This window comes from Deinococcus radiotolerans, assembly GCF_014647435.1.
Taxonomy (GTDB): domain Bacteria; phylum Deinococcota; class Deinococci; order Deinococcales; family Deinococcaceae; genus Deinococcus; species Deinococcus radiotolerans.
In genome coordinates, this window is record NZ_BMPE01000006.1 from 111,958 (window position 1) to 167,686 (window position 55,729).

At 69.5% G+C, this 55,729-nt stretch carries 53 protein-coding genes and 2 tRNA genes (1 of these 55 cut by a window edge); 31 read left to right on the forward strand and 24 right to left on the reverse strand.

What is annotated here, in order from left to right:
- Positions 1-108: 108 nt before the first annotated feature.
- Positions 109-1,005, reverse strand: a complete 897-nt coding sequence (ribF, locus tag IEY63_RS12180; RefSeq protein ID WP_189069282.1) for a riboflavin biosynthesis protein RibF — start codon at positions 1,003-1,005, stop codon at positions 109-111.
- Complete coding sequence (locus IEY63_RS12185) at positions 1,002-1,520, reverse strand: NUDIX domain-containing protein (protein WP_189069283.1); 519 nt, start codon at positions 1,518-1,520, stop codon at positions 1,002-1,004. The genes ribF and IEY63_RS12185 overlap by 4 nt, the downstream gene beginning before the upstream one ends.
- 57 nt (positions 1,521-1,577) lie before the next feature.
- Here IEY63_RS12185 and dgt point away from each other — a divergent pair, with 57 nt between their 5' ends.
- Positions 1,578-2,708, forward strand: coding sequence for a dGTP triphosphohydrolase (gene dgt, locus IEY63_RS12190; RefSeq protein ID WP_189069284.1), 1,131 nt, complete (start codon positions 1,578-1,580; stop codon positions 2,706-2,708).
- A gap of 94 nt (positions 2,709-2,802) precedes the next feature.
- Positions 2,803-2,879, forward strand: a tRNA-Ile gene (locus tag IEY63_RS12195).
- Between the two features lie 52 nt (positions 2,880-2,931).
- On the opposite strand, the gene IEY63_RS12200 is transcribed toward IEY63_RS12195, so the two are convergent.
- The gene (locus IEY63_RS12200) at positions 2,932-3,798 is read right to left on the reverse strand and encodes a CBS domain-containing protein (protein ID WP_189069285.1); all 867 of its coding nucleotides are present in this window, start codon (positions 3,796-3,798) and stop codon (positions 2,932-2,934) included.
- A gap of 70 nt (positions 3,799-3,868) precedes the next feature.
- On the opposite strand from IEY63_RS12200, the gene IEY63_RS12205 reads away from it, so the two are divergent.
- Complete coding sequence (locus IEY63_RS12205) at positions 3,869-4,420, forward strand: chloramphenicol phosphotransferase CPT family protein (RefSeq protein ID WP_189069286.1); 552 nt, start codon at positions 3,869-3,871, stop codon at positions 4,418-4,420.
- Between the two features lie 3 nt (positions 4,421-4,423).
- Here the strand turns inward: IEY63_RS12205 and lipA are convergent, their stop codons facing one another.
- Together lipA and lipB are read right to left on the reverse strand one after the other, a co-directional pair.
- On the reverse strand, positions 4,424-5,413 hold the full coding sequence (gene lipA, locus IEY63_RS12210; protein ID WP_189069287.1) for a lipoyl synthase: 990 nt from the start codon (positions 5,411-5,413) through the stop codon (positions 4,424-4,426).
- A gap of 4 nt (positions 5,414-5,417) precedes the next feature.
- Complete coding sequence (gene lipB, locus IEY63_RS12215) at positions 5,418-6,137, reverse strand: lipoyl(octanoyl) transferase LipB (protein ID WP_189069288.1); 720 nt, start codon at positions 6,135-6,137, stop codon at positions 5,418-5,420.
- Positions 6,138-6,328: 191 nt separating this feature from the next.
- On the opposite strand from lipB, the gene IEY63_RS12220 reads away from it, so the two are divergent.
- Positions 6,329-6,856 carry a GNAT family N-acetyltransferase gene (locus tag IEY63_RS12220; protein WP_189069289.1) on the forward strand — a complete coding sequence of 176 codons (528 nt, stop codon included), beginning with the start codon at positions 6,329-6,331 and terminating at the stop codon, positions 6,854-6,856.
- A 64-nt stretch (positions 6,857-6,920) separates the two neighbouring features.
- On the opposite strand, the gene IEY63_RS12225 is transcribed toward IEY63_RS12220, so the two are convergent.
- Positions 6,921-7,703 (reverse strand): hypothetical protein, encoded by a 783-nt coding sequence (locus IEY63_RS12225; RefSeq protein WP_189069290.1) that lies wholly within the window; start codon positions 7,701-7,703, stop codon positions 6,921-6,923.
- Between the two features lie 189 nt (positions 7,704-7,892).
- On the opposite strand from IEY63_RS12225, the gene rplS reads away from it, so the two are divergent.
- The 3 genes from rplS to IEY63_RS12240 all read left to right on the forward strand — a co-directional run bounded on the left by rplS (position 7,893) and on the right by IEY63_RS12240 (position 9,958).
- Entirely contained in the window at positions 7,893-8,318 is a 426-nt protein-coding gene (gene rplS / locus IEY63_RS12230) for a 50S ribosomal protein L19 (protein ID WP_189069291.1), read from the forward strand.
- 84 nt (positions 8,319-8,402) lie between these two features.
- Positions 8,403-9,155: an HAD family hydrolase gene (locus IEY63_RS12235; RefSeq protein WP_189069292.1), complete on the forward strand. Its 753-nt coding sequence runs from the start codon at positions 8,403-8,405 to the stop codon at positions 9,153-9,155.
- Entirely contained in the window at positions 9,152-9,958 is an 807-nt protein-coding gene (locus IEY63_RS12240) for an HAD hydrolase family protein (RefSeq protein ID WP_308425228.1), read from the forward strand. The genes IEY63_RS12235 and IEY63_RS12240 overlap by 4 nt, the downstream gene beginning before the upstream one ends.
- A gap of 7 nt (positions 9,959-9,965) precedes the next feature.
- Here IEY63_RS12240 and IEY63_RS12245 read toward each other — a convergent pair whose 3' ends face one another.
- On the reverse strand, positions 9,966-10,979 hold the full coding sequence (locus IEY63_RS12245) for a LacI family DNA-binding transcriptional regulator (protein ID WP_189069293.1): 1,014 nt from the start codon (positions 10,977-10,979) through the stop codon (positions 9,966-9,968).
- A 247-nt stretch (positions 10,980-11,226) separates the two neighbouring features.
- On the opposite strand from IEY63_RS12245, the gene IEY63_RS12250 reads away from it, so the two are divergent.
- From IEY63_RS12250 to IEY63_RS12280, 7 genes are all read left to right on the forward strand, one after another.
- Positions 11,227-12,552 (forward strand): ABC transporter substrate-binding protein, encoded by a 1,326-nt coding sequence (locus IEY63_RS12250; protein WP_229784681.1) that lies wholly within the window; start codon positions 11,227-11,229, stop codon positions 12,550-12,552.
- A gap of 137 nt (positions 12,553-12,689) precedes the next feature.
- Positions 12,690-13,604 carry a carbohydrate ABC transporter permease gene (locus IEY63_RS12255; RefSeq protein ID WP_189069294.1) on the forward strand — a complete coding sequence of 305 codons (915 nt, stop codon included), beginning with the start codon at positions 12,690-12,692 and terminating at the stop codon, positions 13,602-13,604.
- A gap of 1 nt (position 13,605) precedes the next feature.
- Positions 13,606-14,424, forward strand: coding sequence for a carbohydrate ABC transporter permease (locus IEY63_RS12260; protein WP_189069295.1), 819 nt, complete (start codon positions 13,606-13,608; stop codon positions 14,422-14,424).
- Positions 14,421-15,923: a mannitol dehydrogenase family protein gene (locus IEY63_RS12265; RefSeq protein WP_189069296.1), complete on the forward strand. Its 1,503-nt coding sequence runs from the start codon at positions 14,421-14,423 to the stop codon at positions 15,921-15,923. Before IEY63_RS12260 ends, IEY63_RS12265 begins: the two co-directional genes overlap by 4 nt.
- Positions 15,924-16,056: 133 nt before the next feature.
- Positions 16,057-16,803, forward strand: a complete 747-nt coding sequence (locus tag IEY63_RS12270) for an SDR family NAD(P)-dependent oxidoreductase (RefSeq protein WP_189069297.1) — start codon at positions 16,057-16,059, stop codon at positions 16,801-16,803.
- A 74-nt stretch (positions 16,804-16,877) separates the two neighbouring features.
- Entirely contained in the window at positions 16,878-17,948 is a 1,071-nt protein-coding gene (locus IEY63_RS12275; RefSeq protein WP_189069298.1) for an NAD(P)-dependent alcohol dehydrogenase, read from the forward strand.
- On the forward strand, positions 17,938-19,452 hold the full coding sequence (locus IEY63_RS12280; RefSeq protein ID WP_189069299.1) for an FGGY-family carbohydrate kinase: 1,515 nt from the start codon (positions 17,938-17,940) through the stop codon (positions 19,450-19,452). Before IEY63_RS12275 ends, IEY63_RS12280 begins: the two co-directional genes overlap by 11 nt.
- Positions 19,453-19,657: 205 nt before the next feature.
- On the opposite strand, the gene IEY63_RS12285 is transcribed toward IEY63_RS12280, so the two are convergent.
- Positions 19,658-20,224 carry a DcrB/PsbP domain-containing protein gene (locus IEY63_RS12285; protein ID WP_189069300.1) on the reverse strand — a complete coding sequence of 189 codons (567 nt, stop codon included), beginning with the start codon at positions 20,222-20,224 and terminating at the stop codon, positions 19,658-19,660.
- A gap of 5 nt (positions 20,225-20,229) precedes the next feature.
- The gene (locus IEY63_RS12290) at positions 20,230-21,678 is read right to left on the reverse strand and encodes an ATP-binding cassette domain-containing protein (RefSeq protein ID WP_189069301.1); all 1,449 of its coding nucleotides are present in this window, start codon (positions 21,676-21,678) and stop codon (positions 20,230-20,232) included.
- A gap of 97 nt (positions 21,679-21,775) precedes the next feature.
- Here IEY63_RS12290 and IEY63_RS12295 point away from each other — a divergent pair, with 97 nt between their 5' ends.
- From IEY63_RS12295 to IEY63_RS12305, 3 genes are read left to right on the forward strand one after another with little or no spacing between them, the layout of a single operon-like run.
- Positions 21,776-22,339 (forward strand): histidine phosphatase family protein, encoded by a 564-nt coding sequence (locus IEY63_RS12295; RefSeq protein ID WP_189069302.1) that lies wholly within the window; start codon positions 21,776-21,778, stop codon positions 22,337-22,339.
- A gap of 14 nt (positions 22,340-22,353) precedes the next feature.
- Complete coding sequence (locus tag IEY63_RS12300; protein ID WP_046843079.1) at positions 22,354-23,271, forward strand: SPFH domain-containing protein; 918 nt, start codon at positions 22,354-22,356, stop codon at positions 23,269-23,271.
- A 4-nt stretch (positions 23,272-23,275) separates the two neighbouring features.
- Positions 23,276-23,746 (forward strand): NfeD family protein, encoded by a 471-nt coding sequence (locus IEY63_RS12305; protein WP_189069303.1) that lies wholly within the window; start codon positions 23,276-23,278, stop codon positions 23,744-23,746.
- 57 nt (positions 23,747-23,803) lie between these two features.
- Here IEY63_RS12305 and IEY63_RS12310 read toward each other — a convergent pair whose 3' ends face one another.
- The gene (locus IEY63_RS12310; RefSeq protein WP_189069304.1) at positions 23,804-24,388 is read right to left on the reverse strand and encodes an antibiotic biosynthesis monooxygenase; all 585 of its coding nucleotides are present in this window, start codon (positions 24,386-24,388) and stop codon (positions 23,804-23,806) included.
- 104 nt (positions 24,389-24,492) lie between these two features.
- Here IEY63_RS12310 and IEY63_RS12315 point away from each other — a divergent pair, with 104 nt between their 5' ends.
- On the forward strand, positions 24,493-25,875 hold the full coding sequence (locus IEY63_RS12315; protein ID WP_189069305.1) for a hypothetical protein: 1,383 nt from the start codon (positions 24,493-24,495) through the stop codon (positions 25,873-25,875).
- A gap of 4 nt (positions 25,876-25,879) precedes the next feature.
- On the opposite strand, the gene IEY63_RS12320 is transcribed toward IEY63_RS12315, so the two are convergent.
- From IEY63_RS12320 to IEY63_RS12330, 3 genes are read right to left on the reverse strand one after another with little or no spacing between them, the layout of a single operon-like run.
- Positions 25,880-26,314: a DinB family protein gene (locus tag IEY63_RS12320; protein ID WP_189069306.1), complete on the reverse strand. Its 435-nt coding sequence runs from the start codon at positions 26,312-26,314 to the stop codon at positions 25,880-25,882.
- A 17-nt stretch (positions 26,315-26,331) separates the two neighbouring features.
- Complete coding sequence (locus tag IEY63_RS12325; protein ID WP_189069307.1) at positions 26,332-26,790, reverse strand: iron chaperone; 459 nt, start codon at positions 26,788-26,790, stop codon at positions 26,332-26,334.
- 36 nt (positions 26,791-26,826) lie between these two features.
- Positions 26,827-27,288: an Lrp/AsnC family transcriptional regulator gene (locus IEY63_RS12330; RefSeq protein ID WP_058975685.1), complete on the reverse strand. Its 462-nt coding sequence runs from the start codon at positions 27,286-27,288 to the stop codon at positions 26,827-26,829.
- A gap of 175 nt (positions 27,289-27,463) precedes the next feature.
- On the opposite strand from IEY63_RS12330, the gene kamA reads away from it, so the two are divergent.
- Both kamA and IEY63_RS12340 read left to right on the forward strand, forming a co-directional pair.
- Complete coding sequence (gene kamA / locus IEY63_RS12335) at positions 27,464-28,897, forward strand: lysine 2,3-aminomutase (protein WP_189069308.1); 1,434 nt, start codon at positions 27,464-27,466, stop codon at positions 28,895-28,897.
- Positions 28,898-29,031: 134 nt separating this feature from the next.
- Positions 29,032-30,393, forward strand: a complete 1,362-nt coding sequence (locus IEY63_RS12340; protein WP_189069309.1) for an acetyl ornithine aminotransferase family protein — start codon at positions 29,032-29,034, stop codon at positions 30,391-30,393.
- Positions 30,394-30,539: 146 nt separating this feature from the next.
- On the opposite strand, the gene IEY63_RS12345 is transcribed toward IEY63_RS12340, so the two are convergent.
- On the reverse strand, positions 30,540-31,061 hold the full coding sequence (locus IEY63_RS12345; RefSeq protein WP_229784682.1) for a hypothetical protein: 522 nt from the start codon (positions 31,059-31,061) through the stop codon (positions 30,540-30,542).
- A gap of 122 nt (positions 31,062-31,183) precedes the next feature.
- On the opposite strand from IEY63_RS12345, the gene IEY63_RS12350 reads away from it, so the two are divergent.
- Positions 31,184-32,893: an outer membrane protein assembly factor BamB family protein gene (locus tag IEY63_RS12350; RefSeq protein WP_189069311.1), complete on the forward strand. Its 1,710-nt coding sequence runs from the start codon at positions 31,184-31,186 to the stop codon at positions 32,891-32,893.
- Positions 32,894-33,070: 177 nt separating this feature from the next.
- On the opposite strand, the gene IEY63_RS12355 is transcribed toward IEY63_RS12350, so the two are convergent.
- Positions 33,071-33,146: transfer RNA gene (locus tag IEY63_RS12355), tRNA-Ala, on the reverse strand.
- 125 nt (positions 33,147-33,271) lie between these two features.
- Here IEY63_RS12355 and guaB point away from each other — a divergent pair.
- From guaB to trhA, 3 genes are read left to right on the forward strand one after another with little or no spacing between them, the layout of a single operon-like run.
- Complete coding sequence (guaB, locus tag IEY63_RS12360; RefSeq protein ID WP_189069312.1) at positions 33,272-34,771, forward strand: IMP dehydrogenase; 1,500 nt, start codon at positions 33,272-33,274, stop codon at positions 34,769-34,771.
- Positions 34,772-34,787: 16 nt separating this feature from the next.
- On the forward strand, positions 34,788-35,363 hold the full coding sequence (locus IEY63_RS12365; protein WP_189069313.1) for an SUKH-4 family immunity protein: 576 nt from the start codon (positions 34,788-34,790) through the stop codon (positions 35,361-35,363).
- A 53-nt stretch (positions 35,364-35,416) separates the two neighbouring features.
- Positions 35,417-36,061 carry a PAQR family membrane homeostasis protein TrhA gene (gene trhA, locus IEY63_RS12370; protein ID WP_189069314.1) on the forward strand — a complete coding sequence of 215 codons (645 nt, stop codon included), beginning with the start codon at positions 35,417-35,419 and terminating at the stop codon, positions 36,059-36,061.
- Between the two features lie 65 nt (positions 36,062-36,126).
- On the opposite strand, the gene IEY63_RS12375 is transcribed toward trhA, so the two are convergent.
- The 3 genes from IEY63_RS12375 to IEY63_RS12385 form a co-directional block, all read right to left on the reverse strand.
- Positions 36,127-36,732 carry a site-2 protease family protein gene (locus tag IEY63_RS12375; RefSeq protein WP_189069315.1) on the reverse strand — a complete coding sequence of 202 codons (606 nt, stop codon included), beginning with the start codon at positions 36,730-36,732 and terminating at the stop codon, positions 36,127-36,129.
- Positions 36,733-36,744: 12 nt separating this feature from the next.
- The gene (locus IEY63_RS12380; protein ID WP_189069316.1) at positions 36,745-37,869 is read right to left on the reverse strand and encodes a tRNA nucleotidyltransferase/poly(A) polymerase family protein; all 1,125 of its coding nucleotides are present in this window, start codon (positions 37,867-37,869) and stop codon (positions 36,745-36,747) included.
- A 142-nt stretch (positions 37,870-38,011) separates the two neighbouring features.
- Complete coding sequence (locus IEY63_RS12385) at positions 38,012-39,292, reverse strand: S1C family serine protease (protein WP_189069317.1); 1,281 nt, start codon at positions 39,290-39,292, stop codon at positions 38,012-38,014.
- A 62-nt stretch (positions 39,293-39,354) separates the two neighbouring features.
- Here IEY63_RS12385 and IEY63_RS12390 point away from each other — a divergent pair, with 62 nt between their 5' ends.
- Positions 39,355-40,368: a hypothetical protein gene (locus IEY63_RS12390; protein WP_189069318.1), complete on the forward strand. Its 1,014-nt coding sequence runs from the start codon at positions 39,355-39,357 to the stop codon at positions 40,366-40,368.
- A 40-nt stretch (positions 40,369-40,408) separates the two neighbouring features.
- Here the strand turns inward: IEY63_RS12390 and IEY63_RS12395 are convergent, their stop codons facing one another.
- Both IEY63_RS12395 and IEY63_RS12400 read right to left on the reverse strand, forming a co-directional pair.
- Positions 40,409-43,810, reverse strand: coding sequence for an ExeM/NucH family extracellular endonuclease (locus IEY63_RS12395; protein ID WP_229784683.1), 3,402 nt, complete (start codon positions 43,808-43,810; stop codon positions 40,409-40,411).
- A gap of 204 nt (positions 43,811-44,014) precedes the next feature.
- Entirely contained in the window at positions 44,015-44,158 is a 144-nt protein-coding gene (locus tag IEY63_RS12400) for a hypothetical protein (protein ID WP_189069319.1), read from the reverse strand.
- A 166-nt stretch (positions 44,159-44,324) separates the two neighbouring features.
- Between IEY63_RS12400 and IEY63_RS12405 the strand changes: the two genes are divergently transcribed.
- Both IEY63_RS12405 and IEY63_RS12410 read left to right on the forward strand, forming a co-directional pair.
- Positions 44,325-44,579: a PqqD family protein gene (locus IEY63_RS12405; RefSeq protein WP_189069320.1), complete on the forward strand. Its 255-nt coding sequence runs from the start codon at positions 44,325-44,327 to the stop codon at positions 44,577-44,579.
- 91 nt (positions 44,580-44,670) lie between these two features.
- On the forward strand, positions 44,671-45,528 hold the full coding sequence (locus tag IEY63_RS12410; RefSeq protein ID WP_189069321.1) for a hypothetical protein: 858 nt from the start codon (positions 44,671-44,673) through the stop codon (positions 45,526-45,528).
- Between the two features lie 60 nt (positions 45,529-45,588).
- Here IEY63_RS12410 and IEY63_RS12415 read toward each other — a convergent pair whose 3' ends face one another.
- Positions 45,589-46,920, reverse strand: a complete 1,332-nt coding sequence (locus tag IEY63_RS12415; RefSeq protein WP_189069322.1) for a lasso peptide biosynthesis B2 protein — start codon at positions 46,918-46,920, stop codon at positions 45,589-45,591.
- Positions 46,921-46,967: 47 nt separating this feature from the next.
- The gene (hslO, locus tag IEY63_RS12420; protein WP_189069323.1) at positions 46,968-47,882 is read right to left on the reverse strand and encodes an Hsp33 family molecular chaperone HslO; all 915 of its coding nucleotides are present in this window, start codon (positions 47,880-47,882) and stop codon (positions 46,968-46,970) included.
- A gap of 355 nt (positions 47,883-48,237) precedes the next feature.
- Here hslO and IEY63_RS12425 point away from each other — a divergent pair, with 355 nt between their 5' ends.
- The 3 genes from IEY63_RS12425 (at position 48,238) to IEY63_RS12435 (ending at position 53,642) form a co-directional block, all read left to right on the forward strand.
- On the forward strand, positions 48,238-49,974 hold the full coding sequence (locus tag IEY63_RS12425) for an ABC transporter substrate-binding protein (RefSeq protein WP_189069324.1): 1,737 nt from the start codon (positions 48,238-48,240) through the stop codon (positions 49,972-49,974).
- Between the two features lie 74 nt (positions 49,975-50,048).
- Positions 50,049-50,735 (forward strand): response regulator, encoded by a 687-nt coding sequence (locus IEY63_RS12430; RefSeq protein ID WP_189069325.1) that lies wholly within the window; start codon positions 50,049-50,051, stop codon positions 50,733-50,735.
- A gap of 9 nt (positions 50,736-50,744) precedes the next feature.
- Positions 50,745-53,642: a GAF domain-containing sensor histidine kinase gene (locus IEY63_RS12435; RefSeq protein WP_189069326.1), complete on the forward strand. Its 2,898-nt coding sequence runs from the start codon at positions 50,745-50,747 to the stop codon at positions 53,640-53,642.
- Positions 53,643-53,655: 13 nt separating this feature from the next.
- Here the strand turns inward: IEY63_RS12435 and IEY63_RS12440 are convergent, their stop codons facing one another.
- Both IEY63_RS12440 and IEY63_RS12445 read right to left on the reverse strand, forming a co-directional pair.
- Positions 53,656-54,204, reverse strand: a complete 549-nt coding sequence (locus IEY63_RS12440) for a VOC family protein (RefSeq protein ID WP_189069327.1) — start codon at positions 54,202-54,204, stop codon at positions 53,656-53,658.
- Between the two features lie 17 nt (positions 54,205-54,221).
- Positions 54,222-55,229 (reverse strand): YkoP family protein, encoded by a 1,008-nt coding sequence (locus IEY63_RS12445; RefSeq protein WP_189069328.1) that lies wholly within the window; start codon positions 55,227-55,229, stop codon positions 54,222-54,224.
- Between the two features lie 191 nt (positions 55,230-55,420).
- On the opposite strand from IEY63_RS12445, the gene IEY63_RS12450 reads away from it, so the two are divergent.
- Positions 55,421-55,729 carry the 5' portion of a glycosyltransferase gene (locus IEY63_RS12450; protein WP_189069329.1) on the forward strand. It continues 873 nt past the right edge of the window, so 309 of the gene's 1,182 nt are visible here — the first part of the coding sequence; it begins with the start codon at positions 55,421-55,423; the stop codon falls past the right edge of the window.

A 55,729-nucleotide genomic window follows, 5' to 3' on the forward strand; every position in this document is an offset into this window, starting at 1 on the left:
TCTGCCTCGTCCTGGCGCAGAGGTCTGGGGCGACCCTGTGTCCGCCACTGGCCCCCTCGGCGGCGCGGCCCTCACGAAACGCCGCTGGGCAGGAGGGCCATGTTCAGTTCACCGCACGTCCTTTAGGGCGTCCCGGGCGGCCTGCGCGTCACGGGCAATCTGGGCCTTGAGTTCGTCCAGGCCGCTGAATTTCTGCTCGCCGCGCAGGTGCGTGAAGAACTTGACCTGCAACTCCTGTCCGTACAGGTCGCCCTCGAAGTCAAACAGGTGCACCTCGAAGCGGCGGTCCTGGCCATTGACGGTCGGGCGGAAGCCGACGTTCGCCATGCCGTGCCAGCGCCCATGATCCCCCACCGCCACGACCGCGAACACGCCTAGCGGCAGGGCCTTGCCGTCCGGCACGCGGATGTTCGCGGTGGGCCAGCCGATCGTGCGGCCTAAGCGGTCGCCCTGCACGACCACGCCCTGCGCGTCGTAGTGGCGGCCCAGCAGGCGCCGCGCGCCGTCCACATCGCCGCTCTTGAGGTACTCGCGCACGCGGGTGCTCTTGATGTCCTCGCCGCTCAGGCCGTGGATGGGCACCACAACCACCTCCGGCGCGACCTCGCGCAGGTCCGCGGCACTCCCGGCGCGGCCCCGCCCAAAGTGGAAGTCCTCGCCGACGACAATTGCGCGCGGGCGCAGCAGGCGCAGGTCATCCAGAAACGCCTCCTTCGGGCGGGACGCGAACTCCGGCGTGAAGGCCGCCGCGATGGTCTCGTCCACGCCGTAGCGGGCGAGCAGGTCCAGTTTCTCCGGGAGGGTGGACAGGAACTCCACGCCTTGCGTCAGGACCCGCGTGGGCGGATCGAAGGTGTATACCACGCTGGGCACCCGGTGCTCGCGCGCCTTGGCCTTCAGCTGCGCGATGAGCGCCTGATGCCCTAGGTGCACCCCGTCGAACGACCCCACCGCGACCACCGTGGCCGTGTCGGGCCGCTGACTCGGCGAGACGTACGTCTTCACGCGCCTCCACCCTGGCGGCCCGCCAGGACGGTCACGGCGTGCAGGGCCGCCGCCACCGTGGACGCACTGCCCACCAGCGACCCGTCCCGCAACCCCGCCAGGACCTGCGCGGGCGGCAGCCACAGCACCTCGATGCCCTCCTCGTCCTCGTCGTGCGGCAGCTTGCTCTCGCGGAGGTTCGTCGCCTCGAACACGTGCAGCAGCTCGTCGCAGAAGCCCGGGCTGGAATAGAAGCGCGTGATCAGCGTCATGTCGCCGTCCAGACCCGCCTCCTCCTGCAACTCGCGCCGCGCGGCCTGCTCGGGCGTCTCGCCAGCGTCAATCAGGCCAGCCGGGGCCTCCACGGTGAACGCACCCACCGCGCGCCGCTCCTGGCGGACCAGCAGCATCTCCCCGGCGTCGTTCAGGGCCAGCACCGCCACCGCGTCCGCGTGGCGCACCACCTCCCACTTGCCGCCTAAGAGTTCCAGGCGCACGATCCGCCCGTCATACACCACCCTCGTCTCGCCGCTCATCTTCCGGCAACTGTAATGCACCCGCCCCCACACCCGGGGCGGTCATACACTGCGCGTATGTTCACCCGCCCGGACCTGGAAGCGCGCGAGGCCGCCATGCTGGCCCCCTACGCCACCCTCAGCCGCGACCACGGCGGACGCGAACACGCAGAAGACGAAAGCGAGACCCGCACTGCCTTCCAGAAGGACCGCGACCGGGTGCTGCACACCACCGCCTTCCGCCGCCTGGAAGCCAAGACGCAGGTGTTCCTCTCGGCCGCCGGGGACCACTACCGCACCCGCCTGACCCACACCCTGGAGGTTCAGCAGGTCGCGCGCAGCGTCGCCCTGAGCCTCGGCCTGAACGAGACGCTCTCCGAGACCATCGCCCTGGCCCACGACCTCGGCCACCCCCCGTTCGGGCACGCCGGGGAACGCGTCCTGAACCAGCTGCTCTCGGATGAGGGCGGCTTCAACCACAACCTCCAGGCGCGGCGCATCGTCACGCTGCTCGAACACCCCAAGAGCGAGTACCCGGGCCTGAACCTCACGCACGACACCCTGGACGGCCTGAACAAACACCACCGCGCGGGCCTGGGCCAACCCAGCCTGGAAGCGCAGCTCGTGGACGCCGCCGACGCCCTGGCGTACACCGCGCACGACCTCGACGACGGCCTGCGCAGCGGCCTGATCACCCCCGCGCAACTGAGTGAACTGCCCCTGTGGGCCGAACTCACCCGCCGCGCCGGCGTGCACGGCCACGACCTGAGCGAACAGGGCCGCCGCACCCTGCACCGCCAGCTCCTCGGGTGGCTGATCAAGGACCTCACGCACGCCAGCCACGCCAGCATCCGTCAGAGCGGCGTCACCACCCCCGCCGAGGTCCGCGCGCAGCCCACCCGACTCATCACGTACAGCTCCGACATGCACGCCCTGCTGCGCGACACCGGCACGTTCCTGCGCGAGCACCTCTACCGCCACTGGCGGGTCGAGATGCAGGTCGAACAGGCCACCCAGGTCCTCCAGAGCCTGTACCACGCCCTGATGAACCGCCCCAGCATGCTCCCGCCCACCTACCGCGCCCTGGCCGCCAGCGAAGGCCAGCCGCGCGCCACCTGCGACTACCTCAGCGGCATGACCGACCGCTACGCACTGGACACGCACGCCACCATCACCCCCGGCGGCCCCGCCACCCTCTGGCCCCGCTGAGGCACCCGGCGGCAACAGGTGTTGACAGGGTGAAGACCCCCTGATACATTTATGCCCGCCTGCCCGAGAGGACAGCGCAAACAACAACAGGTGCGCGGGTGTAGCTCAGCTGGTTAGAGCGCACGCCTGATAAGCGTGAGGTCCCCAGTTCAAGTCTGGGCATCCGCACCAAGAACAGAAACCCCGTCATTGACGGGGTTCTTTCGTTCAGCCCATCGCAGGTCTAGGTAGTCGCCCCGCCTGTGCCCACGCTCTCGCCCAGCACGGTGCGGATCACGTCGCTGATCGTCACGACGCCCAGCAGGTCCCCATCCTCCGTGATGACCGGCAGGCCGTGCACGTCCAGGTTCAGCATGCGGATCAGGGCGTCACGCATGGGGACGCTCTCGGTGACGTACCCGGTGGGGGGGCGCATCAGGTCCGCGGCGGTCAGGCCGTTCAGGAAGAACTGGTCGGCCAGGACGGTGGGTCCGTGGGTCGCCCCAGCGCGGTCCACGGCGGCCGTGAGGTCCTTCTCGTGCAGCACGCCGCGCAGCTGGGTGCCCTGCACGACGGGCAGGACGTGCAGGCGCGTGATCTTCAGCGTGGCGGCGGCCTCGCTGGCGGGCGTGCCGGGCGTGACGGTCACGACGCCCCTGGTCATGTGCTGCTCGACCGCGCCCCAGTGCAGCCGCGCGGCGCGGCCCTCGGCCCGCAGGACGTCCGTCAGGGTCAGCATGCCGCGCAGCTCGCCGTCCTCGTCCACGACGGGCAGGCCCCCCACGCGCCGGTCCAGCATCAGCCGCAGCGCCGCCGTCAGGGGCGCGTCGGGCGTGACCGTCAGCACCGGGTGACGCATGATGTCCCGCGCCCGCACGCGCCCCACGCGGTCCGTGAACGCCCACGGGGTGAGGCCCTCGCTCAGGGTGGGCAGCGTGCGGCGCACCTCGCCGTCCGTCACGATCCCGACCACGCGGCCGTCCTGCACCACCGGCAGGCGCTTGACGCGCAGTTCCTGCATGGTGACCACGGCGTCCGTCAGGGTGCTGTGGGGGAAGAGGGTGACGGCGCGGGCGTGCATGGCGTCCTTCACGAGCAGGGGGGTGGTCATGGTGAAACCTCCTGCCCACAGGGTCGGCGCTGCCTGTTACGGGGGCATTACGGCGCGCTACGGTGAGCGGATGCCCGCTCTGATTCTGGTGAACGGCGCCTCCAGCGCCGGGAAGACCACGCTGTGCCGCGCCCTGCGGGACGGACTGCCCGGTGCATTTGTGCACTTCAGCCTGGACTTCTTCCTGTTCGACACGTCCGCCCTGCCCCGCACGCCGCAGGGGCGCCTGCGCGACTGGCCGGCGCTGCGGCCGCGCGTGTTCGAAGGCTTCAACCGCTGCCTGCCCGCTCTGCTGGACGCCGGAAATGATCTGGTCGTGGATTACATCATCGAGACGCCGCAGATGTGGGGGCAACTCTCAGGCCTGCTGCGGGGGTACGACGTATTCCTGGTGGGCCTGGAGTGCCCGGTCGAGGAACTCGAGCGCCGGGAGCAGGCGCGTGGTGACCGGGGCGCGGGGGACGCGCGGCGCGACGCGCGGACGGTGCACACCTTCACGCGGTACGACCTGACCCTGACCTGCACCGCGCCGCTGGAGGACAACGTGGCGCGGGTGGCGCTGGCCTGGGCGCAACGCGAACACGCCCCCCGGGTATTCCCGGCGGGGCGCGCGGAGGTCTGAGGCTCAGATCAGGCTGAGTTCGCTGCCCTCGCCGAGGTGCGCGAGGTGCTCGGGCAGGGTGCCGGGCCGGTCCATGACGATCTGCTCGGCCTTGTAGGAGCTGCGGACCAGGGGGCCGCTGACGACTTCCAGGAAGCCGAGGCTCATGGCTTCCTCGCGGATCTCGTCGAATTCGGCGGGGGAGACGTAGCGTTCGACGGGCAGGTGGTGCATGGTGGGGCGCAGGTACTGCCCGAAGGTCAGGACGTCCACGCCGGCGGCGCGGCAGTCGCGCATGGTCTCGCGGAGTTCCTCGCGGGTTTCGCCCAGGCCGAGCATGATGCTGGTCTTGGTGATGACGTCGGGGCGGGCCTGCTTGGCGTGCGCGAGGACCTTCAGGGTCTGGTCGTAGTCGGCGCGGATGTCGCGGACGGGGTGGGTGAGGCGGCGGACCGTTTCGAGGTTCTGCGCGTAGGTGTCCACGCCGCTGTCGAGCACCAGGTCCACGCAGTGGGTGTTCCCGCCGAAGTCGGGCGTGAGGGCCTCGACGCGCGTCTCGGGGTTGAGTTTCTTGATGGCCTGGACGGTCTTGGCGAAGTGGTACGCGCCGCCGTCCGGCAGGTCGTCGCGGTCCACGCTGGTCAGCACGACGTACTTGAGGCCCATGAGCTGGACGCTCTCGGCGACGCCCCGGGGTTCGTCGAGGTCGAGTTTGCCCATGGGGTTGCCGGTGTCCACGGCGCAGAAGCGGCAGGCGCGGGTGCAGATGTGGCCCATGAGCATGAAGGTGGCGGTGCCGCGGCTCCAGCATTCGCCGATGTTGGGGCACATGGCTTCCTCGCACACGGTGTGCAGGCGGTGTTCCTTGACGATCTTGCGGACTTCCGTGAAGACCTGACCCGTCGGGATGGTGACTTTCAGCCACTCGGGTTTTTTCTCGCGGACCGGGACGCTGTCTTTGCGGTAGATGCCGTTCTTGATGAACTTGGGTTCCTTGGCGTTCTCTTGGGTCATGGGGTCAGCTCCCGGCTGCCGCGGGGGTGGGCAGCGTCCAGTCATACTGGGCGAAGGTGATGTGGAAGGCTCGCGTCAGGGCGTCTTTGGCGCCTTGCATGCTGGCCGCTCTGTTCAGGCCGCGCAGGTCGTACTCGCGCTGCACGCTGGTCATGTGCGTCTGCGTCAGGCCGCACGGGACGATCAGGTCGAAGTGCTGCAGGTTCGCGTTCACGTTCAGGGCGAGGCCGTGCAGGGCCACGTGCCGCTGCACCGCGACGCCGAACGACGCGATCTTCTGATCGTACGTCAGGCCGTTCACGTCCCGCTCGGTGACGTACACGCCGGCGTAGCCGGGGTTGGGCCGGGCGTCCTCCAGGCCCAGGTCGTGCAGGGCCGTGATGGTCGCCTGTTCGAGCAGGCGCAGGAAGTCCGCGACCCGGCGGCCGACGGGGAAGATGGCGTACGCGACGAGCTGGCCGGGGCCGTGGTACGTGACGTCCCCGCCGCGTTCGACCTCCAGCACCTCGATGCCCTGCGCCTTCAGGTAGTCGCGGGTGACGATGATGTTGGTGCCCTCCCGGGCCTTGCGGCCCAGCGTGAGGACGGGTGGGTGTTCCACGAGCAGGAGGGTGGGCGGGGCGTCCCCGGCGGCCACCTGCGCGTGCAGGGTTTTCTGGAGGTCCCAGGCGTCCCGGTACGGCGTCACGCCGAGATCCCGGACGGCGAAGGGGGAGGCGGTCATGCGGCGATTGTACGTCCGGGCGGGGCGTTTTTAACGTGCCCTGGGCGGGAGTTTGCCTGGCATTGACCACGTGGTGTGGTGAATCCTGCGCCCCGCGCTGGTCAAGCCCGTCCGTGCGGCCCGGACGCCCTTGGGGTGGGCTGCGCTATCTGGCTCAGGGCACGTGGGCCGGCAAGGCCCTACCGTGAGGTATGGAACTGGTGCCTCCCTCCGAACAGTTCAAAGCAAGTTTCCTGGACGCCGTGCGCGAGGCGCAGGCCACCGGCAGCGGCCTGGGCGACACCCTCAGCTTCGACGTGACCGACATCGAGCGGGATTTCCCGGCCTTCCTGACCCACCTGCGCCGTTTTGAACCCGGCCACACCCTCCCCGAGGGCTTCGTGCACTCCGAGTACCTGTGGTTGGTGGACGGCGACACGTACCTGGGCCGCGCCAGCATCCGCCACACCCTGAACGCCCGCCTGCGCGAATTCGGCGGTCACATCGGCTACGAGGTCCGCCCCGGTGCCCGCCGCCAGGGGCACGCCACCCGCATCCTCGCCGGATCGCTGCGCCGCGCCAGGGAACTGGGCATCGAGGCGGCCCTCGTGACCTGCGACGCGGACAACACCGGCTCGCGCCGCACCATCGAGAAGAACGGCGGCGTGCTGGAAGGTCAGTTCGTGGTCCCGGACCACCCGAAACCCATCCTGCGCTTCTGGGTGCCCACGCCCAACTGAACATCCAGCACGGCGACAGGGGAGGAGGGGCGAAGTCCCCTACCCAGGTCCGGCGGCCCGCCATTCAGCCCTTGCGGAGTTCCCCGGCCTTCTCCTCCATCAGCTGCGCCAGGTCCTCCAGCGCCTGCGCCTGCCGGGCCGCCGGGGCGCCCGTCTCCACCATCTTCTCCGCGACCGCCTCGCCGATGCGGGTCAGGGCGTCCACCTGTTGCGGGGGCGCCTCGTCCAGTTCCGCCAGCCGCCCCACCAGATGCTCGCCCGCCTCGCCCAGCACCTGCGCTTCCTGCTCGGCACTCAGGCGGCCCAGCGTGGCGACCCGGCCGTGGTACTCGGCGCTGACCCGCTCGAGCTGCGCCACCTGTTCCAGCGTGTGCACCTGCACCTGCGCGGCCTGCATCAGGGTGTCCAGCGCCTGCACCTGCTCGCGCACGCGCGCGTGGATGCCTTCCAGCCGGCGCACGTTCACCTCCCCGACCGGGGTGCGGGTCACCTCGTCCAGCGCCGTGCAGACCAGTTCATCCAGCGCGTGCGCGGCCGTAATCTGCGCCTCGCCGCTTTCTAGGATGTGGCGCAGCGCCTCCTCCTGCGCCGAGCGGGCCTCGCCGCCCGCGCCGAACGGCAGGGCGCGCAGCTGCTCGGTCGTGATCTGCACCACCTCGCGCAGCGCGTCCGTGGCGGCCAGGCCCTCGTGCCCGGCACGGATGATCGCCTCAAGCGTGCTGGTCTGCGCCCACCCGGCGGCGCCCACGTGCTCACGCGCGCGGACTTCAGCCACGCGCCGACGCTGCTTCAGGGACGCCTCGCGCACCTGCGCGACCTGCTGCGCTGCTTCTTGTACGGCCGTCATGCCGTTCAGACTGACGCGCGGCGCCCGCTGCTGAACGTGACGGGCGCTGCACTTGCCCCGGGCCAGGACGGCCCGTATACTTCTAAAGTTCGGTCGTCTGCCCAGGCGGCCAGTTCATTGAGGAGCACGAACGTCTCTGCCCGCAGACAGCGGGACGGTGGGACGGTCCGCTGCCCGAAGGAGTCAACCATGCAGCACGCAATCAAAGTGAACCGTGGCGCCATCCTGCGCGCCGTTGAGCAGCCCCACCTGAAGGCCGACCTGCCCGAGTTCCGCCCCGGCGATACCGTCCGCGTGGAAACGAAGGTCGTCGAAGGCAACCGCACCCGCAACCAGGCCTTCGAGGGCGTCGTGATCGCCATCAACGGCACCGGCAGCCGCAAGAGCTTCACCGTCCGCAAGATCAGCTTCGGTGAAGGCGTGGAGCGCGTGTTCCCCTTCAACAGCCCCCTGGTCGCCAAGATCACCGTGCTCGAGCGCGGCAAGGTCCGCCGCGCCAAGCTGTACTACCTGCGCGAACTGCGCGGCAAGGCGGCCCGCATCAAGAGCGACCGCAGCCGCGTGATGAAGGACGCCGCCGCGAAGACCGCCGCCAACGCCAAGAGCGAGGAGTAAGGTCTCCCCAGCGTGCCGCCCCCGAACCTGGGGGCGGCACGTTCTTGTGGGTCCTGTCGCGCGCCCATCCGCTAGCGTGCGGGCGTGACGCCCACCGCGCTGCTCGCCCTGGATTTCGACGGCACCCTGGTCGGCCCGCAGGGTGACGTGCCCGCCGGTCTGCTGGACGAACTGCACGCCTGGGCGCGGGGCGGCGCGCACCTGGCGCTGCTGACCGCGCGGGGCCGCGTGCCCCCCGAGGTGCGGGACTGGCCCCTGCACACCGTCAGCCGCTGCTACGGCGCGTGGGCGCAGGTGGGCGGTCAGCTCGCCTGGAGCCGTCCGCTGGCGGACGACACGGTCCGCGCGGCGCTGGAGGCGCTGACGCCCGGCGCGTGGCGTTGGGGCCGGACGCTCATGGTCACCGCTGACCCGATCGGGATCGTGCGCGGCCCCCACGCCGCGTTCGCGGCGCAGTGGCCGCAGGCGCGCGAGGTGCTGAAGCTCGTGCGGGGCGACACGCCCGCGCGGCTGGACGCCCTGAAGGGACGCTGGGCCACGCTGCCCGGCACGCACGTGATCCGCGAACGCGACACCCGGCTGGTGCTGGTCCGCCAGGGTGCCTGTAAGGGCGCGGCCCTGCGGGCCCTGGCCGGGCGGCTGGGCGTGCCCGGCGCGCAGGTCGTGGCGGCCGGGGACGGCCCGGCGGACGCGGCCATGCTGGCGCACGCTGGCACGTTCATCCGCGTGGGCGCGCACGCGGCCCTGGCTGGCGCGACCCTGCACGCCACGTGTCCAGCAGATGTGCCCGGCGTCCTCGCGCATGTGCGTGCCCGGTTGCTAGGCTGCCCGGCGTGATCCTGCCCGAGCATGCCCCCACCACGCTGCCCCTGCTGATGGCCTTCGACCTGGACGGCACCCTGATTCCCGACGCGGGCCGCGAGGTCGCGCCGGACATTGCCGCCGCCCTGGGGCGCCTGCGCGCGTACGGCGTGACGCTGGCGATCATCACGGGCCGCGACACGCCGCCCAGCGCCGTCCGGACCGCCATGCAGCCGCACGCGGTCGCCACGAACAACGGCGGGCGCGTCCTGGTCGGCGATGACCTGCACCTGGAAGCCAGTTTCACGGACGCGGACCTGGAAGCCGTACTGGCACATGAACTGCCCGGCGCGCGGGTCGTGCTGTTCACCGAGGACGCCCTGTACGTAGACCTGCCCCCCGGCGTGGAGCCGGAACCGTGGATGCGCGCGCGGTCGTTCCGGCCGTTCGCGGACGCGCCCCGCGCGGGCATCCTGAAAGCCGGGTACTACCACCCGGACGTGGCGGCCCTGGCCGGGCGGCTGCGCGAGCGGCACCCGCACCTGGTCCTGACCGGTGCGCAGGACCCGTACCCGCACTTCCTGACGGTGACGCCTGAAGGCGCGCACAAGGGCGCGGCGCTGACACTGATCGCGGACGGGCTGGGCGTCCCGCATGACCGCACGGTGGCGTTCGGGGACAGTGACAACGATCAGGCAATGCTGGAAGTCGCGGCGTTCGGCGTGCAGGTGGGGGACCTGCCGCTGCTGGCGCCGCACGCGGACGCGCGGGTGGCGCAGCAGGCGGAACTGGGCGCGTTCCTGCACGCCTGGGCCGACCGGATCGGGGCTGGGCTGTAAGTCCCACTCAGGGGCGTGCGGGTGGGGCGGTGCTGCCGCGCTCGATGAGCCGGGCGCCCAGCACCACGTGCCGCTGCCGGATCTGCCCGTGCCCGAGCTGCGCGAGCATCAGCGTGGCGGCCTGCTCGGCCATGGTTTCCACCGGCTGCTCGAGCACCGTGATGGGCGGATCGACCAGGCTGGTCCAGGGGTAGTTGTCGAAGGCGACGAGGCTGATGTCGTGCGGCAGGCGCACGCCGCGTTCACGCAGCGCGCGGTACGCCCCGGACGCCTGCGTGCCGGTCAGGGCGATCAGCGCCGTGGGCGGCTGGGGCAGGTCCAGCAGGTCGTTCGTCAGGGCGTAGGCGGTGTCCTCGTTCAGCAGCGTTACCCGCTGGTACTCGGCGGGGACGGTCAGGCCCAGCGCGTTCATGACCTCGGGGAAGGCGCGGCTGCGTTCCTCGGGGTGAATGACGGGGTGGTAGGTGCCCAGCGCGGCGATGTGGCGGTGGCCCAGCGCGTGCAGGTGCGTGACGGCCTGCCGCACGGCGCCCGGGTTGTCGAGCATGACGCTGGGTTCGTCGTGGTGGGGGGGGCGGTAGTCGTACTCGGTGATGGCCACGCCGCGTGAGCGCAGCCGCGCGAGGTACTCCTGGCTGTCCTGGCCGTAGCCGGGGCGCAGCATGACGCCGGCCACGCGCAGGCCGTACAGCCGCCTCAGTTCCTGGAGTTCGCGCTGGGCGCTGTACTCGTTCTCGCTGATGATCAGGGTGTAGCCCGCATCTGCCAGGACGTGCGAGGCGGTGCGGGCGAACTGCGCGAAGAAGGGTTCGAGGATCGAGCCGACGACCAGCCCGACGGTGGTGCTCTGGCCGCCGCGCAGGCTCCCGGCGCGCTGGTCGGGCTCGTAGTGCAGCTGCGCGATGGCCTGCTGGACACGCGCGAGCGTGTCGGGCGTGAGTTTGTCGGGTTCCTTCAGGGCGCGTTTGGCAGTGGTGGGGGAGACGCCGGCCAGCCGGGCGACGTCCTGGATGGTGGACACGGCTGCATTGTAGGTCAGGGTCGAAGCGACACTCAAGCGGTTGGGCACGAAACCATTTTCACATGCCACCTTCGGGAGTGGCACCAGTAGACAATTGAAAACGATTGTGATTCACTGATGGACACGAGACCATTCAATCTGAGATCAGGTGAGCCCGTCACCTGAAGTGGCGCCGCTGTCACCGACGCCGCTCCGCTGCTGTCCGCCCCGCCCCTGACCGGGCCCTGTCCCACCGGAGGAACCACCCGTGAACCGACTCGCCCTGCTCGCCCTGACCACCCTGCTCAGCCAGGCCAGTGCCGTGACCATCACCATCGCCACCGTGAACAACCCGGACATGGTCACCATGCAGAAACTCACCCCCGAGTTCAACAAGAAATACCCCGACATCCAGGTCAAATGGGTGACCCTCCCCGAGAACGAACTGCGCCAGAAGATCACCCTGGACGTCGCCAGCGGCGCCGGCAGCTTCGACATCGCCACCGTCGGCGCCTACGAGGTGCCCATCTGGGCCAAGAACGGCTGGCTCGAACCCCTGAACCCGCTGTTCAGCAAGAACGCCGACATCGCCAAGAGCTACAACCTCACGGACATCCTGCCCGGCGTGCGCGGTGCCCTGACCGTCGGCGGGAACCTGTACGCCGTGCCCTTCTACGCCGAAAGCAGCATGACGTACTACAACAAAGACCTCTTCAAGGCCGCCGGGCTCACTATGCCCGCCCAGCCCACCTGGAACCAGATCCAGACCTTCGCCAGCAAGATCCACAACCCCAGCAAGGGCGTGTACGGCGTGTGCCTGCGCGGCCTGCCCGGCTGGGGCGAGAACATGGCCCTGTTCAGCACCATGGTCAACACCTACGGCGGCCGCTGGTTCAACCCCAGCTGGCAGGCCCAGCTGAACACCCCCGCCTGGAAAAACGCCATGACCTTCTACGTGAACCTCGTCAAGAAATACGGCCCTCCCGGCGCGACCGGCAACGGCTTCACCGAGAACCTCACCCTGATGAGCCAGGGCAAGTGCGGCATGTGGGTCGACGCGACCGTCGCCGCCGGGTTCCTGAGCGACCCCAGCAGCTCCAAGATCACCAAGTCGGTCGGGTTCGCCAAGGCCCCGGTCGGCACCACCGCGCGCGGCAACAACTGGTACTGGAGCTGGAACCTCGCCATTCCCAAGAGCACCAAGCAGGAAGACGCCGCCTTCAAGTTCCTGACCTGGGCCACCAGCCAGGAGTACATCGCCTTGGTCGCCAGGACCAAGGGCACCTGGGCCAGCGTCCCCCCCGGCACCCGCACGAGCACCTACCAGAACGCCAACTACAAGAAGGCCGCCGGCGCCTTCAGCGGCCTGGTGCTGAGCAGCATCAACACCGCCGACGTGAACAAGGCCACCAAGGACCCCGTGCCCTACACCGGCGTGCAGTACGTCGCCATCCCCGAATTCCAGGCGCTCGGCACCCAGGTCGGGCAGTACCTCGCCGGGGCGCTCAGCGGGCAGTACACCGTCGATCAGGCGCTGAAACTCAGCCAGGACGCCGCGAACAAGACGGCCAAGGACGGCGGCTACCAGAAGTAAGCCCCCACGCGGGGCGCGGCGACCTCCAGCGCCGCGCCTCACCCCCCACCCGCAGTCCCAGCGCACCCCAGGGGAGGCCCGAGGCGACCACCTCGCCTCCCCCACACCGTTGCACCCCCACCCGCAGGAGGTGAATCATGACCGCCGCCGCCACCACGCCCGCCACCACCGCGCCCACGCCCAGACGGGGATTCCGGCTCAGCCCGGCCGCGCTGATCTGGCCCGCCATGCTGTACCTGATCCTGACCACCCAGGTGCCGTTCTTCATGACGGTGTACTACTCGTTCTTCCGCTACAACCTCGCCATTCCCGGCAGCCGCCCCTTCGTGGGGTTCGCCAACTACCGCAACCTCCTGACCGACCCGCAGAACCTCCACATCCTGTGGAACACCGTCGTGCTGGCCGGCGGCACCCTGATCCTGACCCTGATCATCGGCGCGGCCCTGGCGCTGCTGCTGAACCGCGACTTCCCGGGCCGGGCGCTGCTGCGCACCCTGCTGATCAGCTCGTTCCTGATCATGCCAGTCGTGACGGCCGTCGTCTGGAAGAACATGCTCATGAACCCCGTGTTCGGGTTCTTCTCCTGGGTCGTCACGGGCCTGGGCGGGCACCCGGTCGACTGGCTGGCGCAGTACCCGATGGCCAGCGTGATCGCCATGATCACCTGGGAATGGACACCGTTCGCCATGCTGATCCTCCTGACGGGCCTCCAGAGCCTCCCGGACGACCAGCTGGAAGCTGCCCGCCTGGACGGCGCGAGCCCCTGGCAGGAATTCCGCTACGTGGTGCTGCCCCACTGGACGCAGGCGATCCAGGTGGTCGTGCTGATGGAGACTATCGCGCTGCTGCAGGTGTACGGCGAGATCTACGGCAGCACGTCCGGCGGTCCCGGCATTGCCACCACGAACCTGCCGTACTTCATCTACCAGAAGGCCTTCGCGGAGTACAACATCGGGCTGGCCAGCGCCGCCGGGGTCCTGACCGTGATCCTCACGAACGTGCTGGCCGTGTACATGCTGCGGCTGCTGACCCGCGCGGGCAGGGGAGAGTGACATGCAGGCCCAGATCCGACTGAGAAACGCGCTGCTGACCCTGGTCACGTACCTGCTCGCCGCCGCGTTCCTGTTCCCGCTCGTGTGGATGTTCATGGCCGCCTTCAAGACCGAGGCGCAGGCCTTCGCCACCCCACCCGTGTTCGTGTTCACGCCCGTCCTGGAGAACTTCCAGCACGCGCTGGGCAGCTACTTCCCGGCGCTGCGCAACTCGCTGGTCGCCGCGGTGGGCAGCACGGTCCTGGCCTTCATCCTGGGCCTCCCGGCCGCGTTCGCGCTGGCCGTGTACCCCACCCGCCGCGCGCAGGGTGTGCTGACCTGGATGCTGTCCACGAAATTCATGCCCGCAGTCGGCGTGATCGTGCCGCTCTTCCTGATCTTCCGCAACCTGCACCTGCTGGACACGCTGCCCGGCCTGATCCTGATGTACACCACCATGAACCTCCCGCTGGTCGTGTGGATGATGCACTCCTACATGACCGAGATCCCCTACGCCATCTACGAGGCCGCCAAGGTGGACGGCGCGTCGGTCGGCCAGGAATTCTTCGGGATCGCGCTGCCGCTCAGCACGCCCGGCATGGCTGCCACCGCCCTGCTGTGCCTGATCTTCGCGTGGAACGAGGTGTTCTTCGCCCTGAACCTCACGAACAGCGACGCCGCACCCCTGAGCGTGTTCATCAGCCAGTTCAAGACCAGCGAGGGCCTGTTCTGGGCGCAGATGAGCGCCGCCGCCACCCTGACCGTCCTGCCGGTCCTGATCTTCGGCTGGATCGCGCAGCGTCAGCTGGTCCGCGGCCTGAGCTTCGGCGCGGTGAAATGACCGTGGCCACCAGCTTCCCCCTGCGCACCGCGAGCCTCCCCGCCCTAGCCGGGCGCGTGCAGGTCCCCGCCTACGACCCGCGCGGCCTGCGCACCGGCATCGTGCACTTCGGCGTGGGGGCGTTCCACCGCTCACATCAGGCCATGTACCTCGACCGGCTCCTGAACCTCGGCCAGGCGCACGACTGGGCCATCTGCGGCGTGGGCGTCCTGCCCGGCGACGCCCTCATCCGCGACGCGCTGCGCGCCCAGAACCACCTGTACACCCTGCTGACCCGCGCCCCGGACGGCCGCAGCGAGGCCCGCGTGATCGGCGCCGTGCACGACTACCTGTTCGCCCCGGACGACCCTGAGGCGGTCTGCGAGCGGCTGGCGCACCCCGCCACGCGCATCGTGTCCCTGACCGTCACCGAGGGCGGCTACAGCCTGAACAACGCCACGGGCGAGTTCGATCCCAGCGGGGACGTCCTGCACGACCTCCAGCCCGGCGCCGCGCCCCGCAGCACCCTGGGCTTCCTGACCGAGGGCCTGCGCCGCCGCCGCGAGCGCGGCCTGCGCCCCTTCACGGTCATGTCCTGCGACAACATCCAGGGCAACGGGCACGTCACCCGCCGCGTCCTGACCGCCTTCGCCCGCCGCCGGGACCCGCAACTGGCCGACTGGATCGACCACGAGGTTGCCTTCCCGAACAGCATGGTCGACCGCATCACGCCCGTCACCACGGACGCCGTACGCGCCGACCTGGACCGCGAGTACGGCGTGCAGGACGCCTGCCCGGTGGTCGCCGAGGCGTTCACGCAGTGGGTGCTCGAGGACCACTTCACCTGCGGCCGCCCCCCACTACAGGACGTGGGCGTGCAGCTCGTCCCGGACGTCGAACCGTACGAACTCATGAAACTGCGCCTCCTGAACGCCGCGCATCAGGCCATGAGCTACCCCGCGCTTCTGGACGGCCACACGTTCGTGCACGAGGTCTGCCAGCAGCCCGACTACGCGCAGTTCCTGCTCGACTACATGACCCTGGAGGCCCACCCCACCCTGCGCCCCGTGCCCGGCATCGACCTGAACGCCTACAGCCACGACCTCATCGCGCGCTTCTCGAACCCCGCCATTCAGGACACCCTGGCCCGCCTGATCGTGGACGGCAGCGAACGCATCCCCAAATTCCTGCTGCCCGTCGCCCGCGAACAGGCCGCGCGGGGCGGGGACCTGCGCCGCTGCGCCCTCGTGGTCGCCGCCTGGAGCGCGTACGTCGCGCAGGCCGCCACCCGCGGCGACCGGCTGGACGACGTCCGCGCCGCCGACCTCACGCGCGCCGCCCTGGCCGATCAGGTCACGCCCGGCGCGTTCCTGCACCAGCCCGACGTGTTCGGTGACCTGAGCGCCGCGCCCGCCTTCGTGCAGGCCTACCTGGACGCCCGCGCCGCCCTGGCCGCCCACGGCCCACTCGGCGCGCTGCGCGCCCTGCACGCTGCCCCCACCCAAGGAGAACACGCATGAACTGGACTCCGTCTGTTCCATGGACAACCCGGGACGTCACCGGGTTGCCCACTCCACGCCCGGAGTCCAGCCGACTCCTTCTCGCATCCGCTCGGATGGCCCGGTCGGTGCCGCCCGGACCATCGGAGACGCCATGACCATCCTCGACCTCTTCCGCCTGGACGGCCGCCACGCCCTGATCACCGGGGGCGCGCAGGGCATCGGCTTCGAGATCGCCCGGGGCCTCGCGCAGGCCGGGGCGCGCGTCACCATCGCTGACCTGAACCCCGATGTGGGCCAGACTGCCGCCGCGACCCTGGACGGGCAATTCGAGGTGCTGAACGTCACCGACGCCGCCGCCGTCGCCGCCCTGGCCCGGAAGCTCCCGGACGTGGACATCCTCGTGAACAACGCCGGGATCGTCCGCAACACCCCCGCCGAGGACACCCCGGACGACGACTGGCGCAGCGTGATCGACGTGAACCTGAATGGCGTGTACTGGTGCTGCCGGGAATTCGGCCGGACCATGCTCGAACGCGGCCGGGGCAGCGTCGTGTCCACCGCCAGCATGAGCGGCCTGATCAGCAACCACCCGCAGCCGCAGGCGGCGTACAACGCCAGCAAGGCCGCCGTGATCCACCTCACCCGCTCCCTGGCGGGCGAGTGGGCGCCGCGCGGCGTGCGCGTGAACTGCGTCGCGCCCGGCTACACCGCCACGCCCCTCACCAAGCGCGGCCTGGAGACCCCCGAATGGCGCGAGACGTGGCTGAAGGAGACCCCGATGGGCCGCCTCGCGGAACCCGCCGAAATCGCCCCGGCCGTGCTGTATCTCGCGTCCGACGCCGCCAGCTTCGTCACCGGGCACGCGCTGGTCGTCGACGGCGGCTACACCTGCTGGTAACCCCTCGCGGGGAGCGGCCGAGGGCCGAAGAGTTTGAAGTCCCACGCTCCCTTCGATCCCATTCAAGGAGTGACATGATCCTGAGTTCCAGAACGTCCGTCCTGACCGGCCCGCGCCAGCTGAACTGGACGTCACGCGAGGTGCCCGCGCCCGGCGCGCGGGAGGTGCGGGTGCGGGTCACGCGGATCGGCGTGTGCGGCAGCGACGTGCACTACTACACGCACGGGCGGATCGGGCCCTTCGTGGTGGACGGCCCTCTGGTGCTGGGCCACGAGGTGAGCGGCGTGGTGGACGCTGTGGGCGCGGGCGTGACCCGCGTGAAACCCGGCGACCGCGTGGCACTGGAACCCGGCGTACCGTGCCGCCACTGCGCGTACTGCCGCAGCGGGGCGTACAACCTCTGCCCGGACATGACGTTCATGGCCACGCCCCCGGTGGACGGCGCGCTGACCGAGTACGTGCTGTGGCCCGACGACTTCGTGTACCCGGTGCCGGACAGCGTCAGCGACGACGTGGCGGCGCTGCTGGAACCGCTGGCGGTGGGCCTGTGGGCCGCCCGCAAGGGCGACGTGCGCCCCGGTCACGCGGTGGCGGTGCTGGGCGCCGGGCCGGTGGGCTGCACGACTGTCATGGCGGTCCGGGCGGCGGGCGCGACCACGATCATCGCGGTGGATCTGGAGGACTTCCGGCTGGATCTGGCCCGCGAGGTCGGGGCTACCCATACCATCAACGCGCGGAGTGTGGATGCGCTGGCCGCCATCCGCGAGCTGTGCGCCGCGCGCGACGGCCTGCCCCTGTCGCACGCGGGCGTGGACGTCGCCTTCGAGACCGCCGGGAGCCTCGCCACCACGCGCCTGACCCTGGCCGCGCCGAAACCGGGCGGCGTGGCCGTGCTGGTGGGCCTCCCGCCCGACCCGGAGGTGAGCCTGGACATCGTGAGCGCCGCGAGCCGCGAGGTGACGTTGCGCGGCGTGTTCCGCTACGCGAACTGCTACCCGGCCGCCGTGGAACTCGCCGCGAGTGGCCGCGTGAACTTGGACGCGCTCGTCACGCACCGCTTCCCGTTCGCGCAGACGCCCGACGCGTTCGCGTTCGCCGACCGCGAGAAGCGCACGTCCATGAAGGTCATGATCGATGTCCGCTGAACCGGCGCGGGACCTCCTGATCGGCGTGGATGTCGGCACGTACTCCAGCAAGGGAGTCCTCACGACGCTGGACGGGCAGATCGTGGCGCAGCAAGTCGTGCCGCACGGCATCTCGGTGCCCCGGCACGGGCACGTGGAACAGGACGCGGACGCGGTGTGGTGGGCGGACGTGATCACGATCCTGCGGGAACTGCTGCGTGAACCCGGCACCGCCGGGCGCGTGGCGGGCGTGGCGTGCAGCGCCATCGGCCCCACGCTGCTGCCCCTGGACGCGGAGGGGCGGCCGCTGCGCCCCGGCATCCTGTACGGCGTGGACACCCGCGCGCAGGTGCAGATTGACGCGCTGAACGCCGAACTGGGCGAGGCGGCGATCCTCGCGCACAGCGACATGGCCCTGACGAGTCAGGCGACCGGCCCGAAGATCCGCTGGCTGCGCGAACACGAACTGGAGGTCTGGGCGCAGGCACGCACCCTGACCAGTGCCGGCAGTTACCTCGTGTTCCGCCTGACCGGCGAGCACGTCATCGACCACCACACCGGCGCTCACGTCATGCCGCTGTACGACCCGCGCACCCGCACCTGGACGGACCGGTTCGCGGCGTCCGTGCTGGGCGACCGGGGCCTGGAGGTGCTGCCCCGCCTCGCCTGGAGTGACGAGCGGGCCGGGCAGGTCACGGCAGCGGCCGCCGCTGAAACCGGCCTGCGGCCCGGCACGCCCGTCGCGGTGGGTACCGTGGACGCCCTGGCCGAGGGCCTCAGCGTGGGCGCCGCGCGGCCTGGCGACCTGATGGTCATGTACGGGTCGTCCACCTTCTTCATCCTCACGCAGGAGAGTCCCACCCCGGACCCGCGCGTGTGGTCGGTGGGGGGCGCGTTTGCGGGGCAGGTGAACCTCGCGGCGGGCATGAGCACCACCGGCAGCCTCACCCGCTGGATCGTGGACGAATTCGCCCGCGAGCAGGACACTGCCGCCGCCTACGACACGCTGTTCACGCAGGCGGCGGCCCTGCCGCCCGGCGCGGACGGCCTGCTGATGCTCCCGTACTTCAGCGGCGAGCGCACGCCCATCAACGACCCGCAGGCGCGCGGCGTGGTGGCGGGCCTGACGCTCTCGCACACCCGCGCGCACCTGTTCCGCGCGGCGCTGGAGGGCGTGGGCTTCGGCATCCGCCACAACCTCGACGCGCTGCGCGACCTGGGCGCGGACGTGCGGCGCGTCATCGCGGTGGGCGGCGGCACGAAGGGCGGCACGTGGCTCCAGATCGTCTCGGACATCACCGGGCAGGTGCAGGAGGTGCCGCAGGTGACCGTCGGCGCCAGCTACGGGGACGCGTTCCTGGCCGGGCTGGCCGCCGGGGCGCTGACCCGCGCCGATCTGGACCGCTGGGTGCAGCCCGGCCCGCCCGTCACGCCGGATGCGGCCACCCGCGCCGAGTACGACCGCCTGTACGGCCTCTACCGCGCGCTGTACCCAGCCACCCGCGACATCGTCCACGCGCTGTAATACGGACTCCGGTTGAAAGGTTTGCAAAAACTTTCAACCCGAGCGAACTCGTAGAGCTGCGCAGCAGAGCGAGCAGGAGAGAAACGGGTTCCGTGCATGGAGTTGGCAACCCGGTGTCCTTCCGGGTTGTTAACGAAACAGACGGAATCCGTATGACAGAAGACCGCGACCGCCACGTTCAGGGCGGTCGCGGTTCCGTGCGGGTTTACTTCAGGGTCAGGCTGGTCAGGATCGCGCGGCCTTCCTCGATCTGCTCGGCGGTGGTGCCGCTGGGCTGCACGAGGGTCGCGGTGAACAGACGGTTGTTCTTCACGGTGAACACCTGCGTCCAGCGGACCATGCCGTCGTCCCCGTCGCCCAGGTACGTCCAGAGGATCGCGGGCGTGCTGCCCAGCTTGATGGTCTTCTCACCCAGCATCTTGAACTTGGGCACGTCCTTGCTCAGCTGCGACGCGAACAGGTCCCGGAAGTCCGCCAGGGTGGCCTTCAGTTTGGGGTCCACGTCCTGCACCTGCACGGTCACGGTGGGCCGGACAGTGCCCGTGTCGCGGTTAATGAACGCCACGTCCGCGCCAGGCACATTCTTGAGGGGCAGCCACCCGGCGGGCACGCGAATCGAGTAGCCCGCGCTGCTGTTCGCGGTGACGGCCTCCACCGTACGCCCGGTCTGCGCGGGCGCCGCTGCGGGGGTGGCAGTGGTGCCCTGCGCGAGGGCGGGGGTAAGGCTCAGGGCCGCGAGGAGCAGGGGAGCAAGCAGGGTGGCGCGCTTCATGAGCGTCAGGGTAGAGCCTGAAGGTGAGCCGAGTCTGACTGGAGCGGGCGTGTGAATGCTGGCTGTCCGCCTTCCAGATGCAGATGATGCGTGAGACCCGCCGGGGCGTCCTGGTCACGGTGCGCGACGATCAGGACGTGCGTGCCCGCGCGGGCCAGCCCGGGCAGCAGCGCCAGGAACGCGGCGCGCGCGTGGGCATCCAGGAAGTCCAAGCCCTCGTCGAGAATCAGCAGGCGCGGGCGGTGCGCGACCGCGCGGGCCAGCAGCAGGCGCCGCAGCTGCCCCTGCGACAGTGAATCGGCATTGCGGTCCAGCAGCTCCCTCAGGGCGAGGTGTGCCGCCAGGGCCTCCACCGCCCCCTCCTGCTCGGGTGTCAGGTCCGGGCTGAAGCCCTCCGCGCCACTCCAGGCGCTGCCGATCACCTCGCGGCCCGTCCAGTCCCGCCGCTGCCGGATGCCCAGCTCCGCGCTGACCAGCCCGATCTGCGCGCGGCGTTCGGTCAGCAGGTCACGTCCCAGGAACGGCCGCTGGACGCGCCCGCCCAGCGCGGGGTGCAGCTCCCCGGCGATCAATCGCGCCAGGGTACTCTTGCCGCTGCCGTTCTCCCCGGTCACCAGCCAATGCTCCCCCGCGCGCCACGTCCAGCGGACCGGTCCCAGCGCCCGGTGCCCGTCCCGGTACACGACCGCGTCCTGCACGTCCACCAGCACCTCCCCGCCACCCGACGATCCCGGCAGCATCAGGGCAGGGGAGGGGGCAGGTCCGTCCGGCGCGGCCTCGGTCACCACGCCACCCTCCACCCTTAGGGTCCGCCAGGGCAGCGCCGGGGCCTCCTCAGGGCGGTGCGTGGCGAGCACCACCGCCACCCCCGACGCGTGCACCCGCGCGATCAGCGCGCCTAGCTCCGCGCGGGCCTGCGGGCTCAGGCCGTCCGTGAACTCGTCCAGCAGCAGCAGCTCTGGCGCGGGCATCAGCGCCGCGCCCAGCATCACCCGCCGCCGCTGCCCGTGACTCAGCGTCCGCACGTCCCGGCCCAGCAGCGCCCCCAGCCCGGTCAAGGCCGCGACCTCCGCCACGCGCGCCTGCGCCCCCGGTGTCGCCTCCCAGAGGTTCAACCGCTCGCCGGACAGTGCCGCCAGGAGTACGTCCTGCACGGTCTGCACCCACTCGCGCGTCAGGTAGAACGCCTCGGCGTCCGGGCCCACCAGCCGCAGCGACCGCCGCGCCCGCACCGCCGACCGCTGCACCTCGCCCCCCAGCCCGTATGCCCGCTCGCCACGCACCGGGGCGACCTCGCCCGCCAGGAGGCGCAGCAGCGTCGTCTTCCCGCCCCCGTTCGGTCCCCACAGGCGCAGCGCCGCGCCGCGCGGCACGTCCAGCGTCACGCCGCGCAGGCGCGTGTCCCCACCCGCGATCACGTCCACGTTCCTCAGGGCCACCAGCGGCGCACTCATCCCCGCGAGTCTAGCGGCGCGTCGCCCTGCGGGCTGGGGAGGCGTCTACGCGATCCGGCAGACGCCAGCGGGACGGGGCGCGTGCTCTGCTGCGCCCATGCCCCGCACCCTGCACCTGATCAAGCACGGCAAGCCACAGTTCCAGACGGGCGTCCCGGCGCACGAGTGGCCGCTGGCCCCGGACGCCCTGACGGGTCTCCCCGCGCTGGCCGACCGGCTGGACCCGAGCCCGGACGTGATCGTGTGCTCGCTGGAACCCAAGGCGCACGCGACGGCGCAGGCGCTGGCCGGGTACCTGGGTGTCCCGCTGCGGCCCATGCACGGCCTGCACGAGCAGCTGCGGTACGCGGCCCGCTTTCACGCCGACCCGGCGGACTTCCAAGCGGAGTACCGGGCGTTCTTCGCGCAGCCGGACCGGCTGGTGGTCGGCGAGGAGACCGCGCGGGATGCCGGCACCCGCTTCTCGAACGCCGTGAATGCCGTCATGGCCGCCAACCCGCAGCCCACCGTGGCGGTCGTGGCGCACGGGACGGTCATCAGCCTGCTCGTGGCTGCCCGGCGCGGCGTGGACCCGTACCCGCTGTGGCGGGAGCTGCCCCTGCTGGGGGTGCTCAGCGTGCCGTGGGAACCCGGCGTGATGGGGGCGCGTACTGCTCCGTAAAGGGAGGCACTTTCATGGGTTTCACTATTTTCGTCATGGTCCTGCTGCTGCTGGTGATCATCACGCTGTTCGCCGGGGTCAAGAGCGTGCCGCAGGGCAGCGAGTGGACGCAGGAACGCTTCGGGAAGTTCCAGCGGACGCTCAAGCCGGGGCTGAACATCATCATTCCGTACATCGACCGCATCGGGCGCCGCGTGAACATGATGGAACAGGTGCTCGACGTGCCCAGTCAGGAGGTCATCACCAAGGACAACGCCCTGGTCACCGTGGACGGCGTGGTGTTCTACCAGGTGCTCGACGCCGCCAAGGCCAGCTACGAGGTCAGCAACCTGAACCAGGCGATCCTGAACCTCACCATGACGAACATCCGCACCGTGATGGGCAGCATGGACCTCGACGAACTCCTCTCGAACCGCGACCAGATCAACGCCCGCCTGCTGACCGTCGTGGACGAGGCCACCGAGCCGTGGGGCGTCAAAGCCACGCGCATCGAGGTGAAGGACATCAAACCGCCGGCCGATCTGGTTGCCAGCATGGCCCGCCAGATGAAGGCCGAACGTGAGAAACGCGCCAACATCCTCGACGCCGAGGGCTTCCGGCAGGCTGCGATCCTGAAGGCCGAGGGCGAGAAGCAGGCCGAGATCCTCTCCGCCGAGGGGCGCCGGCAGGCGGCGTTCCTGGAGGCTGAGGCCCGCGAACGCGCCGCGCAGGCCGAAGCCGAGGCGACCCGGCTGGTCAGTGACGCGATCGCCGCCGGGAACGTGCAGGCCATCAACTACTTCGTCGCGCAGCGGTACGTGGATGCCTTGAAGGACATCGCCAGCGCCCCCAACCAGAAGACCCTGATCCTGCCGCTGGAGGCCACGAGCATCCTGGGCAGCCTGCAGGGCGTCGCGGAGATCGCCCGGGACGCCTTCGGACGCAAGGGCTAGCGCCGTGGACTGGCTGCCCACCCTGGAACGCGTGCAGTCCTGGCACTGGTGGGTGCTGGGCGCGCTGCTGCTGATCCTGGAAGTCGCTGCGCCCGGTATCTTCTTCGTGTGGCTGGCCCTTGCGGCCTTCGCGCTGGGCCTGCTGGTGTTCGTCCTGCCGGTCCTGCCCGTCGCGGTGCAGCTGCTGCTGTTCGCCGCGCTGAGCGTCGCGGCGGTCACGCTGGGCCGCCGGTACGTCACGCGCCTGCTGCCCGACTCGCCCGAGGCGGGCCGCGTGAACCGGGGCGCGCATCGGCTGGTGGGGCAAACCGTCACGGTCGTCACGCCTATCGTGAACGGCATCGGCCGCGTGCGGGTGGGCGACAGCGAGTGGCGCGCCACCGGCCCGGACACCCCACAGGGGGCGCGGGTCGTGATCGTCGCCGCGGACGGCCCCACCCTGCACGTCCGCGAGGTCAACGGCACTTGGACCTGACGGACCCCACGAAGAGGCGGCCCCAGGGTGTATCCGGGGCCGCCTCTTCTGCCGTGGTCACCCGCGCCGGGTGGGGTACAGCCAGGGACGCAGCAGGCGCGACAGCCACGGCAGCACCGGCCAGTTCAGAAACAGCGTGGACAGCGACGCGGTCGCCAGCGTGGCCGCCCACGCGGGCCACTCGCCGGTCACGGGGCGCAGCAGCGTGGCGAACAGCATGATCAGCGGGTACACGCCCACGATGCCCACGATCACGTTCTTCCACAGCGGCGGGGCGGGCAGGCGCGCGGGCCGGTCGAACCACGCCTCCAGGCCCTGCGCCTCGCGGTACTCGACCTCGTCGGCGGTGAAGTCGTCCAGCTGCGCCAGCGCCTCGCGGTACGCGGGCGTGGCCCGCCACGCCTCCAGCGCCTGCGGCGACGCGAACCGCACCAGCGTCACGTACTCCGCGACCGGACCGTTCGTGTCCCGCAGGACGTGCAGACCCACGAAGCCCGGCTGGGTGGCCTGCACCGCGTGCAGGCGCCGCGCCCACGCCTCGTACGCCTCCAGTTTCGACAGGCGGACGCGTTCGGTGACGACCAGGGTGATGCCCGTGGCCTGGGGCGGAACAGTGGAGGAGGGGGAAGCAGCGTCGGACATCAGCCCCGCAGTCTACCCGATAGGCGGCCTGGAGCCACCGGGGCCACGTGGGCAATACTGAGGGTCCCCCCGGTCCGCCCCCTCTACTGACGGAGGTCCACCGCATGCGCATCCGCCCTGCCCACCTGCCCCTGCTGGCCCTGAGCACCCTGAGTGCCGCGCACGCCGCGACGTTCGACGTATACACCTTCACGCCTCCGAGCGGCTGGACGCAGACGACCGCGAAGGGCGTCACGCGCGTCAGCCGCAACGCGGGCGGCCAGTACTGCCTCTTCGACCTGTACCCCGCCACAAAGGGCAGCGGGAACGTGAAACAGGACTTCCGCAGCGAGTGGAACACCCTGGTCGTGAAGCCCTTCGGTCCCGACGACGCGCCCGAGGAGGAAAGCGGCGACCCAGTCGGCGGCTGGCAGTCCCACCTGGGCGGCGCATCCTTCGCGTATGAGGGCGGCACCAGCCTGGCGGTCCTGGCGACCTTCAGCGCGGCCGGGCAGGCGGCGAGCGTCCTGATGCTCGGCAACGACGAGAAATGCCTGGAGCAGTTCGACGCGTTCCTGACCACCCTGCGCCTGAAGGCCCCCGCCGCCCAGACCACAGCCGCGCCCACTCCACCGAAACCCGCCCCGGCCCCCGCGACGGGCGCGCTGAACACCGCGCCGCTGAAGAGCAGTTTCAAGTTCGACACGACCACCTTCGACGACGGCTGGGTGGCCGTCGTGCAGAAGGACTGGGTGCTCGCCCGGCGCGGCACCACCACCGTCCGCCTCCATTACCCCAGTGGCCCCAGCTACAACCCGGACTCCGACGCTGAACTGCGCGCCGCCTGGAACACCCTCGTCGCGCCCCGCTACCGCGACCTCCAGGGCTACGCGCAGAACTTCGACACCCTGAACTTCGAACGGCCCTACCTCGCCAGCGGGACCGCCACCAGCCTGGAGACCGGGGCGCGGGTGTACGTGGCGCTGTTCCGGCAGGCCGAGAGCGGCTGGATCGAGATCGTCACCCCCGACCGCGACACCTTCCTGAAGGACTTCAAACTGGATCCCGCCCAGTTCTACGGCGTGGACGACGCCCTCCTGCGGCCCCTGCGGAACCTGCGCGGCCTGAACCGCTTCGCCGTCGCCGCCAGCGACCTCACCGGCACCTGGAGCAGCAACGCCGGCGGGTACACGCAGTGGGTGAACGCCTTCACCGGCCTCAGCGCCGGCGCCACCGGCTTCTCCAGCAACGAGACCTTCGAGTTCACCGGGAACGGCACGTACCGCTGGAGCCTCGCCATGGCCAGCGGCGTCGTCGGCGCGCAGACATTCAGCGGCGCCAAATCCAGCGGCAAGCACGCCATGAAGGGCAACTGGCAGATCAGCTTCAGCGACATTGAGGGCAAACCCCGCGTGTACAACGCCTACTTCGAGGCCGGACGCGGCGGGCAGCGCATCCTCTGGATGCAGTCCGTCGGCAGCTACAGCGCCTACGTCAAGGTGAAATAGCCGTTCAATCCAGCATCCGGCGGTGGTAATCCACCTGCCCCAGGTGCCCGTACAGGTGAATCAGGAAGTACCGGGTGGTCATGCCCTCCGGGAAGCCCGGCAGTTGCCGCGCGCTCACATCATCCAATCGCGCCTCGTCCAGGCCGTCCAGGGCCGCCACCACCCGCGCCGACACCTCCCGCAATCCTGCGATCAATTCCGCGCGGGGCACGTCCCGCCGCGCGAACTCCGCCTCCCGGTCCCGCACAAACGCTGCGCCGCCCAGGTCCGCGCCGACGAACTGCGACAGGTTCCCGATCAGGTGCAGCGCCAGCGTCCCCGCCGGATTCACGATGTCCCCCCGCACCCGCCACACCGACGCGTCATCCGGGTACGCCTCCAACTCCGCGCTCAGCTTCTGGATGTCCCGCACGAACAGCTCCCGCAGCTCAGGCCACATGAGCGCAGCTTACCGGGTCACGCCCTGCGGACGGCTCGGAGGAGCAGGCGTTCCACCTCCGCCTGGGTGTCTGCGGTCCAGGCCGTCAACGCGTAGGCCGTGGCCCACATCGCCCCGTCGTCCAGGTGGGCCGCGTCACTGAACCCCAGCGTGCCGTAGCGGGTCTTGAACTTCGCGGCCGCCTGATAGAAGCACACGACCTTGCCGTCCAGCGCGTACGCGGGCATGCCATACCACAGGCGCGGGGTCAGGTCGGGGGCCACCTCGCGGATCAGGGCGTGCAATTGCCGGGCCAGGGCCTGCTCGGGTTCGGGCAGTTCCGTGATGCGGGCCAGGACCTCCGCGTCACCGTCGGCGGCGGAGCTGGCCTTGCGGGAGGCGCGCACCTCACGGGCACGGTCCTTCATGGCGGCGCGCTCCTCGGCGCTGAAGGCGTTGTCGTCCGGCTGGGCCTTACGGTCAGGTCTGGCAGGCATGCCGCACAGTAATGGACTGCGAAGAGGGGGTCGAGCTTACCGGGGTGGGAGGAGCAGCTTCCCCTCCAGCGGGGTGCTGAGAACGATGCTGGTGTCGCAGGTGAAGCCCATGTTGATCAGTTCGGTCAGCATGTTCTCCAGCGCGCCGACGTCGGGGACAGCGACTTTCAGGATGCAGGAGTTGTCCCCGGTGACGCTGTGGCATTCCAGCACGCCGTCGTGCCTGGTGGCCCAGCGGACCAGGGTGGGGTCGTTGCGTCCCGAATCCTGCACGCCGATGAAGGCGGTGATGGTGCGCCCGAGCGGCTTGCTGGCGACGCGGATGCCGTAGCCGAGGATCACGCCGGCGTCCTCAAGGCGGCGGACACGTTCGGTGACGGCGGGGGCGCTCAGGCCGACGCGGCGGCCGAGTTCGCGCATGCTCAGGCGGGAGTCCGTCTGGAGTTCCTGAAGAATGCGGTGGTCGAGGGGGTCGAGGTGGCCGCCGGACTGTCTCATCCCAGTCAGCTTAGCATTTGGAAGGTAGGGGGTGGCGTTTGCGAGCTTCGTGTGCGGCGAGCCCCGTGCACCTGACAGGCGACGCGCATTCCAATCCGGCCTGCACAGCGCGGAGAATAAAGGTGCACTCAATCAGAGTCTCACCCGTTCACGCCGCACCCCCGGAGGTTCCCTCATGCCGATTCACCCGCAGGCCACCCTTCGCAGCCAGATGATGCTGCCCCGCAACCACCGCGCCGACAAGTGGGCCAACGTGCCCGACGAGCAGTGGTACGACTGGAAATGGCAGCTGAAAAACCGCATCAACAGCGTCGCCGAACTTGAGGAAGTCCTCACTCTGACCGACAGTGAACGCAAGGGCGCCAGCGCGGAGGGCATCTTCCGCCTGGACATCACGCCGTACTTCGCCAGCCTCATGGACCGCGATGACCCCACCTGCCCCGTCAGGCGTCAGGTGATTCCCACCGAGGAAGAACTCCAGCCGTTCACGAGCATGATGGAAGACAGCCTGGCGGAGGACAAGCACAGTCCCGTTCCCGGTCTGGTGCACCGCTACCCGGACCGTGTGCTGATGCTCGTTACCACGCAGTGCGCCAGCTACTGCCGCTACTGCACCCGCAGCCGCATCGTGGGCGACCCCACCGAGACCTTCAACCCCGCCGAGTACGAGCAGCAGCTGAACTACCTGCGCAACACCCCCCAGGTGCGCGACGTGCTGCTGTCCGGCGGTGACCCCCTGACGCTGGCCCCGAAAGTCCTGGGCCGCCTGCTGGCCGAACTGCGCAAGATCGAGCACATCGAGATCATCCGCATCGGCACCCGCGTCCCCGTGTTCATGCCCATGCGCGTCACGCAGGAACTCTGCGACGTCCTTGCCGAGAACCACCCGGTGTGGATGAACATCCACGTCAACCACCCCAAGGAAATCACCCCGGAAGTCGCCGACGCCTGCGACCGCCTCACCCGCGCCGGCGTGCCCCTGGGCAACCAGAGCGTGCTGCTGCGCGGCGTGAACGACCACCCCGTCATCATGCAGAAACTCGTGCGCGAACTCGTCAAGATCCGCGTGCGTCCCTACTACATTTACCAGTGCGACCTCGTCCACGGTGCCGGGCACCTGCGTACCACCGTTAGCAAGGGCCTGGAAATCATGGAAAGCCTGCGCGGCCACACCAGCGGCTACTCGGTCCCCACCTACGTCGTGGACGCCCCCGGCGGCGGCGGCAAGATCCCCGTCGCGCCCAACTACGTCTTGTCGCACAGCCCCGAGAAGCTCATCCTGCGCAACTTCGAAGGCTACATCGCCGCGTACAGCGAACCCACCGACTACACCGGCCCCGACATGCTCGTCCCCCAGGACTGGCAGCGCAAGGAACCCGGCCAGAGCGGCATCTTCGGCCTGATGGAAGGCGAACGCATCAGCATTGAGCCCAAGGAATTCGCCGAATCCCGCCACCGCCCCGGCGCCACCCAGCACCGCCTGAACAGCCGAGAAGACAAATGGGCGGCCCACGGCATCGGCGCGCAGGCCACCGACACCGCCCCCGACGGCATGATCGAAACGCCCCAGCCCGTCCTGAGCGAACCCCAGACCATCAGCGGCGACTGAGTTCCGGCGGCGTCTCATCCAGAGCAGCCTGACGGTCCAGGCGCGCGATTCTGGACGGGGCGCCGCCCGCGAGGTGACTGGTGAGGTCACCTTCCGACCAGCCGAAGCTTCAATCCATCCAGGAGAATGCCACCATGACGACCCTTGCTAAACCCCGTCAGCCTGAACTGAAAACCGCCCTGCCCGGCCCGAAGACCGCTTCGATCATGGAGCGCGACAGCCAGCACCTCTCGACGTCTTACATGCGTCCGTATCCGTTCGTGCCGGATCACGGTGAGGGCGTGTGGCTGACGGACGTGGACGGCAACACCATGCTGGATTTCTTCGCGGGGATCGCGGTGAGCACGACCGGGCACGCGCATCCGCATGTGGTGCAGGCGGTGCAGGACCAGATCACGAAGTTCACGCACGTGTGCCTGACGGATTACCCGCAGGAGATCACGACCAGCCTCGCCGAGCGTCTGGTGAAGCACGTGGAGAAGCCGGGCGAGAAGTGGCGCGTGTTCTTCAGTAACAGCGGCGCTGAGGCGGTCGAGGCGGCCGTGAAACTGGCGCGCAATCACACGGGCCGTCAGCACATCATCTCGACGATGGGCAGCTTCCACGGGCGCACGTACGGCGCGATCACGCTGACGGGCAGCAAGACGAAGTACAAGCGAGGCTTCGGCCCGCTGCTGCCCGCCGTGTCACACGTGCCGTACCCGAATCCGTTCCGTCCGCCGCTGGGCAGCACGGCCGAGACGTGCGGTCAGGCGGTACTGGAGCACATCGAAAGCCTGTTCGTGGGCATCCTGCCCGCCGATGAGGTCGCGGCCATCATCGTGGAACCCATGCAGGGCGAGGGCGGGTACATCGTGCCCCCGGCGGACTTCCTGCCGGGCCTGCGGGCGCTGTGCGACAAGTACGGCATCATGCTGATCTTCGATGAGGTGCAGGCCGGGATGGGCCGCACTGGGAAGATGTTCAGCTTCCAGCATTTCGACGTGCAGCCGGACATCATCACGTCCGCCAAGGGCATCGCGTCGGGCATGCCGCTGGGGGCGCTGCTCGCCAAGGAGAGCGTCATGACGTGGCCGGTCGGGTCGCACGGCAGCACGTACGGCGGGAACCCCGTGGCGGCGGCGGCGGCGCACTCGACGCTGGACCTGCTGGAAGGCAAGGTGCAGCACCCGGGCTGCGGCGCGAACCTGATGGACAATGCCGCGCAGGTGGGCGAGTACATCATGGCGGAGCTGAAGAAAATGCAGGCCGAATTCCCGTTCCTGGGGGACGTACGCGGGCGCGGCCTGTTCATTGGTCTGGAGTTCGTGAAGCCGGACGGCAGCCCGGACGGGGCGCTGCGCGACCGCGCGAGCATGGCGATGTTCGAGCGTGGCCTGTTGAACCTCGACTGCGGTGAAGCGGTGATCCGCATCAGCCCGCCGCTGATCCTGACCCGCGAGGAGGCCGCGACGGGCCTGGAGATCATGCGCGAGACGCTGCGCACCCTGAAGTAAGGGGAGGCTCGTAGGGCGGGACGCCAGAGATCTCTGGCGTCCCGCTCTGCTCTCTTACGGATTGGTATCGTCTGTGCCTGACAGGCAGCCGACAAGAGAAAGGGGAGGCCAGACTGGGCCTCCCTCTCTCATGCTGTGCGGTTGGATTACAGGCGCTTCATGATGGCCTGGAGGCTGGCGCTGTCGGCCCAGGCCATGCCCTTCTCGACGTACATGCGGGCGGTGGTCTTGTCACCGCGCTGCAGCGCGAGGTAGGCGAGTTTGGCGGCGCTCAGGGAGGCCCACTGCTTTTCCTGGTCGGTCAGGTCGCCCAGGCGGGTCCAGGCGTTGTACGCGTTGATCCACCACTGGGTCTTGGTGTACAGCTGCGCCAGGTAGGCGTTGTAGTCGCGGTTGCCGGCTTCCATGCTGGCGGCGTAGTACGCGTGGTCCACGGCGGCCTTCCAGAGCGTGCGGTCGTAGAAGGGCACGGGGTAGGCCACGTCAGCCTGCACGGCGTATTCCTGAGCTTTCGCGAAGTTCTCGCTGGGGCTCATCATTGCCGGGGCGTTGGTGGGGGCCGCGACGGTGGTGGTCGTCGTGGTCGTCTCGGTGGTGGTCGTGGAGGTGTCCTGCGCAGCGGCCAGGCCGGTGAGCGCGAACGCGGTCAGCATGAGAATCTTCTTCATAACAGTTCGCATCTTAGGCTCTACCCTGAGGCTCGTCCACGCCACGATCAGCACCGTAAAGGGTGTGTAAAGGAGCCTAATCCAACATGAGAAATACCCACGCTTTGACTGCGGTCTTCCTGATGACATTGACCACTTTTCCCGCTGCTGGCGCTCAGAGCGCCCCCTCACCTGCCCCTCAGTTCGCCGCGCCGAAGGTGGACGTGTTCAAGGAACTGCGCGTCATTTCCGGCGTGACCATCTCCCCGAACGGGGATCTCACGTTCGTGGGGTCCGACGCGAAAATTCACCGGACCGACGCGAGCGGCAGCGAGAAGTGGAACTACACGGTCGGTGACATCGGCCGCGCCTACCCCATCATCACGCCGCAGGGCGTGACGATCGCCGCCTCCTACGACGACACCGTGTACGCCCTGGACCCCGCCGGGAAGCTCCTGTGGAAGCAGAAGCTGGACGGGGACATCTACGCTACGCCCGCCCTGCGCGTGGACGGCAGCGTGATCGTCGCCACCGCCGGGGGCAGCGTGCACGCCCTGAGCAGCGCCGGGAAGACCCTATGGACCTTCAAGGTCGGCTCGCCCGTGTTCAGCAGCCCCGCCATCGGCCCGGACGGCACCATCTACTTCGGCGCGCAGAACAACCTCATGCACGCCCTGACCCCCGACGGGAAACTCAAGTGGACGTACGCGGCGGGCTCACTGGTGTTCAGCTCCCCAGCGGTCGGCCCGGACGGCAGCGTGTACTTCGGCAGCAGTGACCGCCGCATTCACGCCGTCACGCCGGACGGCAAGCCCAAATGGACGCTCCTGACCGGCCTGTTCGTGAATGCCAGTCCCATCATCACGAGTGGCGGGCTGGTCGTGGTGGGCAGCTACGACGGCAGCGTATACGCCGTGAACACCACGGGCGAGGCCGAATGGACGTACCGCGCGGGCGCCGGCATTGCTGGGAGCGCCGCGGAACTCAGTGACGGTACGGTGCTCGTGCCGGACCTCAGCGGCACGGTGCACGCCATCGGGAAGGCGGGGCAGTCCCTGTGGCAGCTGAAGACCGGGAAGAAGATCGATACCGGCCTGAGCGTCAGCGATCAGGGCAGCGCGTACTTCGTGACGGACGGCGGCGGCCTGAACATCCTCCTCAAGGGACGCCCCCTGGCCGTGGGGCCCTGGACGAGCTTCCACGGCGCGCCCAACCCCGTGGGGCGCGTCCCCACGCCCGTGGAACTTCAGGCGCAGACGCAGGCCCGCCGCGCCGCCGCGAGTGCGGTCATCGCAGCCCTGAAACCCAGCACGCCCGCCTCAACTGCGCCGGCGCAGCCGGCCCGGCCGCCCGTCACCACGCAACCGGCCCAGCCGACCCGCCCGGCGCAGCCCAGTCAACCCGCACAGCCCACCCAGCCGACTCAACCGGCCCAGCCCAGTCAGCCCGCTCAACCCAGTCAGGCCGCGCAGCCGGTCACGCCGGCGCTGACGCCCGCCCAGTACGCGGCGGCGGCCGCGCAGAAGGCCCGCGTGGCCGACGGGCAGCTGTACCTCCCGCTGACCGAGGCGGCCGCCGCCCTGGGCCTGAACGTTCAGAACGTCACCGTGAGAACCGCGACGCTCCGCGTGCAGGGGCAGCTCGTGCCGGTCACGGTGCGCGCCTTCGACCGCGCGGCGTTCGTGCCGCTCGCGGCCCTGACGGACCTACCGGGCGCGCAGGCCAGCCTGACCCGCACGCCCAGCCGCGGCGTGACCGTGACCCTGAACGGCCGCTCCACACTGTTCCCGGTGAACGTGGCGCGCCTGCTGAGCCTGGAGTCTGCGCTGGAGTTCGCCCGCAGCGACCGCTGAGCCAGGGCTGAAGTGCAGGGGATTCGCCCGCTGCCGCCAAGCGGCGTGCGGGTCCCCTGCGGTGCCGGTGGTGGCTCCGTGGAAGGGCCGGGCAGAGGGAGTGGTCGCTGTTAGCCCAGACGGCCGCTGGTGATGGCCGACATGAAAAAAACCCGCCGATTGTCGGCGGGTTTCCTGTGGTGGAGTCGAGGGGGATCGAACCCCTGACCTCGTCATTGCGAACGACGCGCTCTCCCAGCTGAGCTACGACCCCATGAGGCGAGAGGGAATCTAGCACGCGCCAGACGGGCGTGCAAGGGGGCCGCTGCGTGCGCGGGTGGTCAGGTGGCATGGACACGGTCACCTTACGGCCGGGCGTGAAGGTTTACACTCGCCAACATGAGTGCGCCCGCCACGCCCGCCCCCGCAGACACGCAGCAAGACCGCTTCAGTTACAAGTTCGGCCAGGAAGGCATCACCTTCGACGACGTGCTGCTCCAGCCCCGCCACTCGCAGGTGCTGCCGCACGAGGTGGACCTGGGCGCGCAGCTCACCCGCCGCGTCCGCCTGAACATTCCCTTCGTGTCCGCCGCGATGGACACCGTCACCGAGACGAACATGGCCGTCGCCATGGCCCGCGAGGGCGGCATCGGCGTGATCCACAAGAACATGGCCATCGACGCGCAGGCCGAGATGGTCCGCAAGGTCAAGCGCAGCGAGAGCGGCATGATCGTCGACCCGATCACCCTCCCGCCGCACGCCACCGTCGGCGAGGCCGACCGCATGATGGGCGAGTACCGCATCAGCGGCGTGCCCATCACCGACCCGCAGGGCAAACTGCTGGGCATCATCACCAACCGCGACATGCGCTTCGTGGACGACCTGAGCACCCCCGTGCGCGACGTCATGACCAGCCGCGACCTCGTGACCGTCCCGGTGGGCACCACGCTGGAGGAAGCGCAGGAGATCTTCAAACGCCACCGCATCGAGAAGCTGCTGGTCGTCGAGGGTGACCTGCTGCGCGGCCTGATCACCATCAAGGACCTCACCAAGCGCGTCAAGTACCCCCGCGCCGCGAAGGACAGCATGGGCCGCCTGCGGGTCGCTGCCGCGATCGGCGTGGGCGCCGACCTGATGGACCGTGCGGGCGCGCTGGTGCAGGCGGGCGCAGACGTACTCGTGCTGGACAGCGCGCACGGGCACAGCCAGGGCATCCTGACCGCCCTGAGCCGCGTCAAGGAAACCTTCGACGTGGACGTCATCGCCGGGAACGTCGCCACCCGCGCCGGGGCGCGCGACCTGATCCTCGCGGGGGCGGACGCCGTGAAGGTCGGCATCGGGCCGGGCAGCATCTGCACCACCCGCGTCGTGACCGGCGTGGGCGTCCCCCAGATCACCGCGATCTTCGAGGCCAGCAGCGCTGCGCTGGAAGCCGGGATTCCCATCATCGCGGACGGCGGCATCAAGCAGACCGGCGACGTGCCCAAGGCCATCGCGGCGGGCGCGAGCGTCGTCATGATGGGCAGCATGCTCGCCGGTACCGACGAGGCCCCCGGCGAGAGCATCCTGCGCGACGGCCGCCGCTACAAGAGCTACCGCGGCATGGGGTCCCTGGGCGCCATGGACCAGGGCAGCGCCGACCGCTACTTCCAGAGCGGCAGCCGCAAGTTCGTCCCCGAAGGCATCGAGGGCATCGTGGCGTACAAGGGCACCGCCGGGGAGGTCATCTACCAGTTCGTGGGCGGCCTGCGCTCCTCCATGGGCTACTGCGGTGCGCCCGACCTGGGTACGCTGCGCGACACGGCGCAGTTCGTGCGCATCACCGGCGCCAGCCTGGTCGAGAGTCACCCGCACGGCGTGACGATCACCAAGGAAGCGCCCAATTACGGCGGGCGCTGATCGGCAGCAGTAACCCGTGAGTACCTCTGTCAACGAGTTGGAGCAATTGATCTGCCAGGAATGGCACGGTCAATTGCTCCAGCAAACGGGTAATCCGGCAGTGCTGAACAGAGTGACATTGGATTTTCTGGAGCGTGTGGGGCTCCCTGAAAAGGCAACCGATGGAGCGATGTTCAACATGGCTTTCCTGCCAGCTGATCAGTTTCAGAGTGTGGTGGACGCTGTAGATCGTGGCACGGTGATCGGCACTGTTGATCACGAACACCCGCTGGTGGTTCGTGAAAGCGACGGCTTCGTCTTCATAGCTGAGAAGTCGCCATGGTTTTTCCTCAACTCCTCACTCACGGCGCTTCTTGGTTGTGTGGCGATGTATCATCGTGAATTCATCCTCAATCCTGAAGACGCTGGTGAACCCGACGGTGGGGATGACGCTGATGGCATTGGAACTCCAGTAACCCGAGCCAGAGCACAACGGCTGCGCGAGAGACTGGAGCACTTGGATGCCGACGCTCTGAACCCCGCTCTGGGCGATGCGGATGGAGTGACCTACTGGGGCTTCATCGTGGAGGAGATAGAAGCGGGAATTATCTGAACCTCGTCCCAGCTGACAGACTGTCATCATGTCCGGGGCGTAAGGTGGACGGTATGAAGCGCCTGCTCACCGCCCCCCGCGAACCCGTGAACGCCCTGACCCACTGGGGCGGCGCGCTCGCCGCGCTAATCGTGCTGGGGCCGCTGCTGAGCTGGGCGCACTCACGCGGGCTGGTGCTGTGGCCGTTCGTGGTGTTCAGCGTCAGCATGGTCGCCCTGTACGCCGCCAGCGCCAGCTACCACTCCTTCCGCCCCACCGAGCGGGGGCTGCTGTGGCTGCGCAAACTCGACCACGCGGGCATCTTCCTGCTCATCGCAGGCAGCTACACGCCCATCGCGTACTACGGTCTGGACGGCGTGTGGCGCGACGCCGTGCTGTGGCTGGTGTGGGGCATCGCCCTGAGCGGGATCGTCCTGAAGCTCGTCACCATGCGCCTGCCCCGCTGGATCAGCACCGCGCTGTACCTGGGGATGGGCTGGCTGGCCGTGCTGTTCATGCCGAAATTCATCCATACCCTCAGCCCCGGCGCGCTGTTCTGGCTCGCGGCGGGCGGCGTGCTGTACTCCATCGGGGCCGTCATCTACGGCACGAAACGCTGGAATCCGCGCCCAGGTGTGTTCGGCTTCCACGAGATCTGGCACCTGTTCGTGCTGGGCGGCACCGGCGCGCACGTCGCCATGATGTTCCACCTGCGCTGAGGGCACAGCAGACGGGGCCGGAGGTGCACCTTGCTCCCTCCGGCCCCAGTCCTTGTCCCGGGTGCTTACACGAAGTTCAGGACCCAGTTGCGCACGCTGCTGATCAGACCGTTGATCTGCCCGCCGAACAGGTAGATGAACACCATGACGATCACGAAGCTGAACGGCTGCGCCTCGAACTGCGCGAGGCTGCGGCCCAGCGAGGGGAACAGCGCGCCCAGGATGCGGCTGCCGTCCAGCAGCGGAATCGGGATCAGGTTGAACACGGCCAGCACCACGTTGATGCTCAGAACCGTCATCAGGATCGTGGCGGCCAGCGCGGACGCCGCGGCGAACTTCAGCAGCAGCACGCACACCAGCGCGATCAGGAGGTTGCTGATCGGGCCTGCGGCCGCCGTCCACATGGTGCCCCAGCGGCCCAGGTTGTTCGGGTTGATGGGTACAGGGCGTGCGAAGCCGAAACCCACCAGCAGCAGCAGCAGCGTCCCGAACGGATCAAGGTGCTTGATGGGGTTCAGCGTGACCCGCCCGTAGCGGCGCGGCGTGGGATCACCCAGCCGGTCCGCGGTCCAGGCGTGCGCGAACTCATGGAAGGCGAGCGACAGCACCAGCGCCGCCGCGATGATCACGAACGCCAGCGGATCGCTGGACAGCAGAGACAGGAGGCCCATAGTTGCATCATTCTAGGGCCTGGGGTGCGGGTCTTTCGTCGCCAGGAATGCCTTCAGCGCAGCCCGCTCAGCGTCAGGGCTGCGGACCTGCCCGGCCCGGCGCAGCGCGGCGAGGTGAGCCAGCGCCTCGCCCACCCCCCGGCCCGGTGGCACCCCCAGCGCCAGCACGTCCCGCCCGGTCAGCGGCGGGTACGCGTCCGGGCGCAGCAGGGCCCGCAGTTCCCGTTCCGGCGTGCCCTCCGGGAAGTGCGTGTCAGAGAGGGCGCGCTCCAGCAGTGCCGCCGGGCGGTCCCCCAGGCTCAGCCGGGCCGCGAGATCATCCGGATCAGGAGCGGCGTGCAGCAGCGCCGCCGCGTACGCCGTGAAGGGCACGTCCGCGCCCGCATCGCGCCGGGCGTCCAGGGCGTCCAGGACCGCTGTGGCCGGGAGCAGGGCCCCCGCACCCCAGTCCCGCAGCACGCCCGCCGCGTGGCCCGGCCGGGGCTCATGCAGCAGCAGGCGCAGTTCTGCCCACAGGCGCGGCGTCCGCCCAGCCATGCGCAGTGCGTCCGGCACCTGCGCCAGCAATTCCGGGTGCGCGCTCAGGTTCAGCCGCGCCGCCAGCCGCGCGCCGCGCACCAGCCGACTGGCGTCCTCGTGGAACGAAGCGGCGTGCAGGGGCCGCAGCACCCGCGCGTGCAGGTCGTCCAGGCCACCCACCTCATCCAGCAGCGTCCGCGCCCCGGTGGGGGAGAGGTGCAGCGCCAGCGCGTTCAGCGCAAAATCCCGCCGCCACAGATCATCCGCCAGCGTGCCCGGCAGCGGCACGGGGTTCCCGCCCGGTACCGGGTACGACTCGCGCCGCGCCCGCACCAGATCCACGGCCCGCCCATCTGGAAGAGTGACCGTCGCGTTCCCGAACGCCGGGTGAAACACGAACGGCAGGCCCGTCCCGGCGGCCAGGGCCTCCACGTCCGCAGCCGGGATCACCACGTCCAGATCCAGCGGCGTCTCGCCCAGCAGCGCGTCCCGCACCGCGCCCCCTACCAGCGCCACTCCGCCCACGCCCGCCCGGGAGGCCAGGGTCAGCAGCCACGCCCGGTCATCGGCCCGCAGGTTCGCCCACACGACCTCCGCAGGTGGTGTAGGCAGACTCATCTCGCGTCCGCCGGGCCAGCGTGCATCGCCTGGCCCGTATGGACAGAAGCGGCGCACGAGCAGCAAGCCCAGCCCGTGTCACGACCTGGAAGCGACCACCCACTGCTCTCCCAGGGCCGCCACGCCGCAGGTGGACACCAGCTCACTGGCCGGTGCGGACCGTGAACGACGACGCGTCCAGCGTCACCTTCACGTCCCGCGCCTCACCGCCCCGCACCACCCGCAGCGTCACGGCATCCCCCTCCTTCTTGTCAATCAGGGCCGCCTGCAGGTCCTCCAGCGCGTCCACAGGCTCGCCGTCCGCGCGGGTGATCACGTCTCCGCCCAACAGGATCAGCCCACCCCGGAACTGCTGCCGCTCGGTGCCCGCCCGCAGGCCCGCCCGCGCCGCCGGGGTGCCCGGCAGGACCTGCCCCACCACCAGCCCCTGATCCGGCAGGCCCAGCTGCCGCTTCCCGGCACTGGACAGCACGCTCAGGCCCACCGGCAGCAGACCCTGGCGGCTCTGCACCGCCAGCCCACCCCGGACGCCGATGTCCGGCGCGTTCACCGTGCCGCCCTGCGCGACCTGCAGGCGGGTCAGGAGGTTCTTCGCCGTGTTGATCGGAATGGCAAAGCCCACCCCGGCGCTCTGACCCACGCCACTGCTCTGCCCACTGGGCGAATAGATCTGCGTATTGATGCCGATCACCCGCCCGCCACTGTCCAGCAGCGGGCCGCCACTGTTGCCCGGGTTGATCGCCGCGTCCGTCTGGATGGCCTTCTGCGTGATCCCCTGCCCGCTCGTGCCGCCGAACCCGATCGGAATCTGCCGGGCCGTGCTGCTCACGATGCCCTCCGTCACACTGAAATCCAGACCGAACGGCGCGCCCATCGCGATCGCCTTCTGCCCCACCTTCAACGAGGCGCTGTCCCCCAGCGGAATCGGACGGATCAGGTCCTTCTTCAGGCTGGGCGCACGGATCAGCGCCAGATCGTACTGCGGCGCGAGCCCCACCACCTCCGCAGACACGCTGGCCTCCTGCCCCATCAGGCGCACCGTGATCTTCTGCGCCGGACCACTCCCACCCTCACCCGCCACCACGTGATAGTTCGTCAGGATGTCCCCCGCGTCATTCACGAAAAAGCCGCTGCCCACGCCGCGCTGCACCTCCTCCTGACCCCCGCCGAACATCATCGCGAACGGATCCTGCGGCACGACTTCCTCGGTACTGATGAACACCAACCCCGGCTCGAACCGACTCACGACATCAATCGTATTCTGCTCATTCTGAAGCCGCGCGCCCGGCTCGCTCAGCGGCACGTTCGCCGCCGCCGGGGCCGCCTGCTGTGCCGAACCCAGCGGCACCTGATCCCGTAATAGCGTCGCGCCCAGCCCCAGACCCAGCAGCACCAGCAGCACACCCACACCCTTGCCCTTCATGAGAGGCATTATCCGCCAGAGCGCGCATGCCGGATAGGCCGCACCTGTGCTCTGCTTCATGCATGACCCTCCACGACGCCACGCAGGACCTCCGCACGCACCTGGGCGACTTCCTGGACAGAGGCCGCCAGGACGGCGTGTTCCACATCCAGCCCGGCGGCCCCGGCAGCGTCCCCACCCTGACCGACCTGGACCTCCCCGAACTGCACCTGGACCTGCTCCCCGACCCGCCCAGCGACACGCAGCGCGCCACCCTGACCCACCTCGGCTACCAGCCGCACAACGAGCGCACCTGGACGCACCCGGGCGGCTGGCGCCTCGTCATCACCGACCACGGCAGCGGCTGGCGCGCCGAACAGGCCGCGCTGCGCGACCTGCTCCTGCACGACGCCCAGGTCGCCTCCACCTACCGCGCCGCCTACCTGAAGGGCGGCCGCGCGCACGCCGACCACACCCTGCGCCCCGACGCCCTCGCCCACCACGCCCAGGTGGTCGGCCTGAACCCCGCCCGGCACGTCGCCCAGCTGCTCGCCCCCCTCGACGCGCCCTGGATGTTCGCCGCCGGAATCGCCCTCGACCTGCACCTCGGCCACGTCGCCCGCCCCCACGATGACCTCGACGTCATCCTCCCCAGGGACGCGCAGGCGCACATCCCGCAACTGCTCAGCGGCTGGCGGCTCGACACGCCCCTGGACGGCACATACCAGCCCTACACCAACCCACTCAACCCACCGAACCACCAGATTCACGCCCGCCACCCCACCCTGCCTGGCGTCCTGATGCTCGACCTGCTCCTGACCGACCTCAGCAGCGGGACCTGGCACTACCGCCGCGACCCCCGCATCACCCTGCCCCTCCACCACGCCCGGCGCGTCACCCCCGAAGGCCTCCCGTACCTCACGCCCGAAGCGGTCCTACTCTTCAAAGCCAGCACCGCCGGACGTGACCCACGCGGCAAAGACGAACAGGACTTCCAGCGCGTGCACCCTGCCCTGACCCCGGAAGCCCGCGCGTGGCTGCACGAAGCACTCAACGTCACGAACCCAGGACACCCCTGGCTGAACGACCTGAACTGAAAAACCGCCCCCGAAGGGGCGGTCAACGGCTCAAGAAGGATCAATTCAGCGTCTGGTTGGTGTTGACTGCGCCCTTGGTGTTTGCCGCGGGGGCATTCCAGGTGAAGTCGCTGTACTTGTTGCCCGTACCAGAGAGTTGGAGCGACTGCCCGGTCGGCGTGGTGCCCAGCTGCGAAACGCCGACGTCCGTGCTGGTCACGCCATTCGCACAGCCGCCCACGCCTGCAAACGCGCCCTCGTAGCTCAGGAACTGGATTAGCTGGGTGCCGCTACACAGCGCCATACCGTCCGGCGCTCCGTTCTGGAACGCGCCACCAGTTGTGGTCGGGTAGCTGAACAGGTACGTGGTGTAACCGTTATTCAGCGCCGTGGTCGTCACAATGTTGCCCGCGAAAGTATCGGTGCGGTACACAGCACCGCCGGTCCCGTTGTACAGGACTAGACTCAGGTTGCTGACATTCACTCCGCTGGGCACGATCACTTCGACGTACTCATCCCCGGTGTCATTCGCCGCGTTGCTGTCGTAACTGAATTCATTGATCCAGGGTGTGCCGGCCACTGGAGCGCTGCTGACCGTCACGTCGAAGGTGGTGGTCGCATCGCTGACGCCGGTGCCGGTGCCGCGCACCGTGACGGTGTACGTGCCGGCTGTGGCGTTCGTCGCGTCCACCGTCAGGGTACCGCTGGTGCCGGTATCAGGCTGCGTGGTCACAGTTACGCTGGGGGCGGTGCCAGTGCCGGTCACGTTGTCCACGGCCAGGGCGACGGCCCCGGTGTAGTTGGTGCGGTTCACGGTGACGGTGGCCGTGCCGGACTGTCCGGCGGTGACGGTGCTGTTCTGAGCGCTCAGGCTGATGCTGGTGGTCTGCGCGGGGGGCGTGATGGGCGTCTGCGCGGTCAGGTTCAGGCCGAGCAGGATGGGGTCGTGGTCGCTGCTGCGGAAAGGATCTGCCGAGTAGAAGCTGCTGACCTGACCAGTGGTCTTGAATTCCTTGTTGTAGTCCAGCACGGTGGGTTCATCGCTGTTGATGTGCCACTTGGTGTGCCCGGCGACCTGGCCGATCATGCTGCTCGTGGCGGTCGCCTGGTCCAGGCTGCCCCACTGGCCGTCGAACTGGTACGAGTACACGTTCTTGTCGAACACGTTCGCGTAGCCGCCGCTGGCGAGAATGGTCAGAGGTTCTTCGCTGGCGTAGGCGTTGTAGTCGCCCATCAGCACGCGGTCGTCTTCTGTGACGCCGGTGGGGTTAGTGCCGAGCCAGCTGACAATGGCGCTGGCGGCGTTACGGCGGGCAATGTAGCCGTTGCCCTGCCCGTCGCCGGTATCAGCGTCGTTAAAGGCGCTGCAGGCGCTGCCCTTGCTCTTGAGGTGCATCATGACGGCCGTGAAGCGCCCGCCGTTCGCTTTGCTCTGGAAGGTCTGTGCCCAGGTGGGGCGGTTGCAGGTGTCGCCGTACGTGGCATTCACGCTGTTGTCCAGAATGGCGAGGGTGCCGACCGGGTCCACGCTGGCGGGCTTGTAAATCATGGCGACGCTGATGACATCCGTGCCTATCTTCTTGCCGGGGTTGATGTAGGCGTACGTGCCTGCACCCGCCTCGACATTCAGGGCGTTCACGAGATTCGCAATGGAGCTGTTCGAGCCCTTGTCGAAGTCGTTCTGCATTTCCAGGATGCCCAGCACGTCGGGGTTCAGGCCCGTGATGGCCTTCACGATCTTGGTCTGCTGCCGGATGAATTCGAAACAGTCGTTTGCGCCGCGGGAGTTGGCGCTGTCCGTTCCGTTGGGCGTGCAGCCCTCGTTGGTGGTCACGAGCGTCGTGAAGTAGTTCAGGACGTTCATCGAGCCTACGCGGGTGGTGCCCCCCACGCTTTCGGGCGTGCTCAGGCGGGGGTTGGCGTCGGTGATCTGCACGTTCGCCTGGGTGGACTGGATGCGGTACGCGTCTGCCGCGCCGCCTGAGGTGGAGCCAGTGGTGCTGGTGCCGTCATTCCCGAAGGTGAGGATGCCGGTGGCAGTCACCTGATCCCCGCCGCGCAGGGTGTTCGCGGCGCTCAGGGGCTGGCCGCCGCGCGCGAAGATTTCCGGGTCGGGGTTCTGCGCTCTGCTGCCGTCATCAATGCGGATGTAGCGGTCCTTGGCAGCCACCTGGTACGCGGCGTTCGCGGTGGTGTCCGGGGTGTTCAGCTGCGTGAAGTTCAGGATTCGGTCGTCGGCAATGTCGAAGCTGGCGTAGCGGCCCAGCGGGAAGTTGTTCGTGACCTTGCCGGACACGGTCACGCGCATACCCTCATGACGTTCGCGCTGCGCGACCGGCAGGGGCAGCGTCAGCGTCTGTGCTTCGGGCAGAGGTACGTTCGTCGCAACCGAGACAACACCGCCTGCACTGGTCGGGGCCAGCTGCGTGGCTTTAACGTACTCGGACACCACGCCGGTCACGCGGACGCGCTGCCCGAGTGTTACGGCAGGGCAATTTCCGCTGGCCGTACCGCAGTACACGAAGATGCCGTCACTGCTGGCGGCGTCCGCGTCGCGGTCAATGCCTTCTTCCTGAATCCAGAAGCCGTTGAGGTTCGTGCCCGTGTTGACGGACGTCACGATGCCCTCGACGGTGCGGGTGCTGCCTGCTACGGGCGAGGCGGCGTCCCCACTGGGCGTGCTGCCCTGCAATGTGGCAATGTTGTCCAGCGCCACGGTGCCTGGGTTGTCCGCCACGGCGAACACCAGGCTGAAGCGGAAGGGGTCGTCGTCGCCCACGTCGCTGCCCTTCAACTTGATGCTCACGGCGAAGTCCACGTCTACCGTGCCGCCTGCCGCCAGCGGGGCGGTCTGCCAGCCCTGGTGGCTGATGCCCGGCGCCTCGGTCGAGGCGGGCAGCGTCAGGCCCAGCGCGCCAGTGTCCAGATTGGATAGGAAAGGAGTCGAGGTTGGGTTCTCCGTAATCACGGACGCCTGAGTGGTGGGGTCAGTGGTCTGGTAGTGGGCGCGTTCCAGGCGGATTCCTGCGGGGCTGATCGGCTGCCCCGTTCGCGTGACCACGTTCAGGAAGGGCGTCTCGCCGTCTGTGGCGTACGCGCCGCTCGTGTCGACGGGCACGAAGGTCGGCACGTTGATGGCCGTGGTCGTGTTGTTTGTGACCGTGAACGTCGCCACGAGGTGCAGTACGCCGTTCTGCATGTCGGCCACGCTGCTTGCCGACTTCGACTTGAACGTCAGGCCGTTCACTTCGCCTGCCTGTGCGCTCAGGCCTGCGCGGGTCACGCTGCTGGTCATGGCCTGCGCATTGCGGCCCACGCCGTTCATGTTCAGGGTGAACACGCCGGCGCTCTGAATGGGTTTGACGGGCTTGGGGGTCGCGACTGGGGTGTTCGCGGAGGGGGCGCCGCAGGCCGTCAGGGCCAGCAGGGCGGTCAGCAGTGTTGCGGACAGTCGTTTCGTCACAGGTGCATCTCCAGAGGGGGAGGTGGGTACGCCGGTCCCGCAGGTGCAGGTGTGGCGCGGCGAGGGGGTGGTCTCCTGTATGGGCGGCGGGTGAGGCTTGAAAGGCACCTGGGTTCACTTCAGGGCTGGTTGTGGGCCTGCATGCCGGGGTACGGGATTCGTTGGGGGCACTGGTTCAGACGTCTACAGCGGCACCTCGGCTGCTCAGCGGCTGTTGCTTCCTGGGTTGAAGAGGCTGCCGGGACCGATGGGGACGGACTGGATCAGCGTGACCTGGGCCCACTTGCCCAGAGGCTGGAGCTGGGGTTTGACGTAGGTGGGGCGTAATGGGGTGGGGGTAGTGTTCATTGCGTCTCCTGTGTCTAGACACCTGCTGGCAGGCTGGGCTGCCGAGGTGATGAAGAAGTTGTAAAAGCCTGATGAATATAGAGTGATTCTGCGCAGGAAATGTGTGGGCGCGGTCAGCTGTACGGCCGGTCGGTAGGGGTGCAGTTCACCCGTTACTCTGACGTTCATGTGGATCAAAGCAGCAGAGGTGCTGGAGACAGACCTGGGCGACGAGATTGTCCTGATGCACCCCGGAACAAGTGAGATGTTCAGTCTCAACAGCGCGGGCCGCATCATCTGGACCCGGCTGCCCGCCCCGGAGGCGCAGCTTGTTCAGGCACTCATGACGCAGTTCGAGATTGACGAGGCCACCGCCACCCAGGACGTGCGCGCCCTGCTGGAGGACCTGAAGGACCGGGCGCTCGTCCACCATGAGCCCTGAAGCGGTGGGAGATGGACCGGCAGAACGGACCGAGCCGGCTGAGACGCCCCAGCGTCCGGCGGACTCCTGGTCGAGCCTTGGGGCGGAGGTTGTGCCGCACCACGGCTTCCCCGCCAGGACGCTGGACGCTCTGCAGTGGGACTGGCAGACGGAGCGGCCGGTCCGGACGGACTCTTTTCCTGATTCGGGACAGGTCATTCATCTGCACGCCGCGGCCCTGCCGGACCGGCCGGCCCAGCGGTCCTCGCAGGTCATGACCGTCATGGATTCGCCCGTCACGGTAGAGGTTTCCGGCGATGATCTCTGGCTGGACGACACACTGCATGTGGCTATCAGGGACGGCCACGCGCACATCACCCTGTCGGGTGAGGCCTCTGCGGTGGTGTGGGCGGTTGCCATGACCGAAGCGCACCGTGCGGCGGGCTGGCTGCCCCTTCACGCTGCCCTGATCAGTGACGGCCAAGCAGCCGTAGCCGTGCTGGGGGAGAGCGGTGCGGGCAAGAGTACCGCCTGCCTGCGCCTGCGCGCCCTGGGCTATCAGGTCGTGGCAGAGGACCGGGCGTGGCTGGCTCCGGACGGTACCGTCACGGGCCTGGACCGCGGCCTGCGGGCCTTCGAGGACAGCCTGCGGCGCTTTGCTCCTCAGTGGACCGAATCGGCTCACACCCTGCCGCGAGACGCGAAGGGCAAGGTGATCCTGCCACTGATTCAGCCCGGGTTCCGGTCTCTGCGTGGCGTCCGTGTCCTCGGCGACGGGATCCTGCCGCCCCCCGCGGCGCGCGTGCCGCTCACGTGGAGCGCTACGGGCCTTCCGTTGACCCGCGCGGCCCGTCAGGCGGCGGCGCCCCTCGTGCAATACCTGATTCGGGATCTGCCGTGGCAGGCCGTCACGCGCGAGTCCCTGCGGACCAGCCTGACGGAATTACAACTCAACCCCGTGAATACATAGGAGTGACAGGGCGTCAGCGGTCCTGCGTCACTCCCGGCGCTTTGTTGGCCTGCGCCAGCGTCAGGGTTCACTGAATTCCAGGAGGGGCCGGAACACGGCGCGGTTGCGGGGTTCATGGTAGGTGTCCATCGGCCCCAGGTGGTCTTCCACCCAGGCGTGACTCAGGAGGGCGCCGCCGTGCCGGGCCACGCCGCTCACGAAGCGGACCGGGTGACCCGCGCGGCGCAGGGCGCGGTAACTGGCGTACGCGCGGGGCACGCAGATGCCCTCGCGACCCTGCCGGGGGTGAGTGAGTTTCGTCACGTGCCGGGTCACGGTCAGCAGCCGGTCCAGGACATCAGGCGTGACTGGCCGCCGCGTGGCGGGACCGGGGCAGCGGGCGAGGTGCGCGCGGGGGTCACCGCCGCGCCGGACGGCCCACGCGGCCCACGCGACGTCCAGGGCGGCGCCGGGCAGGGCGGGCAGCAGCGTGGCGACCCGCTGCGCGCGCTCCTGCCAGGTGCGCCGGGTGCGTCCCCCGTCGCCCCGCAGGGCCCGCAGAAGAACAGGTTGCGTGCGCGCCGGGTCGAGTGTGAGCGCCCGGCGAGCTGGGTCGCACAGGCCCTGGAAGGCCGTCCAGGTGTGCGTCAGGCCCAGATGACGGGCGTGCTCCGCGAGAGCCGTGGGCGTGACGTGCCGCCCGAGACGCTCCAAGTCCAGGTAGTCGGCTGCTTTCAGCGCGCCGTGGTCGCCGCCCCAGGCGCGGTTGGCGACCAGGGCCAGCAGGATCTCGTCGCGGGGGTCGGGCCTCAGGATTCGCAGGCCCTCCCAGTCGGTGGGGCGGGCGCGCTGCCACAGGCCGGTCGTCAGGGCCGCCGCGCGTGCCGCGCTGACGTACAGGGCGGGCACGATCCAGCGGTGCACGTCCAGGCGGACGAGGAGGTCCGGTGCGAACAGGTGGGTGCTCTCGTGCAGCCACAGGCGGTGGTCGGGGGCGTCCTCCAGCCGGTCGCTCTGCCAGCCCAGCTGCCGGGCGACCTGCACGGCGCGCCGCACGGTGGGCGCGTCGGGCGGGATGAGCAGGTCCACGTCGCCGTAGTACCGTTCACCGGGGGTGCCGTACTCGAATTCACTCAGGGCGAAGCCCTTGATCAGCAGGGCGGGGATGCCCGCTTCGGCCCAGGCGGCCAGCAGGGGCCGCAGGGCGTGGCGGGTCCGGGCGTGCCGCACGGCCAGCTGCCGGGCGTCGGCGGTCAGCTCGGGCCGCGCCGGGTGCGTCTGGGGCATGCGGGCGCGCAGGGCGCCGCCCAGGCCCGCCTGCCGCGCGGCGTGCAGCTGCGCTGGCGTCAGCTGGTCAGCCGGGGCAGTCAGTGCGCCCTGGACGGCCTCACATGGATCGGCAGGCGTGCTCATCTGGCGCGCAGACTAGTGCAGCGTGACGGGCGTGTGAAGGTCAGGGGTCACGCCTGGGCGTGGGGGCTGGCTTCGCGCTCGTCGAGCTCGGCGATCTCCTCGGGGCTCAGCTGGTAGCGTTCGTTGCACCAGTGGCAGACGATCTCTTGGCCGCCGGACTCGATCATGTCCTGCCGTTCGTGCGCCGTGAAGAACTTCAGGCTGTCCGCCGCGCGCTCCCTGGAGCAGCGGCACTCGAACCGGGCGGGTTGGGCGTCCGGGGCAAGCTGGAGGTCCAGGCCGTCCGTGGCGCGCTGAATGGCTTCCAGCAGGCCCCCGCGGCGCAGGCTGTCGGTGATCTGCCCCATGGCGCGGATGTTCGCCTCCAGTCGCCCCAGGGTCTCGTCGGTGACGCCCGGCATGGCCTGAATGAGCAGGCCGCCGGCGTGCATGACCTGCTCGCCCTGCTCGTACACGCCGAGCAGCACGGCGTTCGGGATCTGCTCGGACACGCCCAGGTAGACGCTGACGTCCTCGGCGATCTCACCGCTGACCAGGTTGGCGCTGCCGGTGTAGGGCTCGCCGTTGTCCAGGAGGCGGGTCACGGCGATCTCTCCGGACGTGCCGACCAGGCCGCTCACGTCAAGTTTGCCGTCCCGTTCGCGGATGGGCAGGTCGGCTTCCGGGTGGCGGACGTAGCCCCGCACGCGGCCGTCGGCGCTGCCTTCGGCCACCATCCAGCCGACCGGGCCGTCTCCTTCCACGCGGATGTTCACGCGGCTGTCGGTCTTCTTGCCCAGCACGATGGCCAGCAGGGCGCTGGCGGTCATGGTGCGCCCCAGGGCGGCGGTGGCGGTCTTGGACAGACCGTGGCGGATGCGGGCGTCCTCGACGATGCGGGTCGAGTCCATCCCCACGAGGCGCAGGGTGCCCTGGGCGGCCACACCACGCAGAATGAAGGAGTCGGCTTGAGAGGCAGTCATCCCGTCACCTTAGCGGGTGACGGCGATTCAAGCTGTGCAGGGCCTCCCAATCGGGTCCGCATGGGCGCTGCGGACTGGCAGGCGGCAGGTGAACGGCGGGTCGTCTCTCGGTCGGGGACAGGCGGTGGTTGGCGGGCCGGGCCCTATACGTTACCTTCAGCCTTCTGGCGGGAAGCTCTCACGCCGCCTTCCTAGTATGAGAGGCCATGACGGTCACGGCCAAGCAATAAGCGTGCTCGCACGCTGATTTCCCTGACAGTTTCTCCTCCGCCGACTCCAGTCAGGTGTCCAGGTCCGTCACCCGATCCGCCAGTGAACGGGCGTGGTGCTTTCCACCCCGGAACAAGGAGTCTGCATGAAGAACACAACCCTCAGCGCCGTGGCCCTCGCCACCCTGACCCTCGCCGCCTGCAACAACAAGCAGGCCGGCGGCGCCGACAGCACCCTCGTCATCCAGCAGTCCGCCGACGTGCCCACCCTGGACCCCGGCACCACCTACGACACGTCCAGCGGTCAGGTCGTGGAAAACGTCTACGAAACCCTGGTCGGCTACCAGGGCAGCGACATCACCAAGGTCGTGCCCGTCCTGGCCACCGAATGGCAGGAAGGCGAGGGCGGCAAGCAGTACCGCTTCACGCTGCGTGACGGCGTGAAGTTCCACACCGGCAACGACTTCACCTGCGCCGACGCGGAGTACACCATCCGCCGCAACCTCGTGACGAACAGCGCCGACAGCGGCAACTGGTTCCTGTCCGAGAGCCTGCTGGGCACCCCCAGCAACGCCAACGACGACAAGGCCATCACCTGGGACAAGATCAGCAGCGCCGTCAAGTGCGACGGCAACACCCTGGTCTTCACCCTGCCCGCCGTCGACCCCGCCTTCATGACCAAACTGGCCTACATCGGCCAGGGCATCGTGGACAGCAAGCACGCCAAGGACATCGGCGAGTGGGACGGCACCGAGGCCACCTGGAAGGACTGGATCGGCAAGGACATCATGGGCAGCGAGCTGAACAAGCAGCCCAGCGGGACCGGCGCGTACAAACTCGTGAACCGCGACGCGAACGCCATCACCCTGACCGCGTTTGACGGCTACTGGGGCGAGGACAAACCCAAGATCAAGAACGTGATCCTCCAGAAGGTGCCGGAAGAGGCCGCCCGCGTGCAGGCGTTCCTGAAGGGCGACGCGGACTTCATTGAGGTGCCCCGCGCCATCATCAGCAGCCAGCTGCAGGGCAAGCCCGGCGTGGCGGTCCTCGACGACCTGACCAACACCACCGCCGCGGGCTTCAGCATGAACGAGAAGATCTCGGCCGACAGCGGCATGATCGGCAGCGGCAAACTCGACGGGAAGGGCGTGCCCACCGACTTCTTCAAGGACGCCGACGTGCGCCGCGGCTTCGTGGCCTCCTTCGACGTGCCCACCTACATCGAGCAGGTGCAGGAAGGCAAGGGCAGCCCCCGCAACTTCCTGCTGCCCGACTCCTTCCCCGGTTACGACAGCAATCTGGAAGCCGCGAAGTTCGACCCTGAACTGGCCAAGGCCGCGTTCCAGCGCGCCTGGGACGGTCAGGTCTGGGACAAGGGCTTTACGGTGAACGTCTCCTACCGTGCCGGCGCGCAGACCCAGCAGACCGCCATGGAACTGCTGAAGAAGAACATCGAAGCCCTGAACCCCAAGTTCAAGGTGAACATCGTCGCCAAGGAATGGAGCGAGCTGATCAACTCCAAGAACGTGCCCAAGGAAGCCATGATCATGACCGCCTGGGCACCCGACTACGCCGACCCGGACAACTTCGTGTCCACCTTCTACGCCAGCAACGGCTACTACGCCCCGCGCATCAACGCGCAGGACACGCAGATGGACACCTGGGTCAAGGAAGCGCGCAGCACCACCGACTCGGCCCGCCGTGACGAGCTGTACGCGCAGATCGCCAAGCACGCCCTGGATCAGGCGTACTACATCATCATGCCCGCCCAGCCGAACGTGTTCCCCTACCGCGACAACATCAAGGGCGTGAGCGCCGACGTGTTCAACCCCATGATCGCGTTCACCTCGGGCACGTACTGGAAGAACCTCAGCAAGGACTGAACACCGCTGAGTCCCGGACCGCCTCGGCCACACGGCTGAGGCGGTTTTCCCTGCACGCGGGCTATGCTGCGCGCATGCTCGACGCCGAGACCCTGGAAGCCGGAACTGCGCGCCCCATCACGCTGCTGCTTGTCGATGACCACCCGGTCGTGCGCAAGGGCACCCGTGAACTACTGGAAAGCGAGGCGGACCTGCGCGTGGTGGGCGAAGCCGGCAGTGGCGAGGAGGCGATCCTGCGCGCGCGGGACCTCACGCCCGACGTGATCCTGATGGACGTCAGCATGCCCGGCATGAACGGCATTGACGCCACGCGCGCCATCAAGGCCGAGCGGCCCGGCGTGGGCGTGCTGGTGCTGACCAGCTACGACGACGACGCGTACGTGTTCGCGCTGCTGGAAGCCGGCGCCGCCGGATACCTGCTGAAAAACGCCTCAGAGGACGACCTGCTCGGCGCCGTGCGCGCCGTGGCCGCCGGCGAGAGCGCCCTGCACCCCAGCGTGGCGAAAAAGGTCCTGGAACGCTTCAGCACCCACACCACGCCCACGCCCCCCGAGGACGACCTGAGCCCCCGCGAACTGGAGGTGCTGCGCGTGGCCGCCACCGGCCGCACCAACAAGGAGATCGCCCGGGACCTTGATATCAGCCCCCGCACCGTGCAGGTGCACCTCGCGAACATCTTCTCCAAGCTGGGCGTGGGCAGCCGCACCGAGGCGGTCCTGTACGGCATCAAGCGCGGCTGGATCGACCCGAAGAACCTGTAAGGCCGCCCGGTGTCCGAGGCTGTCCCGCCGTTCCCGCAGACCCTCTCGCAGGCGTCGAGTGTTGCCGCGTTCGCGCGGGACCTCGCCGCGTACGCCTGCCCGGTCCTGCACGCGCATGGCGTTCGCGTGTGGATCGTGCAGGACGCCGCCCTGACCCCCGTCGCCGAGGAGGGCCGGGGCCTGGCACTCAGTGACGGCACGCTGGCCCACGAGGCGCTGACCGTCGGCGCGCTGATGGAGGACGGCATGCTCGCCGCCCTGCCCTTCGGCTGCGGCGTGCTGGAAGCCGTCGGCGCCAGCCCCGACGGGCTGCGCGCCCTGCTGAGCGCAGCCCCGCTGCTGGCCCTGGCCGTGGAGGGCGTGCAGGCCCGCGAGGCCCGGCGCGGACACGGCCGCATCGCGGAGACCGTCGAGGGCCTCGTGCGGCGCCTGGGCGGCAGCCTGGACCTGCCCGAAGTGCTGACGGTCACCGCGCAGAGCGCCGCGCTGGCCCTGGGGTTCCGCCGCGCGTTCGTGGCGCTCTTCAGCGAATTCCACGAGGGCGGCCGCGCCCGCACCGGCGAGGTCTTCACGCACGGTTTCGACGAGGAATTCAAGGGCGGGATCGGCGTGGGCCCCGTCACCTTCGAGACGCTGGTGCAGCGCGGCGAGGCCATCCGCTTCGAGCGGCCCCGCGACGCCGGCAGCCCCCTGGCCCGCGGCCTGGCCGAACTCGCCCCGCACGCCGCCGTGATCGCACCCCTCTCCGCGCGCGGGCAGGCGCTGGGCCTGCTGTACGTGGACACGCAGCAGCCCGGCTCCAGCGCCAGCGAGGACGACGCGCGGCTGGTCCTGGCGCTGGCCGAGCAGGCCTCGCTGGCCATCGACAATGCCCGCCTGTACGGCATCGAGACCCGCAAACGCGAGGCGGCCGAGGCGCTGCGCGAGGCGGGCGCGGCCCTGGCGGGCAGCTTGCACCTGAGTGACACCCTGACCCGCGTGTTGGAACGTGCCACGACCCTGTTCCACGCGGACGCCGCCGCCGTGTACGAACGCCAGCCCGACGGGCGCACCGTGAACATCCGTTCCGCCGTGGGCCTCCCGAACGAGTACATGCTGCGCGTCCGCGCCAAGGTGGGCCTGGGCGTCACCGGGCGCGCCATCGCCGAGTGCCAGCCCATCGCCGCGCGGGACCTCACGCAGGCGCACTACGGCGGCAGCAGCCGCTACACCCGCCAATTGCTCGCCGCTGGCCGCTACCCGTACCGGGGCGTGATCAGCCTGCCCCTGACCACCCGCGCGGGCGTGTTCGGCGCGCTGACCCTGTACTGGCAGAACGAACTGCCCCTGGACGCGGACGATCAGGCGCTCGCCGCCGTGTTCGCCTCCCAGGCGGGCCTGGCCATCGAGAACGCCCGCCTGTACGAAGAGGAACTGCGCCGCGAGAACGAGGCCGCCCTGCTGCTGAACCTGGGCCGCACCCTGGGCGAGGACCAGAGTGACGCGGCCCTCGCCGACGCCGCCCGCCTCGTGACGCACGCCATGAACGCCTCACGCAGCCTGATCGCCCTGACCGACGACCAGGGCGCATTCACCCGCTGCGCCACGTACAACCTGCACGTGCCCCCGCAGAGTGATCTACAGGCGCTGGCCGCGCAGCTGGGCCGCGGCCCACGCGCCCTGACCCGCCGCTACACCCTGGCCGTCGCCGGAAGCGGCCTGATCGTCCCGCTGCGCGCCGAAACCCAGGGCGACCCACGCAGCGAGGACCCCCTGCTGGGCTTCCTGTACCTCGACGATCCCGGCACCGACCCCCCCGGCGAGCACCTGCTGGCCCTGGCCCGCAGCGTCGCCGACCAGATCACGCAGACCCTGACCCGCCAGCGCCTGCTGACCGAACTCGAACGGCAGGAAGCCCGCTACCGCCAGCTCGCCGAGGGCGCGCACGACCTGATCATCAGCACCGACCCCGCCGGGACCATCACGTACGCCAACCCGGCCGCCGGGACGCTGCTCGAACCGCTGACCGGCCCGCTGCCGGGCGCGAACCTCCTCGACCTGCCCACCCCCGACACCCGCCCCGCCCTGCGCGCCGCGTGGGCCAGCGCCCGCCGGGCCTCGCGCGGGAGCCGCACCGAGATCCAGATCGGCCCGCACCGCCTGGAACTGCGCGTGGGCGTCATGGACGGCGGGCGCGGCGTCCTCACCGTCGGGCGCGACCTCTCCGAACTCCAGACCCTCGCCGACGAGATCGCCCGGCGCGGACAGGCCCTTGAGGCCGCCACCAGCCGCACCGTCGAGATGCGCACCTTCCTGACGCTGTTCACGCAGGCGCAGGAAGAAGAACGCCGCCGCATCAGCCGCGAACTGCACGACGACACCGCCCAGGTCCTGACCGCCACCACCCGCCGCGTCGCCCGCCTCGCCCGCGAACTCCAGGGCCCCCAGAAGGAGCGCGCCGACGACATCCTGACCGACCTGAACGCCGCCATCGACGGCGTGCGCCGCTTCGCCCGCAACCTCCGCCCCAGCGTCCTGGACGACCTGGGCCTCCTCCCGGCCCTGGAATGGCTGGCCACGCAGGCCGCCACGCCCACCCGCCTGGAAGTCAGCGGTCAGGAGCGCCGCCTGGACCCCGCCACCGAACTCACTCTGTTCCGCCTGTCGCAGGAAGCGCTGAACAACGTGGACAAGCACGCCGGGGCCGCCAGCGCCGCCATCCGCGTAGCGTTCCAGGCGGGGCACGTGCAGGTCGCCATCCGCGACGACGGGCAGGGCTTCACGCCCGACCAGGCGCAGGAACGCGCGCAGGCCGGACACCTGGGCCTCATCGGCCTGCGTGAGCGCGTCGCCCTGACCGGCGGCACCCTGGACGTGGACAGCAGCCCCGGCGCAGGCACCACCCTGACCTTCACCCTGCCCGGCTGACGGCGCATGCGGCTCAGCGGCGCAGCAGGTCCTCGATGGCGTCCGCGAGGTGCTCGGCGGTGATGTTGGCGTCGCCGCGCGCCACGCGCAGCTCGAAGGCGCGGCGCAGCACGTCCGCGTCGCGGCAGCCCTCGGGCGTCTGGAACTTGTAGCAGGCCAGTTCGATCTTCATGCCGTTCGGATCGCGGAAGTAGATGGAGTCCATGAACCCCCGGTCGCGTTCCAGCACCTCAATGCCCCGCGCCCGCAGCCGCTCTGGGGCGAGCTGGAAGGTCGCGCGGGACACGTTGAACGCCAAGTGCTCCACGGTGCCCGGCTCGCGCGGCGCGTCCCGACCGGCGTCTACTCGGCCCTCGTCAGTGAACACCGTTAGCAGGCGGCCGTCCCCGGGGTCGAAGTACAGGTGGTTCTCGGCCGGGTTGCCCAGGTTCGGCTGCTCGAACACGAAGGGCATGCCCAGCACGCCCTCCCAGAAGTCCAGCGCACTCTGGCGGGTGGAACCGACAATGGTGACGTGATGCACGCCCTGCACCTGCACCCTGCTTGAGACGTTGCGGGTCATGGCGTCAGGCTAGCGCGTCAGCCGTACCGCTTCAGGAACTCGCCCCTGGGCAGCCACGCCATTTTCGGGGTGTCCTCGCTGGGCGCGCGGGTGGTGCCGTACGCGAGGCGCAGCAGCCGGAAGCCCAGGCCGTACCAGCGGGCCGTGGCGGGCGGCAGGTCCAGCAGCGTAAAGCCCGCCTGCGCCAGCGGCGCGTGAAAGAGGGTCACCGCGAACACCGCCTGCGCGCCGTGCAATTCGGGGCGTTCCTGGAGGGCCGCGCCCACGTCACGCAGGCTGCGCAGGTACGCGCGGTACGCCGTCAGGGCGCTGCGCGCCGCGAGCCCCACGATGCGCGGCGAGTGCAGGTGCAGTTCCGCCGTTGGGGCCGTGCGGGGCAGCGGCAGCGGGGCGGGCGCGTGATTCAGCGGCGCCACCCTCATGACCGCGTCGGCCCGCTGCGCGAGGTCGATCACGCCGTGCTGCCGCGCGAAGCGGTCCTCCACGAGGCGGGTGTAGCCGTGCAGGAACAGGTCGCGGCCCGTCCCGGCGCGCAGCTCGGGCACGTCCCGGACGGGCACGGCGCGGTAGCCCAGGCGTTTCAGGTCCGCCAGCGTGAGGGTCAGCTGCGCGGGCTCGGCGGTCAGCAGCGCGCCGGGGGACGGGCGTGACGCCGGCAGCGGCAGCGCGTGCAGGCCGTGGGTGCCAAGGGCGGTCAGGTCGGCCAGCCGGTCTGGTGTGGCCCAGGTGGTCACTGGCTGTCCGGCCAGCACGTCCAGCTGCGGCGCGCCGGACGGGTCGCCCAGGCCGGCGATCTCGTGTCCGGCCAGCTCCGCGCGTTCCAGACGCGCGGCCAGGACGGGGGAGAGCAGCAGCGTGGCGTGCGCACCGGCGCTGCGCAGGGCGTCCAGCGTGGCGGTCAGCTCAGCGGCCGAGCGGACCGGGACGCTCAGGCCCACGCGCGGGTCGCCCGGGTGGCCGCCGTGCCAGGTGCCGGATACACCGGCGCGCAGCGCGGCCCGCAGGGCAGGAGAGGAGGCAGGCATGACCTGGCCACTGTACCGCCTGACAGGTTGTGAGGCGCGGCCGTGAGTCCGGCCCCCTTCGGGTGACGCAGTTCTGAGCCCACTCTCATGTCCGGCGTCGTATGCTCCTGACTAGAGATGCTTCAGGAATTCTTAAACTTTCCCGGGGGGCGTGTCATCCAGCCCAGCGCCCAGCGCACTCCAGAGGCCGCATGAGACCCCTGCGCATTGGGCTGTTCACCGACACGTTCCTGCCGGATCAGAACGGCATCGTGACCAGCGTCAGCCTCCTGAGTGACGAACTGCGCGCCCAGGGGCACCACGTTGACGTGGTCGCGCCGGACTTCCCCGAGCACATTGACACCCGCGCCGACGTCATGCGCGTCGACAGCGTCCGCTACATGTTTCTGCCCACCTACCGCCTCGCGTGGCCGACCCGCAAGGACTTCACGCACCGGTACGACGTCATCCATACGCACACGCCCCTGACGCTGGGCCTGGCGGGTGCCCGCCTGGCGCGC

Coding starts and splice junctions, on each gene's coding strand:
- IEY63_RS12185 (WP_189069283.1), bottom strand. CDS start 1,520: ATGAGCGGCGAGACGAGGGTGGTGTATGACGGGCGGATCGTGCGCCTG.
- dgt (WP_189069284.1), top strand. CDS start 1,578: ATGTTCACCCGCCCGGACCTGGAAGCGCGCGAGGCCGCCATGCTGGCC.
- IEY63_RS12200 (WP_189069285.1), bottom strand. CDS start 3,798: ATGACCACCCCCCTGCTCGTGAAGGACGCCATGCACGCCCGCGCCGTC.
- IEY63_RS12205 (WP_189069286.1), top strand. CDS start 3,869: ATGCCCGCTCTGATTCTGGTGAACGGCGCCTCCAGCGCCGGGAAGACC.
- lipA (WP_189069287.1), bottom strand. CDS start 5,413: ATGACCCAAGAGAACGCCAAGGAACCCAAGTTCATCAAGAACGGCATC.
- lipB (WP_189069288.1), bottom strand. CDS start 6,137: ATGACCGCCTCCCCCTTCGCCGTCCGGGATCTCGGCGTGACGCCGTAC.
- IEY63_RS12220 (WP_189069289.1), top strand. CDS start 6,329: ATGGAACTGGTGCCTCCCTCCGAACAGTTCAAAGCAAGTTTCCTGGAC.
- IEY63_RS12225 (WP_189069290.1), bottom strand. CDS start 7,703: ATGACGGCCGTACAAGAAGCAGCGCAGCAGGTCGCGCAGGTGCGCGAG.
- rplS (WP_189069291.1), top strand. CDS start 7,893: ATGCAGCACGCAATCAAAGTGAACCGTGGCGCCATCCTGCGCGCCGTT.
- IEY63_RS12255 (WP_189069294.1), top strand. CDS start 12,690: ATGACCGCCGCCGCCACCACGCCCGCCACCACCGCGCCCACGCCCAGA.
- IEY63_RS12260 (WP_189069295.1), top strand. CDS start 13,606: ATGCAGGCCCAGATCCGACTGAGAAACGCGCTGCTGACCCTGGTCACG.
- IEY63_RS12265 (WP_189069296.1), top strand. CDS start 14,421: ATGACCGTGGCCACCAGCTTCCCCCTGCGCACCGCGAGCCTCCCCGCC.
- IEY63_RS12270 (WP_189069297.1), top strand. CDS start 16,057: ATGACCATCCTCGACCTCTTCCGCCTGGACGGCCGCCACGCCCTGATC.
- IEY63_RS12275 (WP_189069298.1), top strand. CDS start 16,878: ATGATCCTGAGTTCCAGAACGTCCGTCCTGACCGGCCCGCGCCAGCTG.
- IEY63_RS12280 (WP_189069299.1), top strand. CDS start 17,938: ATGTCCGCTGAACCGGCGCGGGACCTCCTGATCGGCGTGGATGTCGGC.
- IEY63_RS12285 (WP_189069300.1), bottom strand. CDS start 20,224: ATGAAGCGCGCCACCCTGCTTGCTCCCCTGCTCCTCGCGGCCCTGAGC.
- IEY63_RS12290 (WP_189069301.1), bottom strand. CDS start 21,678: ATGAGTGCGCCGCTGGTGGCCCTGAGGAACGTGGACGTGATCGCGGGT.
- IEY63_RS12295 (WP_189069302.1), top strand. CDS start 21,776: ATGCCCCGCACCCTGCACCTGATCAAGCACGGCAAGCCACAGTTCCAG.
- IEY63_RS12300 (WP_046843079.1), top strand. CDS start 22,354: ATGGGTTTCACTATTTTCGTCATGGTCCTGCTGCTGCTGGTGATCATC.
- IEY63_RS12310 (WP_189069304.1), bottom strand. CDS start 24,388: ATGTCCGACGCTGCTTCCCCCTCCTCCACTGTTCCGCCCCAGGCCACG.
- IEY63_RS12315 (WP_189069305.1), top strand. CDS start 24,493: ATGCGCATCCGCCCTGCCCACCTGCCCCTGCTGGCCCTGAGCACCCTG.
- IEY63_RS12320 (WP_189069306.1), bottom strand. CDS start 26,314: ATGTGGCCTGAGCTGCGGGAGCTGTTCGTGCGGGACATCCAGAAGCTG.
- IEY63_RS12325 (WP_189069307.1), bottom strand. CDS start 26,790: ATGCCTGCCAGACCTGACCGTAAGGCCCAGCCGGACGACAACGCCTTC.
- IEY63_RS12330 (WP_058975685.1), bottom strand. CDS start 27,288: ATGAGACAGTCCGGCGGCCACCTCGACCCCCTCGACCACCGCATTCTT.
- kamA (WP_189069308.1), top strand. CDS start 27,464: ATGCCGATTCACCCGCAGGCCACCCTTCGCAGCCAGATGATGCTGCCC.
- IEY63_RS12340 (WP_189069309.1), top strand. CDS start 29,032: ATGACGACCCTTGCTAAACCCCGTCAGCCTGAACTGAAAACCGCCCTG.
- IEY63_RS12345 (WP_229784682.1), bottom strand. CDS start 31,061: ATGAAGAAGATTCTCATGCTGACCGCGTTCGCGCTCACCGGCCTGGCC.
- IEY63_RS12350 (WP_189069311.1), top strand. CDS start 31,184: ATGACATTGACCACTTTTCCCGCTGCTGGCGCTCAGAGCGCCCCCTCA.
- guaB (WP_189069312.1), top strand. CDS start 33,272: ATGAGTGCGCCCGCCACGCCCGCCCCCGCAGACACGCAGCAAGACCGC.
- trhA (WP_189069314.1), top strand. CDS start 35,417: ATGAAGCGCCTGCTCACCGCCCCCCGCGAACCCGTGAACGCCCTGACC.
- IEY63_RS12375 (WP_189069315.1), bottom strand. CDS start 36,732: ATGGGCCTCCTGTCTCTGCTGTCCAGCGATCCGCTGGCGTTCGTGATC.
- IEY63_RS12380 (WP_189069316.1), bottom strand. CDS start 37,869: ATGAGTCTGCCTACACCACCTGCGGAGGTCGTGTGGGCGAACCTGCGG.
- IEY63_RS12385 (WP_189069317.1), bottom strand. CDS start 39,292: ATGAAGGGCAAGGGTGTGGGTGTGCTGCTGGTGCTGCTGGGTCTGGGG.
- IEY63_RS12390 (WP_189069318.1), top strand. CDS start 39,355: ATGACCCTCCACGACGCCACGCAGGACCTCCGCACGCACCTGGGCGAC.
- IEY63_RS12400 (WP_189069319.1), bottom strand. CDS start 44,158: ATGAACACTACCCCCACCCCATTACGCCCCACCTACGTCAAACCCCAG.
- IEY63_RS12405 (WP_189069320.1), top strand. CDS start 44,325: ATGTGGATCAAAGCAGCAGAGGTGCTGGAGACAGACCTGGGCGACGAG.
- IEY63_RS12415 (WP_189069322.1), bottom strand. CDS start 46,920: ATGAGCACGCCTGCCGATCCATGTGAGGCCGTCCAGGGCGCACTGACT.
- hslO (WP_189069323.1), bottom strand. CDS start 47,882: ATGACTGCCTCTCAAGCCGACTCCTTCATTCTGCGTGGTGTGGCCGCC.
- IEY63_RS12425 (WP_189069324.1), top strand. CDS start 48,238: ATGAAGAACACAACCCTCAGCGCCGTGGCCCTCGCCACCCTGACCCTC.
- IEY63_RS12430 (WP_189069325.1), top strand. CDS start 50,049: ATGCTCGACGCCGAGACCCTGGAAGCCGGAACTGCGCGCCCCATCACG.
- IEY63_RS12440 (WP_189069327.1), bottom strand. CDS start 54,204: ATGACCCGCAACGTCTCAAGCAGGGTGCAGGTGCAGGGCGTGCATCAC.
- IEY63_RS12445 (WP_189069328.1), bottom strand. CDS start 55,229: ATGCCTGCCTCCTCTCCTGCCCTGCGGGCCGCGCTGCGCGCCGGTGTA.